The organism is Bacillus sp. FSL K6-2819 (assembly GCF_038008305.1).
In the GTDB taxonomy this organism is placed as follows: Bacteria; Bacillota; Bacilli; order Bacillales; family Bacillaceae; genus Bacillus; species Bacillus amyloliquefaciens.
Genome location: NZ_JBBOYV010000001.1, coordinates 3,926,009 through 3,972,727 on the forward strand (window position 1 = coordinate 3,926,009; position 46,719 = coordinate 3,972,727).

General features: G+C 44.2%; 52 protein-coding genes and 1 pseudogene (1 of these 53 running past the window's edge). 16 read left to right on the plus strand and 37 right to left on the minus strand.

Annotation, left to right across the window (positions count from 1 at the left end):
• The 6 genes from MHH91_RS20430 to MHH91_RS20455 form a co-directional block, all read right to left on the minus strand.
• Positions 1-90, minus strand: partial view of a PIG-L deacetylase family protein gene (locus MHH91_RS20430; RefSeq protein ID WP_014471306.1) — the 5' end (the start) only. The gene continues 567 nt to the left of window position 1, outside the view; only the first 90 of its 657 coding nucleotides appear in the window; the start codon lies at positions 88-90; the stop codon falls past the left edge of the window.
• Positions 91-153: 63 nt separating this feature from the next.
• Complete coding sequence (locus tag MHH91_RS20435) at positions 154-741, minus strand: kinase (RefSeq protein ID WP_014471307.1); 588 nt, start codon at positions 739-741, stop codon at positions 154-156.
• A 139-nt stretch (positions 742-880) separates the two neighbouring features.
• Positions 881-1,330, minus strand: a complete 450-nt coding sequence (gene rplI, locus MHH91_RS20440; protein ID WP_014471308.1) for a 50S ribosomal protein L9 — start codon at positions 1,328-1,330, stop codon at positions 881-883.
• Positions 1,327-3,306, minus strand: a complete 1,980-nt coding sequence (locus tag MHH91_RS20445; RefSeq protein ID WP_014471309.1) for a DHH family phosphoesterase — start codon at positions 3,304-3,306, stop codon at positions 1,327-1,329. Before MHH91_RS20445 ends, rplI begins: the two co-directional genes overlap by 4 nt.
• 30 nt (positions 3,307-3,336) lie before the next feature.
• Positions 3,337-4,272 (minus strand): YybS family protein, encoded by a 936-nt coding sequence (locus MHH91_RS20450; RefSeq protein ID WP_014472413.1) that lies wholly within the window; start codon positions 4,270-4,272, stop codon positions 3,337-3,339.
• Positions 4,273-4,516: 244 nt separating this feature from the next.
• The gene (locus MHH91_RS20455; protein WP_004393059.1) at positions 4,517-4,669 is read right to left on the minus strand and encodes a hypothetical protein; all 153 of its coding nucleotides are present in this window, start codon (positions 4,667-4,669) and stop codon (positions 4,517-4,519) included.
• 133 nt (positions 4,670-4,802) lie between these two features.
• On the opposite strand from MHH91_RS20455, the gene MHH91_RS20460 reads away from it, so the two are divergent.
• Positions 4,803-5,288 carry a spore coat protein gene (locus MHH91_RS20460; RefSeq protein ID WP_014471311.1) on the plus strand — a complete coding sequence of 162 codons (486 nt, stop codon included), beginning with the start codon at positions 4,803-4,805 and terminating at the stop codon, positions 5,286-5,288.
• Positions 5,289-5,324: 36 nt separating this feature from the next.
• Here the strand turns inward: MHH91_RS20460 and MHH91_RS20465 are convergent, their stop codons facing one another.
• Positions 5,325-5,657, minus strand: a complete 333-nt coding sequence (locus MHH91_RS20465; protein WP_340978740.1) for a winged helix-turn-helix transcriptional regulator — start codon at positions 5,655-5,657, stop codon at positions 5,325-5,327.
• A gap of 246 nt (positions 5,658-5,903) precedes the next feature.
• On the opposite strand from MHH91_RS20465, the gene MHH91_RS20470 reads away from it, so the two are divergent.
• From MHH91_RS20470 to MHH91_RS20490, 5 genes are all read left to right on the plus strand, one after another.
• Positions 5,904-6,833 carry a manganese-dependent inorganic pyrophosphatase gene (locus tag MHH91_RS20470; RefSeq protein ID WP_013354237.1) on the plus strand — a complete coding sequence of 310 codons (930 nt, stop codon included), beginning with the start codon at positions 5,904-5,906 and terminating at the stop codon, positions 6,831-6,833.
• A 181-nt stretch (positions 6,834-7,014) separates the two neighbouring features.
• The gene (locus MHH91_RS20475) at positions 7,015-7,923 is read left to right on the plus strand and encodes a DMT family transporter (protein WP_258565402.1); all 909 of its coding nucleotides are present in this window, start codon (positions 7,015-7,017) and stop codon (positions 7,921-7,923) included.
• A gap of 347 nt (positions 7,924-8,270) precedes the next feature.
• A complete protein-coding gene (locus tag MHH91_RS20480) occupies positions 8,271-9,689 on the plus strand; it encodes a glycoside hydrolase family 68 protein (RefSeq protein WP_013354239.1) in 1,419 nt (472 codons plus the stop codon).
• Positions 9,690-9,762: 73 nt separating this feature from the next.
• On the plus strand, positions 9,763-11,307 hold the full coding sequence (locus MHH91_RS20485; protein ID WP_014472414.1) for a glycoside hydrolase family 32 protein: 1,545 nt from the start codon (positions 9,763-9,765) through the stop codon (positions 11,305-11,307).
• 78 nt (positions 11,308-11,385) lie between these two features.
• Complete coding sequence (locus tag MHH91_RS20490; protein ID WP_013354241.1) at positions 11,386-12,045, plus strand: GntR family transcriptional regulator; 660 nt, start codon at positions 11,386-11,388, stop codon at positions 12,043-12,045.
• 69 nt (positions 12,046-12,114) lie between these two features.
• On the opposite strand, the gene MHH91_RS20495 is transcribed toward MHH91_RS20490, so the two are convergent.
• From MHH91_RS20495 to MHH91_RS20525, 7 genes and pseudogenes are all read right to left on the minus strand, one after another.
• Positions 12,115-12,624: a DinB family protein gene (locus tag MHH91_RS20495; protein WP_013354242.1), complete on the minus strand. Its 510-nt coding sequence runs from the start codon at positions 12,622-12,624 to the stop codon at positions 12,115-12,117.
• A gap of 50 nt (positions 12,625-12,674) precedes the next feature.
• Positions 12,675-13,895 (minus strand): MFS transporter, encoded by a 1,221-nt coding sequence (locus tag MHH91_RS20500; RefSeq protein WP_014472415.1) that lies wholly within the window; start codon positions 13,893-13,895, stop codon positions 12,675-12,677.
• A gap of 374 nt (positions 13,896-14,269) precedes the next feature.
• Positions 14,270-14,638: a DUF1304 domain-containing protein gene (locus tag MHH91_RS20505; RefSeq protein ID WP_013354244.1), complete on the minus strand. Its 369-nt coding sequence runs from the start codon at positions 14,636-14,638 to the stop codon at positions 14,270-14,272.
• 30 nt (positions 14,639-14,668) lie between these two features.
• A complete protein-coding gene (locus tag MHH91_RS20510) occupies positions 14,669-15,307 on the minus strand; it encodes a nitroreductase family protein (RefSeq protein ID WP_013354245.1) in 639 nt (212 codons plus the stop codon).
• Positions 15,308-15,319: 12 nt separating this feature from the next.
• Positions 15,320-15,809, minus strand: a pseudogene (locus tag MHH91_RS20515) (MarR family winged helix-turn-helix transcriptional regulator).
• 79 nt (positions 15,810-15,888) lie between these two features.
• Positions 15,889-16,767, minus strand: a complete 879-nt coding sequence (locus tag MHH91_RS20520; RefSeq protein ID WP_013354247.1) for a YitT family protein — start codon at positions 16,765-16,767, stop codon at positions 15,889-15,891.
• Between the two features lie 176 nt (positions 16,768-16,943).
• Positions 16,944-17,396 carry a MarR family winged helix-turn-helix transcriptional regulator gene (locus MHH91_RS20525; protein ID WP_013354248.1) on the minus strand — a complete coding sequence of 151 codons (453 nt, stop codon included), beginning with the start codon at positions 17,394-17,396 and terminating at the stop codon, positions 16,944-16,946.
• A 120-nt stretch (positions 17,397-17,516) separates the two neighbouring features.
• Here MHH91_RS20525 and MHH91_RS20530 point away from each other — a divergent pair, with 120 nt between their 5' ends.
• From MHH91_RS20530 to MHH91_RS20560, 7 genes are all read left to right on the plus strand, one after another.
• On the plus strand, positions 17,517-17,990 hold the full coding sequence (locus MHH91_RS20530) for a GNAT family N-acetyltransferase (RefSeq protein ID WP_013354249.1): 474 nt from the start codon (positions 17,517-17,519) through the stop codon (positions 17,988-17,990).
• Positions 17,991-18,251: 261 nt separating this feature from the next.
• Positions 18,252-18,530 (plus strand): ArsR/SmtB family transcription factor, encoded by a 279-nt coding sequence (locus MHH91_RS20535; protein ID WP_076983858.1) that lies wholly within the window; start codon positions 18,252-18,254, stop codon positions 18,528-18,530.
• Between the two features lie 92 nt (positions 18,531-18,622).
• Entirely contained in the window at positions 18,623-19,468 is an 846-nt protein-coding gene (locus MHH91_RS20540; protein WP_013354250.1) for an alpha/beta fold hydrolase, read from the plus strand.
• A gap of 580 nt (positions 19,469-20,048) precedes the next feature.
• Positions 20,049-20,270, plus strand: a complete 222-nt coding sequence (locus MHH91_RS20545; RefSeq protein WP_013354251.1) for a hypothetical protein — start codon at positions 20,049-20,051, stop codon at positions 20,268-20,270.
• 87 nt (positions 20,271-20,357) lie between these two features.
• Positions 20,358-20,705 (plus strand): hypothetical protein, encoded by a 348-nt coding sequence (locus tag MHH91_RS20550; RefSeq protein ID WP_041481748.1) that lies wholly within the window; start codon positions 20,358-20,360, stop codon positions 20,703-20,705.
• A 708-nt stretch (positions 20,706-21,413) separates the two neighbouring features.
• Positions 21,414-22,331: a thioredoxin domain-containing protein gene (locus tag MHH91_RS20555; protein ID WP_237701440.1), complete on the plus strand. Its 918-nt coding sequence runs from the start codon at positions 21,414-21,416 to the stop codon at positions 22,329-22,331.
• A complete protein-coding gene (locus tag MHH91_RS20560; RefSeq protein ID WP_235600102.1) occupies positions 22,228-23,469 on the plus strand; it encodes a thioredoxin domain-containing protein in 1,242 nt (413 codons plus the stop codon). Before MHH91_RS20555 ends, MHH91_RS20560 begins: the two co-directional genes overlap by 104 nt.
• On the opposite strand, the gene MHH91_RS20565 is transcribed toward MHH91_RS20560, so the two are convergent.
• Complete coding sequence (locus MHH91_RS20565) at positions 23,466-24,359, minus strand: CPBP family intramembrane glutamic endopeptidase (protein WP_014471328.1); 894 nt, start codon at positions 24,357-24,359, stop codon at positions 23,466-23,468. The two genes, MHH91_RS20560 and MHH91_RS20565, sit on opposite strands and share 4 nt — an antisense overlap.
• Positions 24,360-24,574: 215 nt before the next feature.
• Between MHH91_RS20565 and MHH91_RS20570 the strand changes: the two genes are divergently transcribed.
• On the plus strand, positions 24,575-25,906 hold the full coding sequence (locus tag MHH91_RS20570) for an MFS transporter (RefSeq protein ID WP_013354256.1): 1,332 nt from the start codon (positions 24,575-24,577) through the stop codon (positions 25,904-25,906).
• Positions 25,907-25,938: 32 nt separating this feature from the next.
• On the opposite strand, the gene MHH91_RS20575 is transcribed toward MHH91_RS20570, so the two are convergent.
• From MHH91_RS20575 to MHH91_RS20630, 12 genes are all read right to left on the minus strand, one after another.
• Positions 25,939-26,319 carry a VOC family protein gene (locus MHH91_RS20575; RefSeq protein WP_013354257.1) on the minus strand — a complete coding sequence of 127 codons (381 nt, stop codon included), beginning with the start codon at positions 26,317-26,319 and terminating at the stop codon, positions 25,939-25,941.
• Between the two features lie 56 nt (positions 26,320-26,375).
• Positions 26,376-27,314 carry a LacI family DNA-binding transcriptional regulator gene (locus MHH91_RS20580; protein ID WP_014471329.1) on the minus strand — a complete coding sequence of 313 codons (939 nt, stop codon included), beginning with the start codon at positions 27,312-27,314 and terminating at the stop codon, positions 26,376-26,378.
• Positions 27,315-27,376: 62 nt separating this feature from the next.
• Complete coding sequence (gene xth / locus MHH91_RS20585; protein WP_340978621.1) at positions 27,377-28,135, minus strand: exodeoxyribonuclease III; 759 nt, start codon at positions 28,133-28,135, stop codon at positions 27,377-27,379.
• A 38-nt stretch (positions 28,136-28,173) separates the two neighbouring features.
• Complete coding sequence (locus tag MHH91_RS20590; RefSeq protein ID WP_013354261.1) at positions 28,174-28,701, minus strand: methylated-DNA--[protein]-cysteine S-methyltransferase; 528 nt, start codon at positions 28,699-28,701, stop codon at positions 28,174-28,176.
• Positions 28,694-29,281 carry a bifunctional transcriptional activator/DNA repair enzyme AdaA gene (locus MHH91_RS20595; RefSeq protein ID WP_013354262.1) on the minus strand — a complete coding sequence of 196 codons (588 nt, stop codon included), beginning with the start codon at positions 29,279-29,281 and terminating at the stop codon, positions 28,694-28,696. The genes MHH91_RS20590 and MHH91_RS20595 overlap by 8 nt, the downstream gene beginning before the upstream one ends.
• Positions 29,282-29,469: 188 nt before the next feature.
• Positions 29,470-29,709: a 30S ribosomal protein S18 gene (gene rpsR / locus MHH91_RS20600; RefSeq protein WP_004392983.1), complete on the minus strand. Its 240-nt coding sequence runs from the start codon at positions 29,707-29,709 to the stop codon at positions 29,470-29,472.
• A gap of 43 nt (positions 29,710-29,752) precedes the next feature.
• Complete coding sequence (gene ssbA, locus MHH91_RS20605; protein ID WP_013354263.1) at positions 29,753-30,271, minus strand: single-stranded DNA-binding protein SsbA; 519 nt, start codon at positions 30,269-30,271, stop codon at positions 29,753-29,755.
• 39 nt (positions 30,272-30,310) lie between these two features.
• Positions 30,311-30,598, minus strand: a complete 288-nt coding sequence (gene rpsF / locus MHH91_RS20610) for a 30S ribosomal protein S6 (RefSeq protein WP_013354264.1) — start codon at positions 30,596-30,598, stop codon at positions 30,311-30,313.
• A gap of 111 nt (positions 30,599-30,709) precedes the next feature.
• Entirely contained in the window at positions 30,710-31,810 is a 1,101-nt protein-coding gene (ychF, locus tag MHH91_RS20615) for a redox-regulated ATPase YchF (RefSeq protein WP_013354265.1), read from the minus strand.
• Positions 31,811-31,936: 126 nt separating this feature from the next.
• Positions 31,937-33,940 carry a molybdopterin-dependent oxidoreductase gene (locus MHH91_RS20620; RefSeq protein ID WP_014472421.1) on the minus strand — a complete coding sequence of 668 codons (2,004 nt, stop codon included), beginning with the start codon at positions 33,938-33,940 and terminating at the stop codon, positions 31,937-31,939.
• Positions 33,941-33,986: 46 nt separating this feature from the next.
• On the minus strand, positions 33,987-34,193 hold the full coding sequence (locus MHH91_RS20625; protein ID WP_004392973.1) for a DUF951 domain-containing protein: 207 nt from the start codon (positions 34,191-34,193) through the stop codon (positions 33,987-33,989).
• Between the two features lie 85 nt (positions 34,194-34,278).
• Positions 34,279-35,283: a YkvI family membrane protein gene (locus MHH91_RS20630; protein WP_041481692.1), complete on the minus strand. Its 1,005-nt coding sequence runs from the start codon at positions 35,281-35,283 to the stop codon at positions 34,279-34,281.
• A 173-nt stretch (positions 35,284-35,456) separates the two neighbouring features.
• Between MHH91_RS20630 and MHH91_RS20635 the strand changes: the two genes are divergently transcribed.
• Together MHH91_RS20635 and yyaC are read left to right on the plus strand one after the other, a co-directional pair.
• Positions 35,457-35,867, plus strand: a complete 411-nt coding sequence (locus MHH91_RS20635; protein ID WP_013354268.1) for a GNAT family N-acetyltransferase — start codon at positions 35,457-35,459, stop codon at positions 35,865-35,867.
• Positions 35,868-36,086: 219 nt separating this feature from the next.
• Positions 36,087-36,701 (plus strand): spore protease YyaC, encoded by a 615-nt coding sequence (yyaC, locus tag MHH91_RS20640; RefSeq protein WP_013354269.1) that lies wholly within the window; start codon positions 36,087-36,089, stop codon positions 36,699-36,701.
• Positions 36,702-36,730: 29 nt separating this feature from the next.
• Here yyaC and MHH91_RS20645 read toward each other — a convergent pair whose 3' ends face one another.
• The 10 genes from MHH91_RS20645 to rpmH form a co-directional block, all read right to left on the minus strand.
• Positions 36,731-37,582, minus strand: coding sequence for a ParB/RepB/Spo0J family partition protein (locus tag MHH91_RS20645; RefSeq protein ID WP_014471333.1), 852 nt, complete (start codon positions 37,580-37,582; stop codon positions 36,731-36,733).
• Positions 37,575-38,336, minus strand: a complete 762-nt coding sequence (gene soj / locus MHH91_RS20650) for a sporulation initiation inhibitor protein Soj (RefSeq protein ID WP_004392964.1) — start codon at positions 38,334-38,336, stop codon at positions 37,575-37,577. Before soj ends, MHH91_RS20645 begins: the two co-directional genes overlap by 8 nt.
• A gap of 298 nt (positions 38,337-38,634) precedes the next feature.
• On the minus strand, positions 38,635-39,486 hold the full coding sequence (gene noc / locus MHH91_RS20655) for a nucleoid occlusion protein (RefSeq protein ID WP_007615083.1): 852 nt from the start codon (positions 39,484-39,486) through the stop codon (positions 38,635-38,637).
• Positions 39,487-39,607: 121 nt separating this feature from the next.
• The gene (gene rsmG, locus MHH91_RS20660; RefSeq protein ID WP_013354272.1) at positions 39,608-40,327 is read right to left on the minus strand and encodes a 16S rRNA (guanine(527)-N(7))-methyltransferase RsmG; all 720 of its coding nucleotides are present in this window, start codon (positions 40,325-40,327) and stop codon (positions 39,608-39,610) included.
• Between the two features lie 13 nt (positions 40,328-40,340).
• On the minus strand, positions 40,341-42,227 hold the full coding sequence (mnmG, locus tag MHH91_RS20665) for a tRNA uridine-5-carboxymethylaminomethyl(34) synthesis enzyme MnmG (RefSeq protein WP_004392959.1): 1,887 nt from the start codon (positions 42,225-42,227) through the stop codon (positions 40,341-40,343).
• Between the two features lie 16 nt (positions 42,228-42,243).
• Entirely contained in the window at positions 42,244-43,623 is a 1,380-nt protein-coding gene (mnmE, locus tag MHH91_RS20670; RefSeq protein WP_007409903.1) for a tRNA uridine-5-carboxymethylaminomethyl(34) synthesis GTPase MnmE, read from the minus strand.
• A 289-nt stretch (positions 43,624-43,912) separates the two neighbouring features.
• Positions 43,913-44,554 (minus strand): RNA-binding cell elongation regulator Jag/EloR, encoded by a 642-nt coding sequence (gene jag / locus MHH91_RS20675; protein ID WP_013354273.1) that lies wholly within the window; start codon positions 44,552-44,554, stop codon positions 43,913-43,915.
• Complete coding sequence (spoIIIJ, locus tag MHH91_RS20680) at positions 44,551-45,300, minus strand: YidC family membrane integrase SpoIIIJ (RefSeq protein WP_014471334.1); 750 nt, start codon at positions 45,298-45,300, stop codon at positions 44,551-44,553. The genes jag and spoIIIJ overlap by 4 nt, the downstream gene beginning before the upstream one ends.
• Before the next feature lie 160 nt (positions 45,301-45,460).
• On the minus strand, positions 45,461-45,811 hold the full coding sequence (rnpA, locus tag MHH91_RS20685) for a ribonuclease P protein component (RefSeq protein ID WP_013354275.1): 351 nt from the start codon (positions 45,809-45,811) through the stop codon (positions 45,461-45,463).
• Between the two features lie 152 nt (positions 45,812-45,963).
• Positions 45,964-46,098, minus strand: a complete 135-nt coding sequence (rpmH, locus tag MHH91_RS20690) for a 50S ribosomal protein L34 (protein WP_003178075.1) — start codon at positions 46,096-46,098, stop codon at positions 45,964-45,966.
• Positions 46,099-46,719 lie beyond the last annotated feature (621 nt).

Sequence of the window (46,719 nt, forward strand, 5' to 3'; positions counted from 1 at the left end):
TCCTTCATTGATCAGCCGTTTTATGGTGCCTGCTGACCCCAATAGTTCATCATCAGGATGAGCACCGATGACCATAATGTATTCTTCCATTTTTTCCACACTCCACCAAACAAATGTTACAAATATCATATGACGACCCCAAAAAAAGGAAACTTACATGTGCGGATTTTCAGAAACTTGCATGTGCAGCTGCCATTCCAGGTAACGTGACGGATCTAATTTTTTCACAGTGTTCAAAAACTCAGCCGCCAAGCCGTATTTTTCCAACCCTTTTAACAGTTTTACGGGCACTCGGGCATCGGAGGAAAAGGCTCTTTTATGGTCGATGACTTTAAGTTCACCGTGTTCGTTGATCAAAATGTGCCTGATTTCGGCATCCCATCTGGTAAAACCGAGATCCTTTAATTCATCCAGCATATTTAAAACAGCGGCTGTCAGTTCTGCGGATAGAGATTTTTCTGTTTTGATATGGCTGGCAAGGGAGGTGCCTTGGACATATTCCATCACAATATAATGATCTCCGTATTCATGCAGCCTTGGAATCACCGGTGAAACTTGTCCGATCTGAAAAGCGGCCAATTCCTTCTTGCATGTCTCTTCTTCAAAAAAATATTTTATGCATTGGTTAGGTGTTAAGAGGTAGACTTCCCCGTCTTTTCCCTTGCCGATCAGCGGATAGTCCTCCAGCACCTTTTTATTCTCAGGGTTTTGAAAGAAGTTTTCAGAAAAAAATCGCTTCATACCGACACATCCTTCGTTATGATGTAATATAATATGCAATTTGATAACCTTCGGAAATGAAACATTCTTATCATTTTCTTGCGATGCGCCTCTGAAGACATAAAAAAACCCGCCGGATCGGCGGGTTTTTCATTTGATATTACGCTTCTTCTTTTACGTGAACCTTCAGCACGGCCTGAACCTCAGGATGCAGCTTTACAGGCACATTTGTATATCCCAGTGTACGGATACCGTCTTGGAGCTCCAGTTTCCGTTTATCCACTTTAATTTTATGCGTTTTTTGCAGCGCTTCTGCAATCTGTTTGCTTGTGACAGATCCGAATAGGCGGCCGCCTTCACCGGATTTGGCACTCAGCTCAACAGTCAGCTGTTCAAGCGTTTCTTTTAAGTCCTTCGCTCTTTCAAGCTCAGCAATCGCTTCTTTTTTCTCTTTTTCTTTCTGTCCTTTCAATACGCTCATGTTTGTCGCATTTGCTTCGACAGCGAGGCCTTTTTTAATGAGAAAGTTATGTGCATAACCGTCTGCTACGTTTTTCATTTCCCCTTTTTTTCCTTTACCTTTTACATCTTGTAAGAAAATAACCTTCATCTCTGAACGCCTCCCTCAAAATATTCATCAATGGCTTCCTTCAGCCGGACAAGCGCTTCGGAAACAGAAATGCCCGATAACTGGGTCGCCGCATTGGTTAAATGCCCTCCGCCGTCCAGCGCCTCCATAATAATCTGCACATTGACCTCGCCAAGCGATCTCGCACTGATGCACACCGTATGTTCATCCCGTCTGGCTACGGCAAATGAAGCTTCCACTTCACTCATCGATAAGAGGGAATCGGCCGCCTGCGCAATCAGCACCTGGTCAAAGTACTCCTCTTCATTCTCAGGAAGAGAAGCAATCGCGATATTTTCTTTATATAGAGATGTATGCTGGATCAGCTTCGCCCGCTTGATATAAGAACCGACCGATTCTTTGAGGACTTTCTGCACCAGAACCGTATCTGCGCCTTTCGCTCTCAAATAAGAAGCGGCGTCGAACGTCCGCGAGCCCGTGCGAAGGGAAAAGCTCTTCGTATCCACTATTATACCAGCTAACAAGGCCGTCGCTTCAATCATATTGATTTTGAGCCGCTTCGGCTGGTACTCAAGCAGCTCCGTCACGAGTTCCGCGGTGGATGAAGCGTATGGCTCCATATAAACGAGCAGCGGATCTTTAATAAATTCCTCGCCTCTTCGGTGGTGGTCAATCACAACGATGTGCTCGATTTTGTTCACGAGACGCTCTTCCATCACAAAGGACGGTTTATGTGTATCCACCACGACAAGCAGCGTGTCATCATTTGAAATTTCCATCGCTTCTTCCGGCGTGATAAACCGCGACCACAGCTCTTCGTATTTTTTAATTTCTTCAATCAGGCGCTGAACACTTGATCCGATCTGGTTCGGATCAATGACGATGTAGCCTTCCTTGCCGTTGGCCTGCGCCACCTTCAATATTCCGATTGCGGCTCCGACTGCGTCCATGTCAGGAAACTTATGCCCCATGATAATGACATTGCTGCTTTCTGAGACAATTTCCTTGAGCGCGTGGGAAATCACCCGGGCACGCACCCTTGTGCGCTTCTCCATCGGATTCGTTTTGCCGCCGTAAAATTTCACCTTGCCGTTCGGCATTTTGATCGCCACTTGGTCGCCTCCGCGGCCAAGAGCCAAATCGAGACTGGACTGCGCCAGATCTCCAAGCTCCTTCAAGGAAGAAACCGATGCGCCGATGCCGATGCTGAGGGTCAAAGATACAGTGTGAACGGATGTTTTTTCACGGATTTCATCCAAAATCGAAAACTTCGCGTTTTCAAGCTCCGTTAATATGTGTTCATTTAACACTGCGATAAACCGCTCCGAGGACGTCCGCTTCAGGAAAATGCCGTACTCCTGCGCCCATGCATTTAATAATGAGGTGACCTGGCTGTTCATCGTGCTTCTCGTTTGGTCATCCAGCCCCTGTGTGACATCATCGTAATTATCTAAAAAGACATATGCCAGCACGGTTCTCTCATTTTCGTACTGCTTTTCAATCTGAATCTGTTCTGTCACATCAAAGAAATAAAGCAAGCGCTCATCTCTTTTAATCACCACTTTAAATTTCCGCTCATTCAAGGTGATCGTTTCCGAATCGACCTCCTGCTTGATCAGCGGCACGACGGCCTCACATGTGTCATACAGCGAGCGCCCGACGAGCGTGCTTTCATTAAAGCAGGAAGACAAAAACGGATTCGCCCACTCAATGTAATATTGATCATTAAACAGCATAATCCCGATAGGCATTTCCATTAATGCCTCTTCGCCTACTTTTTTCAATCTATACGATAACGTGGAGATATAATCGTCAATTTCTCTTCTGATCAGAGAATCCGCACGCTTAATGAAAAACAAGATCACGGCGAGCAGCACAACGCCGACGGCTCCTATCACCCAGTTAAAGTAGATGCTGATGAGGATTATGATGATTGATAATGCAATCAATGCATAGATGGGATACCGAAACAACGGTTTTTCATAAAAACTAGGCATTTCTATCAACTCCCCACCTGTAAGTCACACTCAATTTCGCGTCACCTTATTTCTTATGTTAAAGCCTATGTCAATGATGCCTAAGAGGAGATACACGGACAGGATGAACGGAAAAAGCACACCCAGCACAATCGCTAATACAGGAACGGCTTTTGGCATCTCCATCTCATGACAGTAGAAAAAAATAAACGCTAATCCTTGAATACAAATCAGCAAGCTGAGAATAAATCCCCCATTCAATGAAACCGAATACAGCATATGCCCTTTTTCCAAATGCAGAAACCCTAATATCGTCACAATAAAGTACAGAATGACAACGCTTTGCGGGAGTTTGAGCTCTCTAAAAGGCTTCATCTTCGGAAGATCGGGGTAGAATCGCCTTAAAAGCGGCCTTGCCATCGCATAACTGATGAAAGCAAAAACAACACCGATCAATACGAGCGCGGCCGGAAAAAGATATTGAAGCGTGCTCAGCTGATTTTCCATCAGTTTCATCTGCTTCCCGAACTGATCTCCGTAACCCAGCTGCTTTGACATGGCATCTGCCACAGACAGCGACTCCCGAAGCTGGGACATGGTGTTATCAACCACATTCATATTAAGAAACACGATGCTGACTACAAAAAAAACGACGCCGCACAGCACATACGCCAAAGCGCCGGATGCAACCGCATAACCGGGCTGTTTCTTTTTAAAGTAATATCCCATAGCGATTCCCGTACAGACCGCCGTAAAAGCGCCTGTAAGCCCGGCAAACGAACTCACAATAAAACTGACAGGAAGGCTGGCAAGACCCATCCATACCCCCGGCTTCAGACCGTGCCGAATGGTGTAAAGAATGATCGGCAGCGGCAAAGCAAAGAGAAGAATCGCCCCCAGTAAAGGGAGGTACACGACCAAAAGGGAAATGATTGCAAAAATACTGATCAAAATGGCGCCTTCTATTAGAGCCCTTGTATTTTTCACTTACTCACCTCAAACCTTGTATCATTCTGAACATACGAATAGAAAAGAGCAGCTTAGACGACTGCTCTTTTGACGCCGCAATGTCTCATTCAAGACCTGAATTTTCCATAAACTCTCCAAAATACACGTATATATTTTAACATAAGTCAAAATCGTAAGTAAAATGAGCGCGGGCAGACGCAATGTTCCATGTGAAACATTGAAACAGATAAACGGACATCCCCGTGAAAGAATGCCCGTTGTATCAGTGATCCTGATCATCCATGAAACCAGAAGTATCTCTGTTTTTCTTTTTGGTTTTTCGTACATATAACAAGACGATAACGATAAGTAAGAGAGTGGTTGCCTGTAAAACACCGCTGCTGAAAAGGAAGAAGTTCTTTATCATGTCCCACATATAGTTTCACCTCTGTTTCGTATTTCCTTTACATTGATTTTCCCTTTCTGGAAACTTCAAAACATCAGGAACAACATCGGAACCGGGGCATATGCTGATAGTGAAAATGAAGGATAAAGGAGATTCTTACAACATGACTGAGCGGAGAACATTAGCATGGCATGAAACGTTAGAATTGCACGAGTTAGTCGCTTTCCAGGCAAACGGACTTGTGAAATTAAAAAGAACAGAACGGGAAGTCAGCGATGCCAGACTAAAACAGCTTTACAGATTTTCCATCCATTCGCTGGAACAAAATCTGCGTGAGCTGCTTCCTTTCTTCCCTGAAGCACCCGGCTTTCGTGAAGATGAAACAGAAGAGCGCGCTGATTCCTCCTTTTACAGCGGCGGCCTGCTGAGCATGGCCAAAACGTCCGTGCGCAATTACGCCGGAGCCATTACAGAGACGGCCACACCTCAATTAAGGACCGTCTTCGTCAAGCACTTAAACGCGGCCATCAAGTGGCACCAAATGGTCTTTGAGTATATGGAAGAACACGGTCATTATCCGGCTCATAACCTGAGTGAATTACTGAAAAACGACGTCCGCAACGCCAGAAAGGCCATCGCGATGAAATAAAAAAAAGCAGCAAGGAATGTCATCCTTTGCTGCTTCTTATTTTTGAACGGACTGATCTCGAGGAGACGTTTTTTCCCGGTATGTCTCAAGAAACTCCCGGTTGGCATCTCCCCATTCCTTCATCTGCAGCACGATCGGTTCAAGCGACCTGCCGAATTCGGTCAGTGAATACTCCACCTTTGGAGGCACCTGCTGATACACCTCGCGATGCACGATGCCATCCGCCTCAAGCTCACGAAGCTGAAGCGTCAGCATACGCTGCGTAATGCTGGGACAAATGCGCCGAAATTCATTAAACCGCTTTTTTCCGCCGATCATATGATAAAACAAAATGCCCTTCCACTTTCCGCCGATAACGGAAAGCGTCAGCTCAACCGGACAACCTTCTTTATTCGGATATACGGTTCATTTTTCATCCTCCATAGTACCTTTTTTGATACTATATGCTGATTAGCATCTGACTTACCCAGTATTTTACTCGCAATCATCTCTCCCTCTCAACAAAAATGCTTCTTTTTCACATCAATTTTTAAGGTTTTGAAGATTACACCCTCCGCAAGACGTGTTAAACTATAAAAAGATTGTTTACACTACAAAAAAGGACAAGGAGTTATTATGGAAAAAATTCTTATTTTCGGACATCAAAACCCAGACACAGATACCATTTGCTCTGCCATTGCCTACGCTGATCTAAAAAATAAACTCGGCTTCAACGCTGAGCCTGTCCGCCTCGGACAAGTTAACGGCGAAACACAATACGCGCTTGATTATTTCAAGCAGGAAAGCCCGCGTTTCGTGGAAACAGCCGCAAACGAAGTAAACGGCGTCATCCTTGTTGACCACAATGAACGCCAGCAAAGCATTAAGGATATCGAAGACGTTCAGGTTCTTGAAGTAATCGATCACCACCGTATCGCTAACTTCGAAACAGCGGAACCTCTTTACTACCGTGCTGAGCCAGTCGGCTGTACGGCTACAATCTTAAACAAAATGTACAAAGAAAATAACGTGAAAATCGAGAAAGAAATTGCGGGCCTCATGCTGTCAGCAATTATTTCTGACTCTCTGTTATTTAAATCTCCGACTTGCACAGAGCAAGATATCGCGGCGGCAAAAGAGCTTGCTGAAATTGCCGGCGTAGATGCGGAAGAGTACGGCTTAAACATGCTGAAAGCAGGCGCGGACTTAAGCAAGAAAACTGTGGAAGAGCTGATTTCTCTTGATGCGAAAGAGTTCACACTCGGCAGCAAAAAAGTCGAAATCGCCCAAGTTAACACAGTTGATATTGAAGATGTCAAAAAGCGTCAGCCGGAATTAGAAGCGGCTCTTTCAAAAGTAATTGCTGAGAAAAACCTTGATCTGTTCCTTCTTGTAATTACGGACATTTTGGAAAACGATTCTCTAGCGCTTGCCATCGGTGATCAAGCGCCAAAAGTGGAGAAAGCGTTCGACGTCACGTTAGAAAACAACACGGCTCTTTTGAGAGGCGTTGTATCCAGAAAGAAACAAGTCGTTCCTGTTTTAACAGATGCGATTGCAGAATAACCAAAACACCCCGGACACCTGCCGGGGTGTTTTTTTATAGCATCGCGATTTTGTAAGCGCATACTCTGACAAATCACTTTGACGCATTTTGATATGTGGTATATAATATATCACACACAAAGCGCACTTTTTCTAATTATTGTAAATCAGCGCAACAACAACAGAATCGGGGGTTTATACGCTGGAAAAACACGCTTCTCTTTCTTATTCACGAACAACAGGAATTTGGCTTGTGCTTACAGGTGCTATCTTATGGGGTGTCTCAGGGACGGTTGCCCAGTATCTGTTTCAGCACCGCCATTTTAATACAGAATGGCTGACTTCAGTGCGCCTGCTTCTGTCAGGCGTACTTCTGCTCGGGATTGCGTACCGAAAAGAAAAAGGGCGCATATGGGCCGTTTGGAAAGACAAGCAGGACAGAATTCCTCTTCTCTTATTCGGGATTTTCGGAATGTTAGGCGTTCAATACACCTATTTTGCGGCAATTGAGTACGGCAACGCGGCCACCGCTACCGTTCTCCAATATTTAGGGCCGGCCATTATTACTTGCTTTTTAGCGATCCGCGCAAAGAGAATTCCTTCAGGAAAAGAACTGATGGCTGTCTTATTAGCGGTTGCAGGCACATTTATTTTGGTCACACACGGGAATGTCGGCAGCCTGTCTATATCCGGTCTGGCTGTTTTTTGGGGCATCAGCTCGGCATTTGCGCTGGCGTTTTACACCCTCCAGCCGCATCGGCTTTTGAAGAAATGGGGCTCCGCCATTATTGTCGGATGGGGCATGCTGATCGGCGGAGCCGTTCTCAGCCTGATTCAGCCGCCTTGGAAGTTTGAAGGCCAATGGTCGTTGTCCGCATATGCCGCGATCGTGTTTATCATCATTTTCGGAACGCTCATCGCTTTTTATTGCTATTTGGAAAGCCTGAAATATCTGAGTGCCTCTGAAACCAGCCTCCTCGCCTGTGCAGAGCCGCTGTCAGCAGCTTTTTTAGCGGTGATCTGGCTGCATGTTCCCTTCGGAATATCAGAATGGCTGGGTACTTTACTGATTTTAGCCACCATCGCTTTATTATCTATCAAGAAAAAATAACCTCTCTTTTTTAGAGAGGTTTTTCCCTAGGCCTGAAGCACCCTTTAGTCTCAATTACCCATAAATTAAAAGGCCTTTTTTCGTTTTACTATCATTCAAAAGAGGAAAATAGACCAGTTGTCAATAGAATCAGAGTCTAATAGAATGAGGTCGAAAAGTAAATCACGCAGGATTGTTACTGATAAAGCAGGCAAGACCTAAAATGTGTTAAGGGCAAAGTGTATTCTTTGGCGTCATCCCTTACATATTTTGGGTCTTTTTTTCTGTAACAAACCTGCCATCCATGAATTCGGGAGGATCGAAACGGCAGATCGCAAAAAACAGTACATACAGAAGGAGACATGAACATGAACATCAAAAAAATTGTAAAACAAGCCACAGTTCTGACTTTTACGACTGCACTTCTGGCAGGAGGAGCGACTCAAGCCTTCGCGAAAGAAAATAACCAAAAAGCATACAAAGAAACGTACGGCGTCTCTCATATTACACGCCATGATATGCTGCAGATCCCTAAACAGCAGCAAAACGAAAAATACCAAGTGCCTCAATTCGATCAATCAACGATTAAAAATATTGAGTCTGCAAAAGGACTTGATGTGTGGGACAGCTGGCCGCTGCAAAACGCTGACGGAACAGTAGCTGAATACAACGGCTATCACGTTGTGTTTGCTCTTGCGGGAAGCCCGAAAGACGCTGATGACACATCAATCTACATGTTTTATCAAAAGGTCGGCGACAACTCAATCGACAGCTGGAAAAACGCGGGCCGTGTCTTTAAAGACAGCGATAAGTTCGACGCCAACGATCCGATCCTGAAAGATCAGACGCAAGAATGGTCCGGTTCTGCAACCTTTACATCTGACGGAAAAATCCGTTTATTCTACACTGACTATTCCGGTAAACATTACGGCAAACAAAGCCTGACAACAGCGCAGGTAAATGTGTCAAAATCTGATGACACACTCAAAATCAACGGAGTGGAAGATCACAAAACGATTTTTGACGGAGACGGAAAAACATATCAGAACGTTCAGCAGTTTATCGATGAAGGCAATTATACATCCGGCGACAACCATACGCTGAGAGACCCTCACTACGTTGAAGACAAAGGCCATAAATACCTTGTATTCGAAGCCAACACGGGAACAGAAAACGGATACCAAGGCGAAGAATCTTTATTTAACAAAGCGTACTACGGCGGCGGCACGAACTTCTTCCGTAAAGAAAGCCAGAAGCTTCAGCAGAGCGCTAAAAAACGCGATGCTGAGTTAGCGAACGGCGCCCTCGGTATCATAGAGTTAAATAATGATTACACATTGAAAAAAGTAATGAAGCCGCTGATCACTTCAAACACGGTAACTGATGAAATCGAGCGCGCGAATGTTTTCAAAATGAACGGCAAATGGTACTTGTTCACTGATTCACGCGGTTCAAAAATGACGATCGATGGTATTAACTCAAACGATATTTACATGCTTGGTTATGTATCAAACTCTTTAACCGGCCCTTACAAGCCGCTGAACAAAACAGGGCTTGTGCTGCAAATGGGTCTTGATCCAAACGATGTGACATTCACTTACTCTCACTTCGCAGTGCCGCAAGCCAAAGGCAACAATGTGGTTATCACAAGCTACATGACAAACAGAGGCTTCTTCGAGGATAAAAAGGCAACATTTGCGCCAAGCTTCTTAATGAACATCAAAGGCAATAAAACATCCGTTGTCAAAAACAGCATCCTGGAGCAAGGACAGCTGACAGTCAACTAATAACAGCAAAAAGAAAATGCCGATACTTCATTGGCATTTTCTTTTATTTCTCAACAAGATGGTGAATTCAACTATGGCACGAAAATGGCCCATTGCAATATTGATCTTTCTGGGTGCGTTCCTGTTTGTCGGATTACTGCCGGACAAAAACCACAATTCCTCTGAAACAAACACGGCGCATAAGACGGATTACCGGGCGGCGTATCATTTTACGACCCCGGACAAATGGAAAAACGACCCTCAAAAACCGATTTTTTTCGAGGGGAAATATCATTACTACTATCTTTATAATCGGGACTATCCGAACGGCAACGGCACAGAATGGCGGCACGCCGTATCAGAGGACTTGGTGCACTGGACGGATGAAGGCACGGCTATTCCGAAATACACCAACCAAAACGGCGATATATGGTCCGGTTCTGTCGTCATTGATAAGCACAACACGGCAGGCTTCGGCGAAAACGCACTGGTCGCCGTAACAACACAGCCGACTGCCAAAACACAAGCACAGGAACAATATTTATGGTACAGCACGGATAAAGGAAAAACATTTACATCCTATAGTGATCAGCCCGTTATGAAAAACCCTGGCACTAAGGATTTCCGGGACCCGAAAGTGATCTGGGATGAGCAGGATGACAAATGGGTGATGGCCATGGCCGAAGGCGAAAAAATCGGTTTTTATGAATCACCCGATTTAAAAAATTGGCAATACACGGGCGGTTTTATCACGCAGGAGATCGGCCTCGTCGAATGCCCCGACCTTTATATGATGCGTGCAGATGACGGAACGACCAAGTGGATTCTCGGCGCAAGCGCAAACGGCAAACCTCAGGGCAAACCGAATACGTACGCTTATTGGACCGGAAACTTTGACGGGAAAGAATTTACTGCCGATCAAGCAGAACCGCAATGGCTCGATTACGGCTTTGACTGGTACGGCGGCGTCACATTTGAAGACGGCAACAGCAAAGATCCGCTGACAAAACGCTATGCGCTGGCATGGATGAACAATTGGGATTATCCGGATGAAACACCGACAATAAAGAACGGCTTTAACGGCACGGATTCTATCGTTCGTGAAATCCGCCTTCAGCAGCAGGACGGCGGCACATACAGCCTGATGTCAGAGCCGGTTGAAGCATTGAACCAATTAACCTCTTCAACTGACAGCATTGAAGACAAACAGGTGAACGGTTCTGAGACACTGCCGATCAAGGGTGATACGTATCAGCTTGATATGGATATCGCTTGGTCTGATATCAAAAATGCAGGCGTCAGACTCAGAGAATCAGCAGACCAAAAGCGGCATATTGATGTCGGTATTTCAACAGAAGACGGCTATGCCTATGTGAACAGATCGTTTACAGACCAGCCTGATAAAACCGGAACATACGCCGAAAGCAAAGCGCCATTCGACGGCAACAAGGGCCGCGTCCACCTGAAAATTCTCGTGGATAAAACAAGTATTGAAGTATTTGCAGACGACGGAAAAACCGTCCTGACCAATGAAGTGTTCCCAAAAGCCGAAGATCAGGGCATTACCCTCTTTTCTGAAGGCGGTACCGCTGACTTTCAGCATATTGAGATGAAGCATCTCGGTTCGATTCATCCTTAGGCTCCCTCTTCATTTCTTATCAGCGTCCGGACTGTGTTAAAATGCAGATATGTATATTACGATTCATGAGGTGTTCCATTGGATAATCAAAACAAAGAACCTGTGCTGAAAAGAACCATCATGCGGGACGAAGTGTATCACACGCTCAGAAACTGGATCATAACGGGCAAGCTCAAACCGGAAACAAAGTTAAAGGACAAGGAACTGTCAGAAACATTAGGAATCAGCCGCACCCCGATACGAGAAGCGTTATTGCGATTGGAAGATGACGGCTTGGTAATAACAAAGGCAAACAGATGGACGCTTGTCGCTCCGATTGAGGTAAAAGAAGCGGAAAACTTATATTCCATTGTCTGGACGCTTGAAAAACTCGCAATGCAGCAAGCCCTCCCTCATATGGACGCTGCAGTGATTCAGGAATTAAAACAGCTTAATGAGGATCTGCTTCAAACGATGAAAGACGGCGATAAAATGGCCATTCTGGAAGCGGATAATGCATTTCATCATCGCATCATTCTGCTTGCGGACAACGTTGAGCTTCACAAATTGCTTGTCAGCCTGAAAGTAAAAATTCAGAGAATGGAAATCCGCTATTTCAGTGAGAACGACGCGTTAAACAGATCATATAACGAACACTCTGATATCATTCACGCATTAGAACAGCAGGATGACGGCGCTGCCCTAGCAGCGCTTGAGGCAAATTGGAAATACAGTTTAGAACGCCTGCAAAACATGTAATAGCGAAACGAAAAATCCAAATCATATGATTTGGATTTTTTCACAAGACAGCCGCGCTGGCTGTCTTGTTTACTTTTTGTTTATATATAAATAAATACCGTAATCCGTCGGCACAGAAGCATACCCCATCTGTCTGAGCATGGCTGTTATATTCCCGCGATGATACGTTCCGTGGTTCACAACATGGAGAACCATATCGGCCGCCGCGGTTTTCATAATGTCACCTGATGGATGCTCTATTTCAAGGGGAAGGCTGATATTTTCTTCTTTTTGCAAAAATAGTTGATATCGGTCTGATAATTCCAAAAACATATCTTCCAGCTCTTCTATCTCTTTAGACAAGATCTCCTCTTTTTGCTGATCAGCTGATTTCAGCGTATCCTCCAGACGCTCTCCGGAGAACACATCAAACCATCCCTTATCCGACAAATACACATGAGTCAATACATCGGCTATCGATGGAAAGACACTTTGAATCTCCTTACGGTACACATCCTCCGGAAGCTCTTTAAGCCGGGTGAATATTTGCTGATTTGCCCAAAGATGATAATCATACAATTGCAGTGCCGGATGTCCCACAAAACCCTCTCCTCTCTCGATATAGAACGTACGTTCTTAATTATACCACGCTACATACGACTTTGTACCGTTTTCTTCATTTGCAGCTGCGAAAATCCGATAATAACCGAAAATAATAAAAGAAGACCCGCGCCGACATAAATAAACCGCACGCCGAATACATCCGAGATAACCCCCGTTCCGATAATGGAAAACATAAAGATAAACTGAACTAAAGCTGATCTCGCCGCTAATATATTGACTCGTGTCTGTTCGGTCGTGATGTTTTGAAGAAATGTTTCCTGTGTCAGATCTCTTAATACACAAGCGGGCCCCATGCACAGCACCAGAAAGAGGGCCAGAACGGCGCTGCTGATCAGTCCATAAATAAAAGTGAACATTCCATATGCCAGGGCTCCCGTCAGCATAAACGGAATGAGGTTGCGCTCAAACTTACCGGATAACCTATATATGATCAATCCGCCCAGCATCGTCCCGGCATAATAGACTCCGTTCACGTATCCCCACCACGCTTCTCCTTTATGAAGTACATCATGCACATACGTTAAGGACACAGACCCGATCCATATCATGCCCGCCCACGATTCGATCACATCCATCACAATGAGGATTCTCAGCTGTTTTTGCCGAAATAAATACGCCCAGCTGCTTGCCGCACTTGCAAAAAGTGAACGTCTCCTGACTGCTTCCGGCGGAGCGCACATGTGCACTTGAAGAAACAGAATGATGCCCAAAACCGAAGAAACCAGTAACATGACAGTGATGATAATCGTATAGCTTTCTCCCAAAAACGCGATGATGACGCCACCCAAAGACCAGCCCGCAAACTGAACGGTCTGATCAGCCGCAGATAATAAGCCGTTCGCTTTTACCCTTTGATCAGGGGGAATGATTTCTCCGATCAGCGCGCTTTTTACCGGAGCGAACCATCCGTTGCAAAAAGAAATCCCTCCGATCAGACAAAACAGCAGAAAAAAGAAAGCGGATGAACCGGTTTGGATGACATAAAACAAACAGACTAACAGTATCACCTGTATCAATTGAGAACCGATCAGCAAAGACCGAAGCGTGAACCGGCCGGTAACCAGCGGCAAAACGGCGCTGCCCAATACGCGAAATACAATGCTGACGAACGTCATAAGAGAGGCCATCGCCGTCGAACCGGTTTTTGTAAACAAAAACAAGATGACAGCCATCGTATAAAGGGAGAACCCCAAGTTGACAGCGGTCTGGCTGTATAAAATAGAATAATACGCTCTCCTCATATTCATCCTCTGCAAAACCCCCGCTCCCTGATTATGTAAATCATACCATAACCGCTGACCAGCAATCTTATAAAAACACAGATTGACATGGAGTCCGCTCCATCTATTAAGCTTTTATGAGCAGAGAGATTCCCTGCCGCAAAAACAAGCCGATGCTTACGCGCATCGGCTTTAAAATTAACCCCAAAATCATCTCAAGAACCAGCGACACAAAGGCCCCGTCCAAGGGAACCTTCCATTTTTCACCGTAATATAAGGCAAAACGGAGAAACCAAATCCGCTCACCACTCCACAGTTCCAATGTTTGTAAATGGAGATACGTTCCTCCAATAAAGAATGATAAAAAGGGCTTCCTTCCCGGAAGCCCTCACTCCGTCTGCTTACGCCAATAAAAGAAAAATAAGCGCTAAAACAGCCGGAAGTCCTTGTTTTACGATAATTGATTTGTTTGAAGTAAAGCCTCCGAAAATGGCCGCTATGACCACACAAATGACGAAAAACATTTGAATCATATGACCAACCGGATCAGCTCCGAGGATCAGCCCCCAAATGAGGCCGGCAGCCAGAAATCCATTATACAGACCTTGATTTGCAAACATGACCGCTACATTCCGATCACCTTCTAAATGCTTCGGCAAATTGAAAGACCGCTTGGCAGCCTTCGAATTGATAAAAAACATTTCAAGTATCATGATAAATACATGTTCTAAGGCTACGATTCCGACTAAAACAGCTGCAATAATGTCCACTGTCTCTCTCCTCTCAGCTTTACTTCAAAATTATTTCCATTGTGCGATCGTTTCGATAGGGAGACGGTAGGAAGCATATCCTTCGTCCGCCGCTTTTCCGATTGACAAAAGCATAACCGGTACATAACGGTCTTTTTCCAGTCCGAAAACGTCGGCGATCTTTTCTTTGTCGTAGCCGCCGATCGGGTTTGTGTCATAGCCGTGCGCGCGGGCCGTAAGCATCAGCTGCATGGAAACGAGACCTCCGTCAATCAGAATGGTTTCACGGTTCACTTGCTCCGGCAGTTTTTCAAAATGTGCCGTCAAAGCAGCAATTTGTCTGTCTTTTACTTCCTGCGGCATATAGCCCAGTTCGACTGCTTTTGAATAAATTTCTTCTAAATATTCATCATTCTTCATATCTGCAAAAACCGCGATAACCGCAGAAGATGTGCTGACTTGTGTTTGGTTAAAGCTTGCAAGCGGTGCGAGTTTTTCTTTTCCTTCCGGGCTGTCAATTACGAGAAAGCGCCACGGCTGCGCGTTGACTGAAGACGGCGCTGTCGTTGCTTCTTCCAGGATCTGAGTCATTTCTTCTTTGCTGATTTTTACGGCCGGATCATAATTCCGAATAGAACGGCGGCCTTTCATAATGTCCATAAAATCGTTTGTTTTCAGTTCTGTTTTCATGTGTAAACACTCCTATGCTTTCATATTCTCTATATTTTTCTGCATCTGTGATAATACGTTCTTTAACATACTGCGTTCTTCCGCGCTGACGCCGGCAAGCATTTCCTTTATGAAACGCTCCTTCTCTTTTTTGGAAGTCTCAATTCTCTCCCGCCCCTGTTCAGTAAGCCTGACAAGTATGATTCGGTTGTCCTCGGGCTTCCGTCTTCTTGTGACCATTTCTTTGGCTTCAAGCTGTTTCAAGTGTCTTGTAACGGCTGCGCCATCAATATTCACCTTTTTCTGAAGATCGCTTTGGCTGATCTCATCAACGTGAAAGAGCACGGCGAGAAGCTCAAGGCGGGATTGGCTGATTCCGGTGCACGCTTCAAATTTTGCTCCGATCACTTTATGCAGTGATTGAAGCTGATATAAAATCTCGCCTTCCTGTGAACAACATGTTGTCAAAACCCATCCCCACTTTCTTATGCACAATTAATTGACTAGTCAATGTTTGATACATCAACAATATACATCCATCATTCTTTTTTTGCAAGTTTTTTCTCCTTTTTTTAAAAAAAGCTGCCGGTTAACGGCAGCTCTTAATGATTATGAACTTTTCTGAAATTACTGCCTTTTACTTCAGCCACATCATAGACCGTCACAAAGGCTTGCTTATCAATGTCATTAATAATTTCCTTCAGTTTGGTTTCTTCCAAACGGTTGATGACACATGTAATTTCTTTGAATTTTTCATGGGAAAAACCGCCGTATGCTTCTTTGTAAGTAGCGCTGCGGCCCAATTCCTCACGAATTGTCTCTACCATTAATGCAGGCTCGTTGGTGATAATCTGAAATGTTTTAGAACCGCTTAAACCTTCTTCAACCACATGAATAACCTTAGACGCAATGTAGTAAGCAATGACGGAAAGCAAAGCGCCTTGCAGCCCGAACACAAATGAAACGAAAATAAACACAAAAATGTTTAAAAATAAAATGAGGTCGCTCGTGCCGAATGGCAATTTCCGTGACAGCAGCACGGCCAGCATATCAATTCCATCTAAAGCGCCGCCGTTACGCAATGCCAATCCCATTCCCAAACCAAGAATAATCCCGCCGACAACGGTGATTAATAGGGTGTCTCCCTCAATGATTGCCGGAGTGTGGTGGAAAAAAACCGTGCCCGCGGCAAGTGAAGCAATACCGATAATTGATAGAAACGCAAAGTTTTTCCCGATTTGCTTATATCCTAACCAGACAAACGGTATGTTGATAGCCGCAATTAAGATCCCAAGAGGCAGATGAAACAGCTGTGAACCGACAATGCTGAGTCCGGTCACCCCGCCGTCAGATACGCTATTCGGAATCAATACGGTTTCCAGCCCGTAAGCCGCTATAATTCCGCCGATAATGACCATAATAGCCCGTACGATAGATTTTGCTCTGGATTTCTTACGTTTTTGTTTTTCGATTGTACTCATCTCATTCCCCGCTTCAATTATTTTGTCTTATTTAAATATACCATAATTGATACTTTTCGTTAAAAAACAAGCCTGTCAGCCGATTTTGAAGCAGGAACCAAAAAAGGTGATTTTACAGATAACGTATCCATTTATGACCATTATCATTCAAAAACAGTAAAAGGAATTAACATCCATTAATATTCTCTTTTGTTTCCCTTCTTCACATATTCCCAATCATGTTCTATATTTTTTCTCACCCGCTGAAGGAGGCTGAAAATGGTTTCTTTTTCTTCAGGCGTAAAGCCGGACAAGGCTACTTCCGCAGAGTGCTCTCCTTCTCTTTGCAATAACGGGTAAACCTTTCTCCCTTTCTCAGTCGGGAACAGTTTTTTTATTTTTTTATTTTGATCATCAGGATGCTTTTCAATAAACCCTTGTATTTCCAGTTTCTTTATCGCTCTCGCCGCTGTTGTTCGGTCAACTTTAATCATTTCCGCCAATTTTTCTTGTATTATCCCCGGGTTTTCACATATTCGCACAAGATAGAGGTACTGCCCTTTGGTTAAGTCTAATTCTTTAAATTCAATATTGCTGATGGAATCCAATGCCCGTGCGATCATGCCGATTTCCCGCAAAATATCAGTCATATCTTTTCAAACCCTTCGTATTTTTATTGCATTTGCAATAAAAATGTTTTATCGTTACTTCTATAAGACCACAAGCAAGCCGTGCAGTCCAGACTAATATGTGAAAAGGATTGATTGATCATGAAGATAAAAAGAATCACAACGGAAATTGATTTACAAACAGCTTTTGATATTAGAAAAACGGTATTCATCGAGGAACAGCAAGTACCTGAATCTGATGAATTTGATCAGTTCGATACGCTTCAGGAACAGTGCCGCCATATCTTGGTTTTTCATGAAAATCAGCCTGTCGGCACAGGACGCGTCCGCATCGTAAACCATACAGGTAAGCTCGAACGAATCTGCATCCTGAAGCCTTACCGCAAATACGGATTAGGCAAAGTGATGATACGCGAATTAGAAAACATCGTGAAAGAAAAAGGCATCACTCAATGTAAACTGCATGGACAAACACATGCGGAAGGCTTTTATCACAAACTGGGCTATCAGACAAGTTCACCGGAATTTATGGAAGACGGCATCCCGCATGTCTTAATGACAAAAGAGTTGGCTTCGCCTAATGACAGTGAAACATCCGGATCCCTTCTTTTTTGATCTTTTAAAAAAAACGAATCAGAAAGAAGACGCTCCAGCAGCCCACAACCCTGAGGACTGGTTCCCATGGGGAGAAGAGGCCTATCTATAAAATAACGAAAGCCTTATACAGGGGCTTTTTTTCTTACCCAGAAACAATTTAAAGCGGGCTTCACCCGAGTATAAAACTTTACTTGAAACGGTTATGCCTTGACAAATACAAATACTTGAAATACGGTATTTCAAGAAATACTGAAATATAATCGAATATGATGAAAGGAGATGATTAAACTGACACACGAATCCGCTGTTAAAATATACAAAGCGCTCGGCGAATCAACACGTTTAAAGATTGTGAAGATGCTCACCGAACATTCAGAGATGGCTTGTTTAGATATGGGCACTCGTTTAAATATCACTTCCCAATCAACATTAACATACCATTTAAAACCGTTGCTGGATTGTAACCTTCTATCCGTTCGAAAAGAAGGAACGTTTCGTTACTATCGTTTAAATCGCCAAGTCCTAGAGCAATATGCCCCCACTTTACTCAATAAATAAAGTGGGAAAATTCTTCACATCCATTATTTCAGTATTTATAGAAATACTGAGAATACACTTACATAAACGTTAATTTGAAGGGAGTTTTAAAAATGTCGACATTCTTCATACCAGAAAAGTCAGAGTTCGTAGAGGCAAACGGAGTTCATTTTGCTTATAGAAAATTTGGAAAAGAGACAGGAACCCCTCTGGTTTGTTTAGTCCACTTCAGAGGAACAATGGAAAATTGGGACCCAGAGCTTATGGGGAGGTTGGCTGCAGATAGACCTGTTATCATTTTTGACAATACCGGTATCGGTGAATCAAGTGGTGAAACGCCTTCTACTGTAGCTCAAATGGCTAAGGATGCTGCATCCTTCATTAACGCACTAGGTTTGAAACAGGTCGATATTTTGGGCTTTTCCCTTGGCGGCTTTGTAGCTCAAGAGTTAGTCATGCAGCATCCTGATTTAATTCGCCGAGTTATATTGGCTGGAACCGCTCCTCGATCAGGAACCGGATTAAGATCCAGAAATGATGTACGTGAGGCCAGCACGGGGAATATAGAAGATGCTGATTCCGCCATCCAACAATTCTTGTTCCTATTTTATCGCCCAACTGAAACTAGCCGGGCACGTGGAATTGCATCATTAAAGCGTATTTTTGGCCAGAAAAAATTTAATAGTTCTTTGCAAGTGCTTAAAGCACAAAGTGAGGCAATAGCAGAATGGGCTAAACAAGGATCAGATCAGTCATATAAATGGCTAAACAATATTACGCACCCCGTACTCGTAACAAACGGTATTGACGACGTTATGGTTCCAACAGAGAACAGTTATATTCTTACACAACATCTCCCTAACGCCCAACTCATCATTTATCCGGATTCTGGACACGGACACTTGTTTCAATATCCTCACCTATTTGCCGAACATGCGAAGCTTTTTCTTGATGCATAGACTTTAAATAAGTTTCACCGTTTGTATATAGTATGATGTCTTCATTAACAGCAAACCAGGGAGAATAATCTTGAAAAGATTGATTAGGATTATTCTCCCGATATAATCTGAATAAGCTAATATTTAATATCCGATAATCAATATTCGTTTGAGCCGGTGCTGGTCAGCATCGGCTATTCGCCTTGTCATTGATGTCATGATTTGTTCTTAAAACAGGAAAGTCTACGAATAGTGTAATAATACCTATATTATTAGTTAATATTACCTTAAATTTAACTTAATTCCCTTAATAATTAATAAAATACATCTTTCTTTTTTGTATAATTTTGAGTGATTACATGATTAAGGAGATGTTTGCATTATTAAAAGTTTTAAGTAAGTCATTAGTTATTATGATGACGATTGTATTTAGCTTTGCTGTTTTCTCAAATTCAATGAGCCAGTCAGCACACGCTGCGGTGGAGAATGAGTAAATTTAGGGAAAGGTTATAAAGCTAGATTTGATGAGCCTCATGATAAAAAGACTGGTAAATGGCATGTACATGTATACAATGGAAAAAAAGAAATTGCCAGTGAAAATATGGATGGAACAAGCCATGATGGAAGTCACTTATCAAAAGCACCTAAATCAGCAGTCAAGAAATTAACGAGTACTTCTCAATGGAAAAAGTATAAGAAAAAAGAAAATCAACTTTCTGAAGCTCGAAAACAAGTACATAAAAAAATCTGGTGGCAGATGGTAATTGATCCTACACCTCTTATTGTGTTAGCTGCGGCATTAGCCATTGCATTAGTAGCTTAAATTAAGAAACGGAGATAAAGAAATATGAGAACTTTAAACACGAGATTTAAACGTTTATTGAGATTAAGAGATTTTGAATTCTTTCAAGTGGAATTAAACGATGATGACAGAACTGCTTTTTTGTTATTCATTGATGAAAGATCGCTAGATTCTGAAGAAGATAATAATGTAAAAATATTTCTAATTTCCCATTTCGAGTTATCTGAATCGTCATATCAAGATGTACTAAGTTTTAATGATGATCTTTTAGGTATGAAATATAATTGTTCATATGTAATGGACACTTTAACTGTTAAAGAGGAGTTTGATTTCGATTTTCCATTTGACATGCTTGCAATTCGAGAGTATGTTCAAGAGTTATTGTCCACTTTAAAAATAGACAAAAAACTCCCTAAACTTAAAGAAACGGATTTTAATTATTTATCTCAAGAATAGTAAGTACGTTAGATAAAAAATAAATATTTAAGTTTAGTTTTGATTTGTCTTTTTGCAAATTGTATTTATCTGGCGATCTTGATATTGTGATAAGAAAACAGCAGATTTCTGAAGATTTCTGAAGGGGTCTGCTGTTTTCCCGACAATGGATTTTTTTACATTCAGTAACATGTTATTAGTGCCACGCCTATTAGATCAATAATTCGGATTCTCCACATTCAATCTCATCTTCAATCTCTGATAATTTAGTTTCAGCTAAAGTTCTTTACTTCTGATTTCGTACATTCCCATAAAAAAAGAAATAATACTCAATCATTTTTGATAAACTGCCTTCTTTTCTTTCAAAATTTCGTAGGTATTCTTAACTTCTTCAACGTCTTTTGATCTCAAATAAAAATTAACATTAGTTCGTGTCTAAAATCTAAAAGTTGATAATATAGGAGGAAGGACATCTTGCTTCATTTCGACTTCTTCTAAAAGGGTTCATTTCTGACTTCTTGTTTTGAGCTTCTTCAGTCTTTTTTTTCTTTATGGTTAAATACCATGAATTCAACTTAGATATTAAAACTTCATATGGAATCCTAACATAATTAAACATTATACTATGTTTCCTTCCCTCTCTTTTAAGTAAATCGGCTAAGTTTTGTATTTATTTATAATTAGTGTGATAACCTAAATGTAAATAAAAAAACGAAAAAAGGTGATCCCATGCCCGCTAACAATAAACCCAACAGCTTAATCACGGAGAAGTCACCTTACTTACTCCAACACGCCCACAACCCAGTGGACTGGTTCCCATGGGGAGATGAAGCCTTTGAAAAAGCAAAACGCGAAAACAAGCCGGTTCTTATCAGCATCGGCTATTCGACTTGTCATTGGTGCCACGTAATGGCTCACGAATCCTTTGAAGACGAAGAAATCGCCGGTATGTTAAATGATAAATTTATAGCCATCAAGGTTGATCGTGAGGAGCGGCCTGATGTGGATTCCGTGTATATGAGAATTTGCCAATTGATGACGGGGCAGGGCGGGTGGCCGCTGAATGTGTTCGTCACACCTGATCAGAAGCCGTTTTATGCGGGGACGTATTTTCCGAAGACGAGCAAATTTAACCGCCCGGGTTTTATCGATGTGCTTGAACATCTGTCCGAAACGTTTGCGAATGATCGGCAGCATGTCGAGGATATCGCGGAAAACGCCGCCGCTCATCTTGAAGTCAAAGTTCATCCGACCGAGGGCATGCTTGGCGAACAAGCGGTACATGACACGTATCGTCAGCTGGCAGGCGGGTTTGATACGGTGTACGGCGGGTTCGGCCAGGCTCCGAAATTTCCAATGCCGCATATGCTCCTGTTTCTGCTTCGCTACTACAGCTATACGGGCAAGGAACAGGCATTGGCCGGCGTAACCAAGACACTCGACGGCATGGCGAACGGCGGTATTTTTGACCACATCGGGTTCGGATTTGCCCGCTACTCGACTGATAATGAATGGCTCGTGCCGCATTTTGAGAAAATGCTGTATGACAACGCCCTTCTCCTCAGCGCTTATACAGAAGCCTATCGAGCGCTACAAACAGATTGCGACGCAGATCGTGACGTTTATTCAGCGGGAAATGATGCATGAGGACGGCAGCTTTTTCTCAGCATTAGACGCCGATACAGAAGGCCGCGAGGGGAAATATTACATATGGTCTAAAAAAGAAATCATGAATCTGCTCGGTGACGAACTCGGCTCACTTTATTGCAAGGTGTATAACATCACAGAACAAGGCAATTTCGAAGGAGAAAACATTCCGAACCTCATTTTCACGCGGCGTGAGGCCATCCTTGAAGAGACCGGTCTTACTGAACACGAGCTGACCGAACGCCTTGAAGGCGCACGAATAAAATTGCTGGAAGCGCGGGAAAACAGAAGCTATCCGCACACAGATGACAAGGTGCTGACCTCATGGAACGCGCTCATGATTGCCGGATTGGCAAAAGCCGCAAAGGTATTTCATGAGCCGGACTTTCTCAGCATGGCGGAAACAGCGATCCGTTTTCTCGAACGGCATCTTATACCGGACGGGCGCGTCATGGTCCGCTATCGTGAGGGCGAAGTAAAAAACAAAGGGTTTATCGATGACTACGCTTTTCTGATCTGGGCTTACCTTGAACTGTATGAGGCAGGTTTTAACCCGTCTTATTTGAAGAAAGCGAAAACGTTATGTACAAGCATGCTGGATCTGTTCTGGGATGAACGGCACGGAGGATTTTTCTTTACCGGGAATGATGCCGAGACCCTTCTTGTGAGAGAAAAAGAAGTCTACGACGGTGCCGTCCCTTCCGGAAACAGCGCGGCAGCCGTTCAGCTGCTTCGTCTCGGCCGCCTGACGGGTGATGTATCGCTGATTGAAAAAGCCGAAGCCATGTTTTCCGTTTTTAAACGGGAAATAGAGGCCTATCCGAGCAGCAGCGCTTTCTTCATGCAAAGCGTACTGGCGCACATAATGCCTCAAAAAGAAATCGTCGTTTTCGGTAGCAAAGATGACCCGGACAGAAAGTGGTTCATTGAAGCGCTTCAGGAGCATTTCACTCCCGCCTATACAATTCTCGCCGCGGAAAATCCGGAAGAGCTTGCAGGCATTTCTGATTTTGCCGCGGGTTATGAAATGATTGACGGAAAAACGACGGTTTACATTTGTGAGAATTTCACCTGCCGCAGACCCACCACGGATATTGATGAAGCGATGAATGTATTACAAATCAGCAGCAGAGCCTAGGCGGCCTGCTGCTTTTCTTTTTTCACAAAACGGAATGCGAGCCATGCGAAGATCATATTGATCACCAGACTCGATATGCAATCATATATTTCATAGCCGCCGGCTGATGAAAATATCGATGGAATGGCGCCGTAAACCGAATGATCCTCGGTGAGAAAGATAAATAAAAACATATTATTGGCAGCGTGACCGCCCAGGGACAGCTCCAGACTGCCCGTTTTAATCGTGATAAAGGTCCAGATCACACCAATGGTGACATATCCGATTCCCGCCCAGAGAGCCCCATTTTCCATCTCCGGATTTCCGAAGTGAAGGACGCCGAATAATCCGCCGATGATGGCAGTCAGAACCACCGCGTTTGCCGTCAATTTCCCGGCGAACTGAAGCAGAAAACCCCGAAAGAGAAATTCCTCCGCAGAGGTTTGAATCGGCACCAAAAAGACGGCCGCCGCTAACAGCAGCAGAAAGCGCGAAGCATGGAATTCCTGAAGCGAGAATCGATCCGGGTGGAATAAAAAATCAACCAGCCCCGCAATAAACATCAGCAAAATATAAGTGCCGAATCCAAAGAAAATCCTCTTCCAGTTCAGCGACTGATTCGGTGTGATAATAGATAAAAACCGCCGTTTCATAATGAAACGAACCGCTATCCAAATGCCTGGAATCGCTATGAAGTAGACGATATGCTGTAAATAAATATCCGCCAGCGGGTCACCTAATGCCAACTCATCCCAGTTTATCGTCAATGACGGATTGAACTCGGATATGAGAAGCATATAAAATACGGTCAATATGCTTCCGAATAAGAACAAACCCACTATGACCAGCAGAGAAAGAAGATATCTCCATACACTATTTTTTCCCTCTGCGGGCCGTACAAAAGTATTCATATTTATGCATCAGCTTCCTTTCCTTCAACATTTTACAATAGAAACAGAAACAGATATAGGAAATTTCATATATTTTTAAGAAGAAAGCGCTATGCCGTTTCCTTCGGCTCTGGTTATTTACACTCTGTTTTTGCCAAAAAAAGACCTTTATAATGTATTTGTCAGATTAATTTACAGTATTTTCTGATTACAATTGCCAAGTCAGGGGGTTTTTTATGAAACATCAGACATTCTCAAATGTAGCGAACCGTTTAGACCGTCTCCCCATTTCACGTGTGCACTATCAAGTATTAACCGCTCTCGGAATCATCTATTTTTTTGATCTCGCTGATCTGTTTACGCTCAGTAATGTGGCTCCGGCGCTGATTGAGCATTGGGGTGTAGAGCTGTCCACCATTGCTGACATTACGGCTGCATCCTTCTTGGGCATGTTTTTAGGCGCCTCTCTCGGCGGAAGGCTGTCCGATCGGATCGGCAGGAAAAAAGCGCTGAATTGTTTTGTCCTTATCTTTTCGATCTCATCTTTTCTGAATGCGCTGGCATGGGACATTCCTTCCTTAATGATTTTCAGATTTTTGACGGGTCTCGGCGTCGCAGCCGCCATGATTGTGACGAACAGCTACTTGGCGGAGTTCTTTCCATCCTCCGTACGGGGAAAATATATCTCCTTTTGCGCCATGATCGGATTAATCGGCGTTCCCGTCACAAACGTCGTATCCGCTTTTGTCATTCCTTTAGGCTCATGGGGATGGCGGCTCGTCTTTGTATGGGGCGCGGCCGGTCTCATTTATTTCTTTTTTATCCGCCGGCTTGAGGAATCGCCGCGCTGGCACGAAAATCGCGGTGCATATAACCAGGCAAACGCCATTATGAATCGGCTTGAAACCCGTGTAGAAAAAGAAAAAGGCCCGCTCCCCGCACCGAAAGAAGCAGCAGAAGTACATGCCGTGAAGCACGCCGGCTACTTAGGACTGTTTCAGGGCAGGAATCTAAAAATCACCATCATCCTGTCAGCGGTATGGATCCTTGAAACCTTTGGCTTTTACGGCTTTGCCTCATGGGTGCCAAGCCTGCTGAAAAGCAACGGCATCACCATGGAAAAAACGCTGTGGTACAATGTGCTGCACTCTGTCGGGGCCCCGCTTGGCGCATTGCTCGGATCCATGATATCCGAAAGGTTCCAAAGGAAATGGATTCTGGCCGCAAGCGCTTTTCTGACTGCAGTCGCCGGGCTGCTGTACGGCATGACGTTTATTCCCGTCATGATTATTGTGTTTGGATTTGTCGTCAACGTCACAGAACGGATATTCACCTCAAATCTATACGCATACACATCAGAGCCGTATCCTACGGAATATCGCTCGGCAGGGAGCGGGCTGGCGTACGGGCTCGGCCGTTTTTCCAACATATTCGGCTCTTTGCTCGTCGGATTTATTGCCATAAAGCTCGGCTACATCAGCGTCTTTTTGTTTATCGGCGGCTGCTGGCTCCTATGTTCCGTTCTGTTAATCCTCTTCGGCCCGAAAACAAATGCACAGCAAATTTAAACAATAAAACAGTGCGGACTCACTCCGCACTGTTACACTGTGATTTCTATCAAATTGCCTTCCCAATCCTCTATCACGCTCTCATAATATCCGTCACCCGTCACGCGCGGGCCGCTTACAACCTGAAATCCGTCGTTTTTAAACGTCTCCGTCAGTTCATTCACCCGCTCCTTGCTGCCTGTAGAAAATGCGAGATGCGCCCACCCGGTCATATTCTGTGACGGCGTTTCCTCAATGCCGCCTTTTTTCATAATTTCCAGCCGGCATCCGGAGTCAAATGAAAGAAAATACGATTTGAAATCCTTTTTCTCATTATGATAAAGGTCATTGGCTTTTGCGCCAAAGTATTTCTCATAAAACTCTTTCATTCGTTCTAAATCTTTCACCCATATCGCTGCATGTTCAATTTTCATATGTCCGCCTCCTTTTTTTTCTCAATCTATTTATAAGCCATGAAATCCATTTCAGCTCAAGTCTTTTTCCGCTGAAATTGGTGCATAATTTGTTTTTTAGCCGTTTCTCCGTTCAAAAACAGCAAAAACGCTTCCTTTCCGACCCGTTCCAAATGAAGTTCCAAGGAAGGAATATTCAAAGCCCGGCTGACGCTCACATTTCCCTCGCCGATGATCTCCACGTCCCATTTCTGTTCTTTCGCAAACTGGTACAAGCCGGCAGCCACATCATCACTGTGTGCATAAATAGCCGTCGGCGGCTTGCTGAAACCCCGGAAGTGCTCACCAGCACGCTTTCCGTCGTCCATATCGTGGCATCCGATTAGAATGCGGGTTTCATCAAAAGAACCGAAAACTGCTTTATAGGCGTTTACCTTATCGGTCGTACTTGGGCTTTTTGCCGCTTCCCGCACACATGTAAAAGCAACGTCTCGATGCCCGCGGTTTTTCAAATACAAAAAGCTCTCTCTGTATGCCGCCTGTCTGTCATTATAAGCGCAGGGAATCGCTTGGTGCTGTGTATATTCACAGGCGACAATGGGGCCGTATTCAAGGTAAGGCACGGCTGTTTCCCATTCATTCGCGCGGGAGGTGACAATCAGTCCGTCAATCTTTTTCATTTTCAACAGTTCGAAATATGTAATCTCTATAGCGGGGTCATAGTTGGTGGGGAGAAGAGTTGTCACGTAATCATGGGCAAACGCTTCCTTCGTGATACCGTTTACAATTTTGTCAAAGCAGGGATGATCACTGTACGGCAATATCACGCCGATCGTATTGGTCTTTCCGCGAATCAGATCAATGGCGGTTCGATTAGGCGTATAATCCAGCTCCTTCATCACTTGATTCACAAGACGCCTTTTCTCCTCAGATACGTACGGATGGTTGTTTAGCACGCGTGATACGGTAGCCACCGACACATTCGCCAGTTTCGCAATCTCTTTTATATTTGCCATGTGCTCCTCCATTTTCGGTAATAAAAAAGCAGCAAGAGTGAATTTCTCTTACTGCTATCTCATCATAAATCCAGTGTCATTTCAACAGGGCAATGGTCCGAACCCATGATATCGGCACAAATGGCCGCCTGGGTGATCCGCTGCTTCAGCCTGTCTGAAACAATAACATAATCAAGCCGCCAGCCGATATTTTTCTCGCGTGCATTCGTCCTGTAAGACCACCAGGAATACGCGCCTTCCTGATCGGGATATAAATAGCGGAATGAGTCGGTAAATCCGGCATTCAGCAGTACGCTGAACGCTTCCCGCTCCTGATCCGAGAAACCTGCGTTCTTTCGGTTGGCTTTTGGGTTCTTCAAGTCTATCTCCCTGTGCGCAACATTCAAATCGCCGCATAATAACACAGGCTTCTTCTGATCAAGCTTTTGCAGATAATCCTTAAAATCCGCTTCCCACTGAAGACGGTAATCAATTCGCTCTAACCCGCGTTTGGCATTTGGCGTGTAACAGTTGACGACGAACACATTCTCAAACTCAAGCGTGATCACCCGTCCTTCTTGATCATGGTCGTCAATTCCCAATCCATAAGAAACTTGCAGCGGCTTTACTTTCGAAAAAACAGCCGTCCCTGAGTAGCCTTTTTTCACTGCATAGTTCCAATAGTCATGGTATCCTTCAGGCTGCAATGATACTTGTCCGTCCTGTACTTTTGTTTCTTGCAGACAAAGAATATCGGCTTTCGTTTCCTGCAGGCAAGTATTGATATCTATCTTTTTCATCACGGCACGCAAGCCGTTTACATTCCAAGAAATCAGTTTCATGTGTTCCCTCCCGCCCGGCTCAGCCGGTATTAACAATCTTACTTCAGTGTTTCAATGTTTCTGCCCTCTAATGCCAGCAGCTGCTTTTTCATTTCTAAACCGCCTCTGAATCCGGTCAGTTTGCCGTTTTTCCCGATGACACGATGACATGGAACCGTAATCAACACCGGATTTGCCCCGATTGCGGCGCCCACGGCTCTTACGGCTGTCGGTTTCTGAATCATTTCTGCAATATCCGAATAGAAGTATGTCTCACCGTACGGTATGTCCATCAGCGCTTGCCATACAGCCAGCTGAAATTCTGTTCCGTAAAGATCCAGCGGCACTGAAAATGCTGATCTGCCGTTTTCGATGTACTCGGACAGCTCTGCCGTGTAAGGCGCCAGTTTTTCATCATCACGCACCAAGCGGTGTTGCGGCATTGCTTTTCCTGTCCACCGCTCAAGCTCTTCAAAGTTTCCATGATTCGAACCTATAAAGCAAAGCCCCGTAGAAGTGGCGGCTGTATACAGACTCCACTCATTCCGTGTGAAGAGTGTCCAATAAACCATAGTCTCTTTACTCATAGTGAATCTCTCCCCGTCCCTTTCCGGCAGTTTTTCTGTATGCTGTAGGCGAACTTCCCGTTCTCTTTTTAAAAAGAGTCGCGAAATGTGCTGTGTTTGGAATTCCGACAGTCAGAGCGATCTCCATAACTGTCTTATCAGTATAGAGTAAAAGGTGTTCCGCCTTCGTCAGTCTTTTTATCTGAATATACTCAATGGGAGACAGCCCCCTGATTTTTTTAAATGTCCGCTGCAAATGATAGGGGCTGCCGTGACACATATCGGCCAGCACGCTCAGAGTCAGTGATTCGTGATAGTGGCTGTCAATATACTCGGTGATTTGCGCAATCCATTCTTCATCAGGAAGACGCAGACCGTTGGGACGGCACCTTTTACAGGGACGAAAATTTCTCTCCAGCGCTGCATCAGCCGTATCAAATACCAGCACGTTTTTCTTATTCGGAACTCTCGACTTACAAGAAGGCCGGCAGAAAATCCCCGTCGTTTTTACGGCATAATAAAATGTCCCATCATAGGAAGCATCATTGTGAATGATTGCATTCCACTTTTCATCTGTCAGGATATTTCTTTCCGTTTTCATCTCAGCCACCCCCTGTTTCTCAGTATAAACAAATCCATTACATAAGTACGCTTATTTGAATAGAGGAGCAAGATAACAAAGATAAGACTCAGAAGCATTTCTATGTTTCATGTGGAACATTTCGGCAGGGGGTTGAGTGATATAAAAAAAGAGCAGGAGCCCGCGGGCTCTTGCTCTTTTCTTTCGGCTTACTCGCCAGTTACGTATGGAAGTAAAGCCATTTGACGTGCGCGTTTGATCGCGATAGTCAATTTACGTTGGTATTTCGCGTTTGTTCCAGTTACACGGCGAGGTAAGATTTTACCACGCTCAGAAACAAACTTTCTAAGAAGATCTACATCTTTGTAATCGATGTGCGTAATGCCGTTAGAAGTGAAGTAACAAACCTTACGGCGTTTCGCACGACCGCCTCTGCGTCCTCCTGCCATTGTCATTTCCCACCTTTCTTGTTATGAATATAGCGATAATCTATTAGAACGGAAGATCATCATCCGAGATGTCAATCGGCTTGCCGTCGTTGGCAAATGGATCATCATTAAAGCTGTTCCCTTGATTTCTTCTCTGGTTGTTCTGATTTCCGCCGAACGGATTATCATTTTGGCCTCCGCCAAAGTATTGGCCTCCGCCGCTGTTTCCTTCGTTGTATCCGCCTGAACCAGAACCGCCGCTGTTTTTAGGCTCAAGAAATTGAACACTTTCAGCTTGGACTTCTGTCACGAAGACACGCTGTCCCTGCTGATTTTCATAATTTCTTGTCTGAAGACGGCCGTCTACGCCGGCAAGGCTTCCTTTTTTAAGAAAGTTTGCAACGTTTTCGGCTTGTTTTCTCCAAGTGACACAATTAATGAAATCGGCTTCACGTTCTCCAGACTGGTTCGTGAATGTACGATTCACAGCTAGAGTAAACGTGGCGACAGCCGCACCGCTTGGCGTATAACGAAGCTCTGGGTCTTTTGTTAGTCTTCCGACTAATACAACTCGGTTAAGCATATGAAAGACCACCTTTTAACATTATATATTTCAAATTGCTTATTCTTCTTCTTTAACAACGATGTGGCGAATGATATCGTCACTGATCTTAGCTAAACGGTCGAATTCAGAAACCGCTGCAGCGTCAGACTGAACGTTTAAGATTTGGTAGAAACCGTCACGGAAATCGTTGATTTCGTAAGCAAGACGACGTTTACCCCAATCTTTTGTTCCAGTGATCTCCGCTCCGTTAGAAGTCAAAACGTTGTTGAAACGCTCGATAACTGCCTTCTTTGACTCTTCGTCAATGTTCGGACGGATAATGTACATAACTTCGTACTTTTTCATCTGTTTGCACCTCCTTTTGGTCTAAGCGGCCCTATAATGGGCAAGGAGCAATAATTCTATTACTCACAAGTTTATATTATACCAAAGCTCTTGTCCCTTTACAACTGTGTCCTATACATTAAATCGGAAATGAATGACATCTCCGTCTTGGACTACATATTCCTTACCTTCCAGACGCACTTTTCCGGCTTCTTTCGCTCCGGACATTCCGCCGCCTGCCAAAAGGTCTTCATAAGCAACCGTTTCAGCGCGGATAAAGCCGCGTTCAAAGTCTGTGTGGATGATACCCGCACACTCAGGAGCTTTCATGCCTTTTCTGAATGTCCAAGCGCGCACTTCCTGTTCCCCCGCCGTAAAGTATGTCGCAAGGCCGAGAAGAGAGTATGACGCTTTAATCAGCTGATCAAGACCTGATTCTTCGATGCCGAGCTCTTCAAGGAACATTTGCTTTTCTTCGCCTTCCAATTCAGCAATTTCAGACTCGATTTTTGCACAGACGACGATAACCTCGGCATTTTCCCCCGCGGCGTACTCACGGATTTTCGCAACGTATTCATTTCCTGAAGGATCAGCCACTTCGTCCTCGCTCACATTTGCCACATAAAGCACAGGTTTTGACGTAAGCAAATGAAGCTGCTTCACAAGCTTTTGCTGTTCTTCCGTAAATTCAACGGAACGGGCAGGCTTTTCTTGTTCGAAAGCTTCTTTTAATTTAGACAGAATGTCAAACTCAAAAACCGCTTCTTTGTCTTTTTGCTTCGCAAGCTTGCTTACCCGCGTGATGCGCTTTTCGACTGTCTCCATGTCGGCAAGAATCAATTCAAGATTGATCGTTTCAATATCATCAATCGGATCGACTTTCCCTGACACGTGCGTAATATTGTCATCAGCAAATGCGCGTACAACGTGGCAGATCGCATCTACCTGACGGATATGAGAAAGAAACTTATTTCCGAGTCCTTCACCTTTAGATGCGCCTTTTACGATCCCCGCGATATCAGTGAATTCAAACGCAGTCGGCACCGTTTTTTTCGGGTTTACCAATTCAGTCAGCTTTTGCAGACGTTCATCAGGCACTTCCACGATTCCCACGTTAGGGTCAATTGTACAGAACGGGTAGTTGGCTGATTCGGCACCAGCCTGGGTAATTGCATTAAACAACGTCGATTTTCCGACATTCGGCAAACCGACAATTCCAGCAGTTAAAGCCATTCTTTCATCTCCTCTATATCAAACCATCATCGTATAAACGTATTGTAAACCTAGAGCAATTATAAGGAGGTTCATAGGAAAAGACAAGCTGAGAAAAAAGCATTTCCCGCACTCTCTCTCCTTAGATTATCCTTTTTTAACCGCTACCAGACAGTCAAAAAGCGTACTTCCCATTCCATTATCGGAATTTGAATCCTTTGTGAGCATGTTGACGGAGCCTCCGAATGCCGACCACATGCCTTCATCTATATTCACCGTCTTGGGGTGAGCCTGCTTCATGATTTTCACCCTGCCGCGCAGACGCCCGCGGTCATTGTATACCTCTGCCGTATCTCCGTCCTGAAGGGCAAGCTCCTCGGCGATATCAGGCGACAGATCCACCTGAATCTGCTGAAGTTTTTCAATAAACGGCACGTGCTGTGAATGGTTAGAGCGCTGCGGGTGAATGGACAGCAGCGTATACGGATATTTCTCGGCCAGCCCGCCGTCGTGATAAACAGACTCCTCCGGCACTTCCAATCGAGGGAGGCCGCTGTATCCTTTCTCTTCTGCCAATGACGAGATGAATTCAAATTTCCCGCTCGGGGTTAAAAATTGGAAATCATCCCACGGGACCTGTTTGACCGGAAGCGGCATATGGCCTTTTTCCTTTAATCGCTCAAGGGTGATCCCCTCTTCCTCCAAAGAAGAAAGCCCCATCTTCAAGAAATCTTCCGTACGATAATCAAACAGCTCTCCGAATCCGAGACGCTTTGCCAGCTCCGTCCAAATCCATCGGTCTGATTTCGCCTCCCCCTGCGGTTCCACAAGCTTCTTTCCATATTGAACATAGTGATGATACATGCTGGAGTAATAAATATCTTCCTCTTCGAAAACAGCGGCCGTCGGCAGCACATAATCACAGAGCTTTGCCGTATCGGTCATGATCGAATCAATAGCCACTGTAACCGGTGTTTTTTCGAACGCTTCCTTCACTTTTTTTGTATTCGGCACTTGTGTCAGCGGATTGCCGCACGTCACGATGATCATCTCAATCGGCGGGTCGGCTGCATTCAACGCTTCTTCGGCTTGAGTCATCATCGAAAACGTTCTTGCGTTTTTTTTCAGATCAGGACGGGTGAGTTCGGTTTTCGCAAAGCTTTCACCGACTTGCACATTTCCAAAGTTTGCGCCGCCGCCTTTAATACCGACATTTCCGCTCGCCGCCGCTAAAGCGTCAATCCAGCGTATCGTCCCGCCGCCGTTTTTATATCTCTGCATCCCAAGACCCATAAAAGTAGAAGCGGGACCGTCTGCATATAGATCAGCAAGATATTCAATCTCTTCTAAAGACGTTTCTGTTTTCTCAATGATCTCATCAAAAGAAATCGCGCGCAGCAGCTTTTCTATTTCTTCAAAACCGACTGAATGCTTTTGAATGAAATCGGCATCCGTTCTGCCGGTTTGGCATAATACTTTCAAAACACCGGCCGCAAGCCAGCCATCCATGCCGGGTTTGACGGATATATACCGGTCGGCAAGCTTTGCGGTCGGATTAAAAATAGGGTCGATGACCGTCAGTGTCGCCCCTTTTTTCTTCACCTGCTGCAAATGATGATAGAGGTGCATATTCGTCCGGGACACATTTCTGCCCCATACGATCACATGCTTGCTGTGATAAATATCAAGCGGTCCATGCCCGTAAGAGTGCCCGAAATCCCAGCGCTGCGCTTCAATTCCGGAACCCCAGCAAATACTTCCCGCAATCTCCGTCACACCGCCGTATCCATTGAAAAAACGCTGGTCGAGCGCCTTCAAAAGACCGTTATTTGCGTAGTCATGACTGTGCAGCACAGCGGCAGTGCCAAACGTTTCCTTAATCACCGCCATTTTTTCAGCAATTTCATCCAACGCCTGTTCCCAGGAAATGCGGACAAATTCGCCGTCTATCTTTTTCAAAGGATAACGAAGCCGTTCCGGAGCATTCGTTTTCGTCTCCAGCATTCTGCCCCGGCCGCAAATTTTTCCTTCTGTAATGGGGTGATTCGGGTCTCCGTCTACTTTCGTCACCTTCCCATCTTCAACTGTCACCAAAAAGCCGCAGCTGTCCCAGCAATTCAGCGGGCACGCTGACTGATGCACTTTGCTCATCGGGCCTCTTCCTCTCCTCTATATGAAAAAGCATGAGCGCCAGCCTTTATGATGTAGGCTCCTCATGCTTGACGAGTACTTTTTTCAGCTTTCTCTCAAAATCTCTTCTCGGAATCATGACACTGTGGGAACACCCCGTACATTTGATCCGAATATCCATTCCCATCCGAATGATTTTCCACCTGTTTTCACCGCAAGGGTGCGGTTTCTTCATTTCAACAATATCATTCAGGCCAAAGTCTTTATCCGCCAAGACCCTTCACCTCTCTTCATAGACTGCTTTATTTATTGTACAAAAAAAGACAGGATAAGAGCAACGGCCGCACTCAAAATGAGCATTATACTTTTTTCCATCTTCCTAATATAGGGTAAAGAAGAAGACATACCAGCAAATAAAGACTTAATAGCCCGTAAATGGGATACAAAATGGCGATTAAATCTGAAAAGCCGATTGTCGTAAAAGGCACCATCACAGCTAAAAGAAGAAAGACGAGCATCCATCTCGGCAATTTCACAAATACAAGCATGCGGCTGGACAGCCCGAACAGGCCGGTCACGGTTGTCGTATAGATGGCTAAAAAAAGTACCGCGGCCATACAAAGAAATAACGGATAAGGAGCGCCTTCAAGGACGGCAAAGAGAGGAATCTCGTATTGTGTGAGACTGCCTGAAAGCTGCACAAGCGTTTCATTGTAGACAAAAGAAATCACACCAAAAATAAGCCCGCTTGCAATACTGGCGATTTTCGCTTCCCCAAGCCCTTTCATATCCTTTCCGACAGAAGAAAGAACCGCCACAACAGAAAGGATGTTTAATGACGTAAAGGTAATACTTGCCGGCCAATTAAATTGCCGGGTCAAATCTATCGTCCACGTGTAATGATGGGTTGTCTGAAAAAAGATCAATGCATATAAAAGCCCGGCTACAAGAATCGGTATCAAAATACTATTCAAAGATAATATTCCTTTTATATCCCAAAAGAATAAAAAGACGGTCACGATGCAAAAAAGAGAAATACCGATCCAAAACGGCAGCTTGTACATTTGCAGCGTCACACCGCCTCCGGCAATCATGACCGTCGTCGTTGAAAACAAATAAAACATAATAAGTACATCATAGATTTTGGCAAGAGCCGGCCCCATCAGATGCTCAAGCACAGGTAAAAAGTGCGTTGATTGAACACGATAGCTGATCTTCAACACTATATAAGCCGAAATGGTGAACATGACTGTAAACAATATAATAGCCAGTCCGCTTTCAACACCGAAAAACTGCCATATTTCCTGCCCGCTTGCATAACCGGCCCCAATCTGGCTGCTTAATATGAGCAGCATCCACCTCATCCCGGCTCTCCACACCCTTATCACCTCATAAAATTTCAGATAATCTCCGCATATTGCTACTATATTGAGTGACAGCGGCAATCATTCATACAAACGGGACAAATATGGTATGATAAAAATAATTGACTAATCAGAAAATTATTTTATGAAATTATTATAAGGAGCCCAAACTCATGTACATCAGGCGTTTAACCGCAAGTGATACTCAGCCCTATTCCAACATCAGACTCGAAGCTTTAAAGGATCACCCGGACGCTTTCGCCGTCAGCCATAATGAGGAGAAAGAATGGCTGCCCGAAAAATTCAAAGCCAGGATCGAAGCCGACAATGCCATCATGCTTGGCGCTTTTGAAAAAGACAGACTGATAGGAATCATTAAGATATCCAAGCAGCCTCTGTATAAACTAAGACACATTGCGATTATCGGTTCTATGTATGTTTCTCCCGAATACCGGGGGTCAGGCGCAGGAAAAGCGTTAATGACCAAAGCCATCAGCCAGGCAAAGAAGATGAAAGACACGGAACAGCTCCATCTCTCAGTTACTTCAACAAATGAACCCGGCAAAAAACTCTGCGCTCAATAGAATTCACCTACAGAAAAAGATCACACGGTCTTATATCTTTCATGAACTTAGAGAACAACAGCTCTAAGTTCTTTTTTCTATCCCGCTCTTTTCAAACAATCGGTATGCTGATCACTGCATAAGCATAAAAAAAGGCGGTGCTGGATATACTGTAAACAACCATACATCATCAAAAACATCAGTGTAATACTCGTATGACATGACAAGGAAGTGAACCCTATGAATCGAAAAGGCGGGCTTTTTTCTCAAGAACGGGCAAAACAATATGTGTCTCATACAGATTCTTCTGCCGCGAATCAAATACAAGCGATCCTTGCTTCATCTTTACGTAAAGCAGCCGGCCGACCGTTAGTCACCGTATGTATCGGTACAGATCGATCGACCGGAGATTCATTAGGTCCGCTCGTAGGAACAAAGTTAGAAAACATGAAATTAGGCAGGTTGCACGTTTACGGTACACTGTCAGATCCCGTTCACGCCGTAAATATGAAAGACAAACTGAAAGATATTCACCATATACATAAAAATCCGTTTATTATTGCGGTTGACGCTTGTTTAGGCCGCGTTAAAAGCGTAGGGTCATTTCAAATCGGCGATGGGCCGCTGAAACCCGGAGCTGGTGTTCAAAAAGACCTTCCTGAGATCGGTGACGTCCATATCAATGGAATCGTCAATGTCAGCGGGTTTATGGAGTATTTTGTTTTGCAGAATACGAGGCTCCATCTTGTTATGAGCATGGCGAATGTTTTAGCAGAGGGATTACAGCTGACAGATAAAACAGAAGGCCGCCAGGAACGGCTCAGTCCGTTTCATAAGCTGACAAGACGTATATAAAAAAACCATCTTTTTTTAAAAGATGGTTTTTACGCTTCTCTTTCAGACAAAAGCTCAAGGATACGTTCAAGGTCTTCATTTGAGAAAAACTCAATCTCAATTTTCCCCTTTTTCTTTTGTCTCTTAATATTGACTGTTGTTCCGAAGTAATTTTGCAAATACGATTCCCGCTCTTTTAACACAACATCTTGAACAGGTTCTTTTTTCTTTGTTTCACGTGGAACATTACTGTTTAATTGCTGAATGAGCTGCTCAAGCTGACGGACGTTAAGCTGTTCTTCAACCACTTTCTTCACAAGCGGTTCAAGCTTGTTTTTATTTTTCAAACCGAGCAGGGTTCTGCCGTGCCCCATGGATAACGTACCTTCTGCAATGAGGTTCTGGATGCTTTCAGGAAGCGTCAGCAGTCTTAAATGGTTGGCAATATGAGGTCTGCTTTTCCCGAGCCGTTTAGCGAGCTGTTCCTGCGTAATATCCAAATGCTTCAGCAGTGAATCATATGCAAGAGCTTCTTCAAGCGGTGATAAATCTTCCCGCTGAAGGTTCTCCAATAGGGCGATTTCCCGCATCAGCGATTCAGATAACTCCCGCACGATAGCCGGCACTGTCTCTTTACCGGCAAGTTTTGCGGCGCGATAACGGCGTTCGCCGGCTACAATATCGTAGCCCTTCAATGATTTTCTCACGATAATGGGCTGAAGAATGCCATGCTGAATGATGGATTCCTTCAGTTCAGCTAATGACTCATCATCAAATTGTTTTCTTGGCTGATAAGGATTGGGGCGTAAATCACTGATCTTAATCTCTTCCACTGTCTCTTCAGACAAATCAACTTGATTAAACAACGCATTAATCCCTTTTCCGAGCCCGCCTTTAGCCATTCGCTGCCACTTCCTTTGCTAAATCTAAATATACTTCCGCACCTCTCGAACGCGGATCGTATAATATGATCGGCTTGCCATGACTCGGCGCCTCACTTAAACGGACATTGCGAGGGATAATGGTTTGATACACTTTATCTCTAAAGTATTTCTTCACCTCTTCTATAACTTGAATACCGAGATTCGTTCTGGCATCAAGCATCGTCAGAAGCACTCCTTCTATCATTAAGTCTGTATTTAAATGTTTTTGCACAAGCCGAACTGTATTTAATAATTGACTCAATCCTTCAAGAGCGTAATATTCGCACTGAACCGGGATAACAACTGAATCTGACGCGGTAAGCGCATTAATCGTTAATAACCCGAGAGACGGAGGACAATCAATAATCATGTAATCGTAATTTTGTTTCACTGATTCTAATGCTCTTTTCAGCCTGACCTCTCTTGAAATCGTCGGAACCAATTCGATTTCCGCTCCCGCAAGCTGGATCGTGGCTGGAATGACATCTAAGTTCTCTACTGAAGTCGGTTTGATAATCTCTGTTACATCTGCGTCATCTACTAAAATATCGTACACACAATGATCCACATCGGCTTTTTCAATCCCTAATCCGCTCGTTGCGTTGCCCTGCGGATCAATATCAACAAGAAGAACCCTTTTACCTATGTAAGCTAAGCAAGCCCCCAGATTAACAGAAGTCGTTGTCTTCCCGACTCCGCCTTTTTGGTTCGTAATTGCTATGATTTTTCCCACGATGTCACCTACCTTCACATGAACATGTACTGTCTTGTTTCTATCTTATCAAAAAAAGAGTAAAGCGTTTTATTTTTTTCATAATTTGTTTATCAGCAAGTGAAAAAAATGTAAACGAAAAAGACACTTTCCCTTATAAGTTCTCCGATAAAGTGACTTTTTTGACTGTGAAAAGACAATATACGACGAAAAAATATAAATTTTTACATTTATAATGTATGGTGTACAATAAATCTATCATTATCCTAAAATAGTTTTTTGACTAAAATAAAAACTCCCCTGCTGATCAGGAGAGTTTTTATTTAGGTATCCGAATGGTAAGCTGAATGTACTCTTCGAATTCTTCTTCCTCAGTATTCAGTCTGACGCCGCTGTCTTCCACCATGGACAATGACTGGCGAATCGTATTCATTGCAATTCGTGTATCTCGGCTGAACGCTTTGCGTCTCGGCTTTGGTTTCTGCTTATTCTGTTCAAGCATTTTCACCACTCGGTCTTCCGTCTGCTTGACATTTAAGCTTTTCTCAATGATTTCCGCAAGCAAAGTGACCTGAAGCTCCGGCTGTTTGAGCGGGATCAGGGCCCTTGCATGGCGTTCCGTGATTTTTTTCTCCATAATCGCATCCTGAACGGGTTCCGGAAGCTTTAACAATCGGAGCTTGTTCGCAATCGTTGACTGGCCCTTTCCTAAACGCTGCGCCAAGGCTTCCTGTGTTAAATCATGAAGTTCTAACAGCCTTGCGTACGCATGAGCTTCCTCAATGGAGGACAATTCTTCCCTCTGCAGGTTTTCAATCAAAGCGACAGATGCCGTTTCCGTATCAGAGAAATCCTTTATAATTGCGGGAATCTTCTCCCATTCAAGCGTCTGTACCGCTCTCCAGCGCCTTTCACCCGCAATGAGCTCATATTGGCCTTCATCTTCTGTATGTCTGACAACAATCGGCTGAATGATGCCGTGTGTATGGATCGTCATTGCTAACTCTTTGATCTTTTCATCTGAGAAAATGGTGCGTGGCTGAAAACGGTTGGGAACGATAGCATGTACCGGTATCTCGAGTATCTCTTCTTTATTTGTATCATGCTCAGCTATCTCCGGTTCCTCTTCCTTCTCACCAAACCCGAAGAAACGAGAGAATGAATGCTTCATGTACCTACACCACCTTTAAAAACTGCCATTTTTATAATTCTATTTTCTCATGGTTTTTCCTGCTGTATCTTCATCAATTTTGCAGAAAATATGATGGAATTGTCACATCAGGCTGTCTAAATTACCCTTCAATTGGCGATTTATTTGGAGTACCCGGTTTTCTCGGATATTTTTTCGGAGTGCTTTTCATCTTGCGAATTAACATAATGTTCCGTTCACTTTCTTCAACGGGAAGTGTAAAGGAATGAACTTGTTCAAGCTCTCCTCCCAATACTTTAATCGCCTTTTGTCCCGCTTTCAATTCTTCATCAGCCGCTGCTGCTTTTAGAGCGGCAAATACGCCGTTTTTCTTGACCAGCGGCAGACAAAGCTCGCTCAGAACAGACAGACGCGCCACTGCACGGGCCGTCACGAGATCAAAGCTTTCCCGGACGTCCTTGCGCTGTCCGAACGTCTCTGCCCTGTCATGGACAAATGTCGTATGCTCTAATTGTAAAGCATCAGCGAGATTTTCCAAAAACGTAATCCGCTTATTCAGTGAATCGACGATGGTGACATGCAGATGCGGGAAGCAGATTTTGATGGGCAGGCTTGGAAAACCGGCACCGGCGCCGACGTCACAAAGAGTGGTGACCTTTTCAAAATCAATATAAAATGCCGCCGTAATCGAATCATAAAAATGCTTGAGATATACTTCCTTTTTCTCAGTGATAGACGTCAGATTCATCTTTTCGTTCCATTCCACGAGCATCTGGTAATACAACTCGAATTGCTCCAGCTGGCGGTCAGAAAGGGAAATCCCTTTCTCCGCTAAACTGGATGTAAATTCCTCTATATTCATGCCGTCATCCTTTCTATTCAGCTACCTTGGCAATACGGCCCTGCTCCAGGTATACCAGCAGGATTGAAATATCTGCCGGATTGACTCCGGAAATACGGGACGCTTGAGCAACTGATAAAGGACGCACTTCTTTCAGCTTTTGGCGGGCTTCAGTTGCAATTCCTTTAATGGCGTCATAATCAATCCGATCAGGGATTTTTTTGTTTTCCATTTTCTTCAGCTTCTCCACTTGCTGCAAGGATTTTTCGATATATCCTTCATATTTCACCTGAATTTCCACTTGTTCCGCCACATCTTGCGGAACCGGAGAATCAGCAGGTGCAAGTTTTGTCACTGTTTCATAGTTCATTTCCGGACGTTTCATTAAATCTGTGCCGCGCACTCCGTCTTTCAGCTCGCTTCCGCCGAGTGAACGGATATATTCCTGATTTTCAGGAGACGGCTTGATAATAACAGACCAGAGACGTTTTTTCTCAGCCTCAATCGCCGCTTTTTTCTTTTCAAACGCTTCATAGCGCTCATCAGAAATTAAGCCGATTTCATGGCCGATTTCCGTCAGACGAAGATCCGCATTATCATGGCGGAGCAGCAGTCTGTATTCCGCGCGTGAAGTCAGCAGACGGTATGGTTCATTGGTTCCTTTCGTTACCAAATCATCGATCAATACACCGATATACGCATCGGAACGGCTGAGGATCACCTCTTCTTTTCCAAGCGCTTTGCGGCCTGCGTTGATTCCCGCCATAATTCCTTGTCCGGCTGCTTCTTCATAACCTGATGTACCGTTAATTTGACCGGCCGTATACAGGTTAGGAATTTTTTTCGTCTCCAGTGTAGGCCAGAGCTGCGTCGGTACGATCGCGTCATACTCAATCGCATATCCGGCTCTCATCATTTGCACCTTTTCCAGTCCCGGAATGGTCGCCAGCATCCGCTGCTGTACGTCCTCAGGAAGGCTCGTGGATAAACCTTGAACGTATACTTCCTGCGTATTCCTGCCTTCCGGCTCAAGGAAAATCTGATGACGCGGTTTATCATTAAACCGAACGACTTTATCTTCAATAGAAGGGCAATATCTCGGCCCCGTTCCTTTAATCATACCGGAATACATTGGCGAACGATGCAGATTGCTGTCGATGATCTCATGAGTCTCAGGACTCGTGTAAGTCAGCCAGCAAGGCAGCTGATCGGTAATGTATTCAACCGTTTCATATGAGAAAGCGCGCGGAACCGGGTCCCCCGGCTGGATTTCTGTTTTGCTGTAATCAATGGAATCGCTTGATACGCGAGGAGGGGTTCCCGTTTTAAAACGAACGAGATCAAAACCGAGCTCCTCTAAGTGCTCAGAAAGTTTAATAGACGGCTGCTGGTTATTCGGACCGCTTGAGTAAGACAGATCACCAAGAATGATCCGCCCTCTTAAATACGTCCCCGTTGTCAGTACGACCGTTTTCGCCTTATATTCAGCACCGGTTTGCGTAATGACACCGCGGCACTCGCCGTCTTCAATGATTAAACGCTCGGCAATCCCTTGAAGAAGTGTCAAATTCGGTGTTTTTTCCAGCGTATGCTTCATTTCATGCTGATATTGGAATTTATCCGCCTGCGCTCGCAGCGCCCGTACGGCCGGACCTTTTCCTGTATTCAGCATTCTCATTTGAATATGAGTTTTATCTATATTTCTTGCCATTTCTCCGCCGAGCGCGTCAATTTCGCGGACGACAATCCCTTTCGCGGGGCCGCCGACAGACGGATTACATGGCATAAACGCAACCATATCAAGATTAATCGTCAAAACAAGCGTTTTAGCTCCCTGGCGCGCGGATGCGAGCGCAGCCTCAACACCGGCATGCCCGGCGCCGATGACAATCACGTCGTATTGGCCTGCTTCATACCCCATGGTTTTTTCCTCCCTTTTATTTACCTAAACAAAATTGTGAAAAGAGCTGATCAATTAAGCTTTCGTGGACGGCATCACCGATGATTTCGCCCAGCAGCTCCCAGCACCTTGTCAGATCAATTTGCACCATATCAATCGGAACATCCTGCTCAATTCCATTCAGTGCATCATCAATGGCTTGCTTTGCCTGATGCAGAATCGAGATATGACGGGTGTTGCTGACATATGTGAGATCTCCGCTTTCGATCGCTCCTGTATAAAATAGCGACTGAATCGCTTCCTCTAAATCTTGAATGCCTTCTTCTTTCAGCAATGAGGTCGTGACGACGGGCCTGCCTTTCGCAAGCTCTTTGACGCGCTCAGCGTCAATCTTAGCCTCGAGATCCGTCTTATTCATAATGACAATGACGTCCATTCCCTCAACCGCTTCAAATAATTTCACATCTTCTTCAGAAAGCTCTTCGCTGTGGTTAAGCACAAGCAAAATGAGATCCGCTTCCTTCAGAACCTGGCGTGACCGTTCTACACCGATTCTTTCGACGATGTCTTCGGTCTCACGGATTCCGGCGGTATCAACAAGCCGGAGCGGCACGCCTCGGACATTGACATATTCCTCAATCACATCACGCGTCGTTCCCGGAATATCGGTTACGATCGCCTTCGTTTCATGGACAAGACTGTTAAGCAAAGAGGATTTCCCTACGTTCGGACGGCCGATGATGACGGTAGACAGTCCCTCGCGCAAAATTTTCCCCTGCTCAGACGTACGGAGCAGCGCCTCGATTTCTTTCTTCACGCCGCTCGCCTTCTCCACTAAGAGCTGATGCGTCATTTCTTCGACGTCATCATATTCCGGATAATCTATATTAACCTCAACATGGGCAAGTGTTTCTAATAATTCATCACGTAGACGGCGGACAAGTGCGGAAAGCCGTCCTTCCATCTGATTCATGGCGACATTCATGGCACGGTCCGTTTTGGCCCTGATCAGATCCATCACCGCTTCCGCCTGTGACAGGTCAATCCGTCCGTTTAAAAATGCGCGCTTCGTAAACTCACCGGGTTCTGCCAGCCTCGCGCCTTCTCTTAAAGCAAGCTGGAGCACCTGATTAACCGTCACAATCCCTCCGTGACAGTTGATTTCGATGACATCTTCCCTTGTGAATGTTCTGGGCGCTCTTAAAACAGACACCATCACTTCCTCAATAATCCGTCCCGTAGTGCTGTCTGCAATATGCCCGTAATGAATGGTATGCGATTCTGCCGAACTGAGCGTTTTGCCTTTCGGACCCTTGTACATTTTGTCGGCAATTTTTACGGCTTCCGGCCCGCTCAGCCGAACGATCGCGATCGCGCCTTCACCCATCGGAGTTGAAATCGCTGCAATTGTATCCATGCTGTTCACCTCTCTTTATCTCTGTTTCCATCTATATAAAAAATTTTATTTACGCCAAAATTAAAAGATAACATAGTTTGGTTTGAAGTGGAAGATACGTTATCCACAAAGGCAGAAATTCATCCCTTATTACTTTAACTTATCCACATGTGAATAACAATTAATTTTATTTCCTAAAACCTTTTTTATCAACAGCATACACCGAAAAAGAAAAAACTTAAACGCCAAAAGTATGATTCTGCTTAGGAATAGAGCCAATTTTGCCAATAAAAAAACCGAAGTTCCGATTTTACCCGGACTTCGGTTTTCTGCTATCTTTATGGGAAATAACGAGATGGCGGTACCGGCCTTCACCGGTAGAAAAAGTTTTGATATTTGGATGCTTCGCCAGAGCGTCATGGATGATTTTTCTTTCACCAGACGGCATCGGTTCTAAATGCACATCTTTTTTCGTTTTCGATACCTGCTTGGCCAGCCTGTTTGCCAGCTGATCCAGAATTTCTCTTCTTTTCAGACGATAATTCTCAGCGTCGACAACGGCTTGGCGGTACTGGCCGGAGCCGCGGTTCAACACAAGCTGCGTCAATGTTTCCAGGGCATTGAGTGTTTGTCCTCTCTTACCAATGAGCAGCGCCGCTTTTTCACCCTTAATATGAAAACAAACTGTTTTTTTGTTTTCCTCCGTGACAATCTCGGAAGGCCCGGCAATGGTATTGATGATTTCTTCCAGATACGCTTTCGCTTCCTGAACGGAATTTTTTTTCTCTTTCAGTTCTACGATCGCATTCTTTTTTCCGAAAATACCCAAAAACCCTTTATATTCTTCCTGCACCACCGTTATTTCTACTTGATCTTTCGTCAGTTGAAGTTCCTGAAGGCCTGATTGAACTGCTTCTTCGACATTCCGTCCCGCAGCAGTCACCTTCTTCACTTTTTCTTTCCTCCCGCTTTCTGCGTTTCCGGATCGTGTTTAATGTCCGGTCCTTTAATAAGGAATGTCTGAGCAATCATAAACAAGTTTCCGACTACCCAATAAAGAGAAAGCGCGCTCGGGAAGTTGATCGCAAATACGATGATCATGATCGGCATAATCCATACCATCATTGCCATTTGAGGATTCTGAGAAGGATTTCCGGCCATCATCAGCTTCTGCTGGACAAAAGTGGCCACACCGGCAACGATAGGAAGAATATAGTAAGGATCTTTCTCGCCTAAATCAAACCATAAAAAGCTATGCTGTGAAATGGCTTGCGTACGCATAATAGCGTGGTAAAATCCGATCAAAATCGGCATTTGAATCAGGATCGGGAAACATCCCGCCAGCGGGTTTACCCCATGCTTTGAAAACAGGGCCATTGTTTCCTGCTGAAGCTTCTGCTGCGTTTTTTGATCTTTTGAGCTGTATTTTTCTCTAAGCTTCTGCATTTCGGGCTGCAGCGCCTGCATCGCTTTTGAGCTTCGAAGCTGTTTGATCATCAGCGGCAGAATCAGCAGACGGATTAAAATCGTAACGATGATGATCGATAAACCATAGTTATCGCCCGTCAGTTTCGCTACGTACGTAATGACTTCTGACAATGGATATACAACATATTTGTCCCAGAAATGCGGACTATTCGCCGTAATCGGCTCTTTTACACTCGAGCATCCGGCCAGCAGCACGAGCATACCGACCATACTCAGTAGTAACCATATTCTCCTTTTCAAGAACGTTTCCTCCTATACCATTCTTTATAAACCTTGTATGTATTTTAGCATCTTTCAGTTTTAAATGGCGGTCATTTTTCGCCAAACAAAAGGAAGCGCTTTTAAAAACGTGAAGAAAACAAAATATGAGCTATTTCGACGAAGATTTCTTATATAAAGAGGTTTTTCTGAATAAGTGCTGCAGACTTTTTTTCGTTTCTTCAATACTGAGTTCAGCTGCGGGTTTTCTAGCGATAATAATAAAATCTTTCGGCTTGAGAAGCTCTTTTTCCTCCTGGATCGCCTGCCTGATTAAACGCTTCACCCGGTTGCGCACGACGGCATTGCCGATTTTTTTGCTGACAGAAAGCCCTACCCGGAGCTCTTTCTGCTGCGGCTGATCAAGGGTATACAGCACGAACTGGCGGTTTGCCATAGACGTTCCGCGTTTAAACACTTTTTGAAAATCTTCATTTTTCTTTAACCGATTTCGCTTCTTCACTTTGATTCACTCCGATATTCACTCGCAGAAACTTTTATTTCTATCTAAAAAAAACGGGCCGCCGGAAAACTGAAGAAATTTCTCCAGTTCCGGGCGACGCGTGATCTCTTTTCTCATAATGTGAAAAAAGACCACTGACATTATTCAGTGGCCTAAGCTGATAATACTTTTCTGCCTTTGCGGCGACGGCGTGCTAATACTAGACGACCGTTTTTTGAACTCATACGGCTTCTGAAGCCATGAACTTTACTGCGTTTACGGTTATTCGGTTGGAATGTTCTTTTCATTTATGACACCTCCCTCGAGGAATAGCTGTTAAAGACAGTCTTACTTATTATATTTGTGCTGCCTATTCATTGTCAACTTCAGCAGTGCTTTTATTTCTTACAACCATAATAGGATAACATACCTTAACCAGTTTAGAAACCTTAATTTTCATATTCCTTTTTTTAGCGCAAAAAAAAGGCCCCGGCCTCTGAAAAAAACGGCATGTGGATAATTTTTTGGTCGTTTTTTAATATCCACAATCGTTATCGACAACATTTTCACATTGCTAACCCCTGTGGACAAAGATTTTTCAACAAGTTGTCAGGTTTGTGGATAAGATTACGAGAACCGTTGCAAGTCCTCGCTTAATTTGATATTATATTTGTGTTTTAACTCTTAATTACTTATCCAGCCTATTCTCTTTATCCACAAAGTGTGGATAAGTTGTGGATTGTTTCTACACAGCTTGTGTAGATTGTTGTCCACAACTTGTGGAATTTGTCGAAAAGCTATTTTTCTACTATACTATATGTTTTCAACATTTCGTGTGTACGAATGGTCAGAGCCATATGCTCTTTTTTTGTGTTCTATAACAGGGAAAGATCGCTGATTTTAAAAGAAAAGGAGGGCTGTGCCGGATA

What these genes read in the sequence shown, in the direction of transcription:
- MHH91_RS20590 (WP_013354261.1), bottom strand. Translation starts at nt 28,701, where the DNA reads ATGAGTAAAGAGACTATGGTTTATTGGACACTCTTCACACGGAATGAG.
- xth (WP_340978621.1), bottom strand. Translation starts at nt 28,135, where the DNA reads ATGAAACTGATTTCTTGGAATGTAAACGGCTTGCGTGCCGTGATGAAA.
- MHH91_RS20635 (WP_013354268.1), top strand. Translation starts at nt 35,457, where the DNA reads ATGTACATCAGGCGTTTAACCGCAAGTGATACTCAGCCCTATTCCAAC.
- yyaC (WP_013354269.1), top strand. Translation starts at nt 36,087, where the DNA reads ATGAATCGAAAAGGCGGGCTTTTTTCTCAAGAACGGGCAAAACAATAT.
- MHH91_RS20485 (WP_014472414.1), top strand. Translation starts at nt 9,763, where the DNA reads ATGGCACGAAAATGGCCCATTGCAATATTGATCTTTCTGGGTGCGTTC.
- MHH91_RS20530 (WP_013354249.1), top strand. Translation starts at nt 17,517, where the DNA reads ATGAAGATAAAAAGAATCACAACGGAAATTGATTTACAAACAGCTTTT.
- MHH91_RS20570 (WP_013354256.1), top strand. Translation starts at nt 24,575, where the DNA reads ATGAAACATCAGACATTCTCAAATGTAGCGAACCGTTTAGACCGTCTC.
- MHH91_RS20525 (WP_013354248.1), bottom strand. Translation starts at nt 17,396, where the DNA reads ATGACTGATATTTTGCGGGAAATCGGCATGATCGCACGGGCATTGGAT.
- mnmG (WP_004392959.1), bottom strand. Translation starts at nt 42,227, where the DNA reads ATGGGGTATGAAGCAGGCCAATACGACGTGATTGTCATCGGCGCCGGG.
- MHH91_RS20560 (WP_235600102.1), top strand. Translation starts at nt 22,228, where the DNA reads ATGACAACGCCCTTCTCCTCAGCGCTTATACAGAAGCCTATCGAGCGC.
- MHH91_RS20620 (WP_014472421.1), bottom strand. Translation starts at nt 33,940, where the DNA reads ATGAGCAAAGTGCATCAGTCAGCGTGCCCGCTGAATTGCTGGGACAGC.
- rpsF (WP_013354264.1), bottom strand. Translation starts at nt 30,598, where the DNA reads ATGAAAAAGTACGAAGTTATGTACATTATCCGTCCGAACATTGACGAA.
- mnmE (WP_007409903.1), bottom strand. Translation starts at nt 43,623, where the DNA reads ATGGATACAATTGCAGCGATTTCAACTCCGATGGGTGAAGGCGCGATC.
- MHH91_RS20455 (WP_004393059.1), bottom strand. Translation starts at nt 4,669, where the DNA reads ATGTGGGACATGATAAAGAACTTCTTCCTTTTCAGCAGCGGTGTTTTA.
- MHH91_RS20565 (WP_014471328.1), bottom strand. Translation starts at nt 24,359, where the DNA reads ATGAATACTTTTGTACGGCCCGCAGAGGGAAAAAATAGTGTATGGAGA.
- MHH91_RS20510 (WP_013354245.1), bottom strand. Translation starts at nt 15,307, where the DNA reads ATGAAAACAGAACTGAAAACAAACGATTTTATGGACATTATGAAAGGC.
- noc (WP_007615083.1), bottom strand. Translation starts at nt 39,486, where the DNA reads ATGAAGCATTCATTCTCTCGTTTCTTCGGGTTTGGTGAGAAGGAAGAG.
- MHH91_RS20575 (WP_013354257.1), bottom strand. Translation starts at nt 26,319, where the DNA reads ATGAAAATTGAACATGCAGCGATATGGGTGAAAGATTTAGAACGAATG.
- MHH91_RS20445 (WP_014471309.1), bottom strand. Translation starts at nt 3,306, where the DNA reads ATGCCTAGTTTTTATGAAAAACCGTTGTTTCGGTATCCCATCTATGCA.
- MHH91_RS20595 (WP_013354262.1), bottom strand. Translation starts at nt 29,281, where the DNA reads ATGAAAACGGAAAGAAATATCCTGACAGATGAAAAGTGGAATGCAATC.
- MHH91_RS20470 (WP_013354237.1), top strand. Translation starts at nt 5,904, where the DNA reads ATGGAAAAAATTCTTATTTTCGGACATCAAAACCCAGACACAGATACC.
- MHH91_RS20435 (WP_014471307.1), bottom strand. Translation starts at nt 741, where the DNA reads ATGAAGCGATTTTTTTCTGAAAACTTCTTTCAAAACCCTGAGAATAAA.
- MHH91_RS20500 (WP_014472415.1), bottom strand. Translation starts at nt 13,895, where the DNA reads ATGAATATGAGGAGAGCGTATTATTCTATTTTATACAGCCAGACCGCT.
- MHH91_RS20480 (WP_013354239.1), top strand. Translation starts at nt 8,271, where the DNA reads ATGAACATCAAAAAAATTGTAAAACAAGCCACAGTTCTGACTTTTACG.
- MHH91_RS20580 (WP_014471329.1), bottom strand. Translation starts at nt 27,314, where the DNA reads ATGGCAAATATAAAAGAGATTGCGAAACTGGCGAATGTGTCGGTGGCT.
- MHH91_RS20555 (WP_237701440.1), top strand. Translation starts at nt 21,414, where the DNA reads ATGCCCGCTAACAATAAACCCAACAGCTTAATCACGGAGAAGTCACCT.
- rplI (WP_014471308.1), bottom strand. Translation starts at nt 1,330, where the DNA reads ATGAAGGTTATTTTCTTACAAGATGTAAAAGGTAAAGGAAAAAAAGGG.
- MHH91_RS20460 (WP_014471311.1), top strand. Translation starts at nt 4,803, where the DNA reads ATGACTGAGCGGAGAACATTAGCATGGCATGAAACGTTAGAATTGCAC.
- MHH91_RS20520 (WP_013354247.1), bottom strand. Translation starts at nt 16,767, where the DNA reads ATGAGTACAATCGAAAAACAAAAACGTAAGAAATCCAGAGCAAAATCT.
- ychF (WP_013354265.1), bottom strand. Translation starts at nt 31,810, where the DNA reads ATGGCTTTAACTGCTGGAATTGTCGGTTTGCCGAATGTCGGAAAATCG.
- MHH91_RS20630 (WP_041481692.1), bottom strand. Translation starts at nt 35,283, where the DNA reads ATGAGGTGGATGCTGCTCATATTAAGCAGCCAGATTGGGGCCGGTTAT.
- ssbA (WP_013354263.1), bottom strand. Translation starts at nt 30,271, where the DNA reads ATGCTTAACCGAGTTGTATTAGTCGGAAGACTAACAAAAGACCCAGAG.
- MHH91_RS20535 (WP_076983858.1), top strand. Translation starts at nt 18,252, where the DNA reads ATGATTAAACTGACACACGAATCCGCTGTTAAAATATACAAAGCGCTC.
- rsmG (WP_013354272.1), bottom strand. Translation starts at nt 40,327, where the DNA reads ATGAATATAGAGGAATTTACATCCAGTTTAGCGGAGAAAGGGATTTCC.
- MHH91_RS20645 (WP_014471333.1), bottom strand. Translation starts at nt 37,582, where the DNA reads ATGGCTAAAGGCGGGCTCGGAAAAGGGATTAATGCGTTGTTTAATCAA.
- MHH91_RS20545 (WP_013354251.1), top strand. Translation starts at nt 20,049, where the DNA reads ATGGATGGAACAAGCCATGATGGAAGTCACTTATCAAAAGCACCTAAA.
- spoIIIJ (WP_014471334.1), bottom strand. Translation starts at nt 45,300, where the DNA reads ATGGTCGGTATGCTCGTGCTGCTGGCCGGATGCTCGAGTGTAAAAGAG.
- rpsR (WP_004392983.1), bottom strand. Translation starts at nt 29,709, where the DNA reads ATGGCAGGAGGACGCAGAGGCGGTCGTGCGAAACGCCGTAAGGTTTGT.
- MHH91_RS20540 (WP_013354250.1), top strand. Translation starts at nt 18,623, where the DNA reads ATGTCGACATTCTTCATACCAGAAAAGTCAGAGTTCGTAGAGGCAAAC.
- rpmH (WP_003178075.1), bottom strand. Translation starts at nt 46,098, where the DNA reads ATGAAAAGAACATTCCAACCGAATAACCGTAAACGCAGTAAAGTTCAT.